This window comes from Yimella sp. RIT 621 (assembly GCF_004146205.1).
GTDB lineage: Bacteria > Actinomycetota > Actinomycetes > Actinomycetales > Dermatophilaceae > Yimella > Yimella lutea.
Genome location: NZ_SEIP01000002.1, coordinates 112,599 through 169,126, shown reverse-complemented (window position 1 = coordinate 169,126; position 56,528 = coordinate 112,599). Strand labels below are relative to the sequence as shown.

55 protein-coding genes and 3 tRNA genes (2 of these 58 cut by a window edge) are annotated in these 56,528 nt (G+C 66.9%); 28 read left to right on the top strand and 30 right to left on the bottom strand.

Going from position 1 to position 56,528, the window contains the following annotated elements; genetic code table 11:
- A protein-coding gene (locus EU513_RS02675; RefSeq protein ID WP_205744644.1) for an allophanate hydrolase subunit 1 crosses the window boundary here: on the bottom strand, positions 1 to 289 show its beginning. 359 nt of this gene lie to the left of the window's left edge; the window shows 289 of its 648 coding nt (coding positions 1–289); it begins with the start codon at positions 287 to 289; the stop codon falls past the left edge of the window.
- Positions 286 to 1,071: a LamB/YcsF family protein gene (locus EU513_RS02670; protein WP_240795891.1), complete on the bottom strand. Its 786-nt coding sequence runs from the start codon at positions 1,069 to 1,071 to the stop codon at positions 286 to 288. The genes EU513_RS02675 and EU513_RS02670 overlap by 4 nt, the downstream gene beginning before the upstream one ends.
- 59 nt (positions 1,072 to 1,130) lie before the next feature.
- Here EU513_RS02670 and EU513_RS02665 point away from each other — a divergent pair.
- The 9 genes from EU513_RS02665 (at position 1,131) to EU513_RS02625 (ending at position 9,676) form a co-directional block, all read left to right on the top strand.
- Positions 1,131 to 1,201, top strand: a tRNA-Gly gene (locus EU513_RS02665).
- Positions 1,202 to 1,372: 171 nt separating this feature from the next.
- On the top strand, positions 1,373 to 1,948 hold the full coding sequence (gene dcd, locus EU513_RS02660) for a dCTP deaminase (protein WP_129624321.1): 576 nt from the start codon (positions 1,373 to 1,375) through the stop codon (positions 1,946 to 1,948).
- Positions 1,949 to 2,623 (top strand): alpha/beta hydrolase, encoded by a 675-nt coding sequence (locus EU513_RS02655; protein ID WP_129624319.1) that lies wholly within the window; start codon positions 1,949 to 1,951, stop codon positions 2,621 to 2,623.
- 46 nt (positions 2,624 to 2,669) lie between these two features.
- The gene (locus tag EU513_RS02650) at positions 2,670 to 3,806 is read left to right on the top strand and encodes an ATP-binding cassette domain-containing protein (protein WP_129624317.1); all 1,137 of its coding nucleotides are present in this window, start codon (positions 2,670 to 2,672) and stop codon (positions 3,804 to 3,806) included.
- Positions 3,803 to 4,444, top strand: a complete 642-nt coding sequence (locus EU513_RS02645; protein WP_129624316.1) for an ABC transporter permease — start codon at positions 3,803 to 3,805, stop codon at positions 4,442 to 4,444. The genes EU513_RS02650 and EU513_RS02645 overlap by 4 nt, the downstream gene beginning before the upstream one ends.
- A complete protein-coding gene (locus EU513_RS02640) occupies positions 4,441 to 5,181 on the top strand; it encodes an ABC transporter permease (RefSeq protein WP_168990112.1) in 741 nt (246 codons plus the stop codon). Before EU513_RS02645 ends, EU513_RS02640 begins: the two co-directional genes overlap by 4 nt.
- Positions 5,178 to 6,110, top strand: a complete 933-nt coding sequence (locus EU513_RS02635) for an ABC transporter substrate-binding protein (RefSeq protein WP_129624314.1) — start codon at positions 5,178 to 5,180, stop codon at positions 6,108 to 6,110. Before EU513_RS02640 ends, EU513_RS02635 begins: the two co-directional genes overlap by 4 nt.
- A gap of 12 nt (positions 6,111 to 6,122) precedes the next feature.
- On the top strand, positions 6,123 to 7,853 hold the full coding sequence (locus EU513_RS02630) for an ABC transporter ATP-binding protein (protein ID WP_129624312.1): 1,731 nt from the start codon (positions 6,123 to 6,125) through the stop codon (positions 7,851 to 7,853).
- Positions 7,850 to 9,676: an ABC transporter ATP-binding protein gene (locus tag EU513_RS02625; protein ID WP_129624310.1), complete on the top strand. Its 1,827-nt coding sequence runs from the start codon at positions 7,850 to 7,852 to the stop codon at positions 9,674 to 9,676. Before EU513_RS02630 ends, EU513_RS02625 begins: the two co-directional genes overlap by 4 nt.
- A 6-nt stretch (positions 9,677 to 9,682) precedes the next feature.
- Here EU513_RS02625 and EU513_RS02620 read toward each other — a convergent pair whose 3' ends face one another.
- The 3 genes from EU513_RS02620 to EU513_RS02610 form a co-directional block, all read right to left on the bottom strand.
- Positions 9,683 to 11,182 (bottom strand): hypothetical protein, encoded by a 1,500-nt coding sequence (locus tag EU513_RS02620; protein ID WP_129624308.1) that lies wholly within the window; start codon positions 11,180 to 11,182, stop codon positions 9,683 to 9,685.
- A complete protein-coding gene (locus EU513_RS02615) occupies positions 11,179 to 11,541 on the bottom strand; it encodes a hypothetical protein (RefSeq protein WP_129624306.1) in 363 nt (120 codons plus the stop codon). The genes EU513_RS02620 and EU513_RS02615 overlap by 4 nt, the downstream gene beginning before the upstream one ends.
- A gap of 147 nt (positions 11,542 to 11,688) precedes the next feature.
- Positions 11,689 to 13,941 (bottom strand): (Fe-S)-binding protein, encoded by a 2,253-nt coding sequence (locus EU513_RS02610; RefSeq protein WP_129624304.1) that lies wholly within the window; start codon positions 13,939 to 13,941, stop codon positions 11,689 to 11,691.
- 359 nt (positions 13,942 to 14,300) lie between these two features.
- Between EU513_RS02610 and cysK the strand changes: the two genes are divergently transcribed.
- Together cysK and epsC are read left to right on the top strand one after the other, a co-directional pair.
- Positions 14,301 to 15,233: a cysteine synthase A gene (gene cysK / locus EU513_RS02605; RefSeq protein WP_129624303.1), complete on the top strand. Its 933-nt coding sequence runs from the start codon at positions 14,301 to 14,303 to the stop codon at positions 15,231 to 15,233.
- 83 nt (positions 15,234 to 15,316) lie between these two features.
- Entirely contained in the window at positions 15,317 to 15,943 is a 627-nt protein-coding gene (gene epsC / locus EU513_RS02600; RefSeq protein WP_129624301.1) for a serine O-acetyltransferase EpsC, read from the top strand.
- Positions 15,944 to 16,023: 80 nt separating this feature from the next.
- Here the strand turns inward: epsC and EU513_RS02595 are convergent, their stop codons facing one another.
- Together EU513_RS02595 and EU513_RS02590 are read right to left on the bottom strand one after the other, a co-directional pair.
- Positions 16,024 to 16,299, bottom strand: coding sequence for an HU family DNA-binding protein (locus tag EU513_RS02595; RefSeq protein ID WP_168990111.1), 276 nt, complete (start codon positions 16,297 to 16,299; stop codon positions 16,024 to 16,026).
- A gap of 195 nt (positions 16,300 to 16,494) precedes the next feature.
- Complete coding sequence (locus EU513_RS02590; protein WP_129624298.1) at positions 16,495 to 16,920, bottom strand: hypothetical protein; 426 nt, start codon at positions 16,918 to 16,920, stop codon at positions 16,495 to 16,497.
- 134 nt (positions 16,921 to 17,054) lie between these two features.
- On the opposite strand from EU513_RS02590, the gene EU513_RS02585 reads away from it, so the two are divergent.
- Positions 17,055 to 17,144: transfer RNA gene (locus tag EU513_RS02585), tRNA-Ser, on the top strand.
- Between the two features lie 4 nt (positions 17,145 to 17,148).
- On the opposite strand, the gene EU513_RS02580 is transcribed toward EU513_RS02585, so the two are convergent.
- Positions 17,149 to 18,081 carry an NAD(P)H-hydrate dehydratase gene (locus tag EU513_RS02580; protein WP_129624296.1) on the bottom strand — a complete coding sequence of 311 codons (933 nt, stop codon included), beginning with the start codon at positions 18,079 to 18,081 and terminating at the stop codon, positions 17,149 to 17,151.
- Positions 18,071 to 18,826, bottom strand: a complete 756-nt coding sequence (locus EU513_RS02575) for a histidine phosphatase family protein (RefSeq protein WP_240795890.1) — start codon at positions 18,824 to 18,826, stop codon at positions 18,071 to 18,073. The genes EU513_RS02580 and EU513_RS02575 overlap by 11 nt, the downstream gene beginning before the upstream one ends.
- A 130-nt stretch (positions 18,827 to 18,956) precedes the next feature.
- Here EU513_RS02575 and EU513_RS02570 point away from each other — a divergent pair, with 130 nt between their 5' ends.
- Genes EU513_RS02570 through eis form a run of 5 tightly spaced genes read left to right on the top strand, consistent with a single transcriptional unit; the run spans position 18,957 to position 22,676 of the window.
- Entirely contained in the window at positions 18,957 to 19,196 is a 240-nt protein-coding gene (locus tag EU513_RS02570) for a hypothetical protein (RefSeq protein ID WP_129624293.1), read from the top strand.
- A 36-nt stretch (positions 19,197 to 19,232) separates the two neighbouring features.
- Positions 19,233 to 19,511, top strand: coding sequence for a DUF1345 domain-containing protein (locus EU513_RS02565; protein WP_129624292.1), 279 nt, complete (start codon positions 19,233 to 19,235; stop codon positions 19,509 to 19,511).
- A gap of 11 nt (positions 19,512 to 19,522) precedes the next feature.
- A complete protein-coding gene (locus EU513_RS02560) occupies positions 19,523 to 20,404 on the top strand; it encodes a crotonase/enoyl-CoA hydratase family protein (protein ID WP_129624290.1) in 882 nt (293 codons plus the stop codon).
- Positions 20,394 to 21,383: a cation diffusion facilitator family transporter gene (locus tag EU513_RS02555; RefSeq protein WP_129624289.1), complete on the top strand. Its 990-nt coding sequence runs from the start codon at positions 20,394 to 20,396 to the stop codon at positions 21,381 to 21,383. The genes EU513_RS02560 and EU513_RS02555 overlap by 11 nt, the downstream gene beginning before the upstream one ends.
- A 39-nt stretch (positions 21,384 to 21,422) precedes the next feature.
- On the top strand, positions 21,423 to 22,676 hold the full coding sequence (eis, locus tag EU513_RS02550) for an enhanced intracellular survival protein Eis (RefSeq protein ID WP_129624287.1): 1,254 nt from the start codon (positions 21,423 to 21,425) through the stop codon (positions 22,674 to 22,676).
- 6 nt (positions 22,677 to 22,682) lie between these two features.
- Here eis and EU513_RS02545 read toward each other — a convergent pair whose 3' ends face one another.
- Positions 22,683 to 23,840: a PRC-barrel domain-containing protein gene (locus EU513_RS02545; RefSeq protein ID WP_129624285.1), complete on the bottom strand. Its 1,158-nt coding sequence runs from the start codon at positions 23,838 to 23,840 to the stop codon at positions 22,683 to 22,685.
- A 206-nt stretch (positions 23,841 to 24,046) separates the two neighbouring features.
- On the opposite strand from EU513_RS02545, the gene EU513_RS02540 reads away from it, so the two are divergent.
- Together EU513_RS02540 and EU513_RS02535 are read left to right on the top strand one after the other, a co-directional pair.
- A complete protein-coding gene (locus EU513_RS02540; RefSeq protein ID WP_129624283.1) occupies positions 24,047 to 24,409 on the top strand; it encodes a hypothetical protein in 363 nt (120 codons plus the stop codon).
- A 336-nt stretch (positions 24,410 to 24,745) separates the two neighbouring features.
- Entirely contained in the window at positions 24,746 to 24,949 is a 204-nt protein-coding gene (locus EU513_RS02535; protein WP_129624281.1) for a cold-shock protein, read from the top strand.
- A gap of 97 nt (positions 24,950 to 25,046) precedes the next feature.
- Here EU513_RS02535 and EU513_RS02530 read toward each other — a convergent pair whose 3' ends face one another.
- Both EU513_RS02530 and EU513_RS02525 read right to left on the bottom strand, forming a co-directional pair.
- On the bottom strand, positions 25,047 to 26,957 hold the full coding sequence (locus tag EU513_RS02530; RefSeq protein ID WP_129624279.1) for a penicillin-binding transpeptidase domain-containing protein: 1,911 nt from the start codon (positions 26,955 to 26,957) through the stop codon (positions 25,047 to 25,049).
- 39 nt (positions 26,958 to 26,996) lie between these two features.
- On the bottom strand, positions 26,997 to 28,583 hold the full coding sequence (locus EU513_RS02525; protein ID WP_168990110.1) for an LCP family protein: 1,587 nt from the start codon (positions 28,581 to 28,583) through the stop codon (positions 26,997 to 26,999).
- A 246-nt stretch (positions 28,584 to 28,829) separates the two neighbouring features.
- On the opposite strand from EU513_RS02525, the gene EU513_RS02520 reads away from it, so the two are divergent.
- A tRNA-Ser gene (locus EU513_RS02520) sits at positions 28,830 to 28,922 on the top strand.
- 50 nt (positions 28,923 to 28,972) lie between these two features.
- On the opposite strand, the gene EU513_RS02515 is transcribed toward EU513_RS02520, so the two are convergent.
- The 3 genes from EU513_RS02515 to EU513_RS02505 all read right to left on the bottom strand — a co-directional run bounded on the left by EU513_RS02515 (position 28,973) and on the right by EU513_RS02505 (position 33,058).
- The gene (locus tag EU513_RS02515) at positions 28,973 to 30,478 is read right to left on the bottom strand and encodes a cell wall metabolism sensor histidine kinase WalK (protein WP_129624276.1); all 1,506 of its coding nucleotides are present in this window, start codon (positions 30,476 to 30,478) and stop codon (positions 28,973 to 28,975) included.
- Between the two features lie 7 nt (positions 30,479 to 30,485).
- Positions 30,486 to 31,208, bottom strand: a complete 723-nt coding sequence (locus tag EU513_RS02510; protein WP_129624275.1) for a response regulator transcription factor — start codon at positions 31,206 to 31,208, stop codon at positions 30,486 to 30,488.
- A gap of 122 nt (positions 31,209 to 31,330) precedes the next feature.
- A complete protein-coding gene (locus tag EU513_RS02505) occupies positions 31,331 to 33,058 on the bottom strand; it encodes a glycerol-3-phosphate dehydrogenase/oxidase (protein WP_129624273.1) in 1,728 nt (575 codons plus the stop codon).
- Positions 33,059 to 33,279: 221 nt separating this feature from the next.
- On the opposite strand from EU513_RS02505, the gene EU513_RS02500 reads away from it, so the two are divergent.
- Together EU513_RS02500 and glpK are read left to right on the top strand one after the other, a co-directional pair.
- Positions 33,280 to 34,017 (top strand): MIP/aquaporin family protein, encoded by a 738-nt coding sequence (locus tag EU513_RS02500; RefSeq protein ID WP_168990109.1) that lies wholly within the window; start codon positions 33,280 to 33,282, stop codon positions 34,015 to 34,017.
- Positions 34,018 to 34,096: 79 nt separating this feature from the next.
- A complete protein-coding gene (gene glpK, locus EU513_RS02495) occupies positions 34,097 to 35,647 on the top strand; it encodes a glycerol kinase GlpK (RefSeq protein ID WP_129624271.1) in 1,551 nt (516 codons plus the stop codon).
- Between the two features lie 97 nt (positions 35,648 to 35,744).
- Here glpK and EU513_RS02490 read toward each other — a convergent pair whose 3' ends face one another.
- From EU513_RS02490 to EU513_RS02470, 5 genes are read right to left on the bottom strand one after another with little or no spacing between them, the layout of a single operon-like run.
- On the bottom strand, positions 35,745 to 36,542 hold the full coding sequence (locus EU513_RS02490; protein ID WP_129624270.1) for an ABC transporter ATP-binding protein: 798 nt from the start codon (positions 36,540 to 36,542) through the stop codon (positions 35,745 to 35,747).
- Positions 36,539 to 37,591, bottom strand: a complete 1,053-nt coding sequence (locus tag EU513_RS02485; RefSeq protein ID WP_240795889.1) for an iron chelate uptake ABC transporter family permease subunit — start codon at positions 37,589 to 37,591, stop codon at positions 36,539 to 36,541. Before EU513_RS02485 ends, EU513_RS02490 begins: the two co-directional genes overlap by 4 nt.
- The gene (locus EU513_RS02480) at positions 37,588 to 38,634 is read right to left on the bottom strand and encodes an iron ABC transporter permease (RefSeq protein ID WP_129624269.1); all 1,047 of its coding nucleotides are present in this window, start codon (positions 38,632 to 38,634) and stop codon (positions 37,588 to 37,590) included. Before EU513_RS02480 ends, EU513_RS02485 begins: the two co-directional genes overlap by 4 nt.
- Positions 38,631 to 39,680 carry an iron-siderophore ABC transporter substrate-binding protein gene (locus EU513_RS02475; RefSeq protein ID WP_129624268.1) on the bottom strand — a complete coding sequence of 350 codons (1,050 nt, stop codon included), beginning with the start codon at positions 39,678 to 39,680 and terminating at the stop codon, positions 38,631 to 38,633. Before EU513_RS02475 ends, EU513_RS02480 begins: the two co-directional genes overlap by 4 nt.
- Positions 39,681 to 39,726: 46 nt before the next feature.
- Entirely contained in the window at positions 39,727 to 40,557 is an 831-nt protein-coding gene (locus tag EU513_RS02470) for a siderophore-interacting protein (protein WP_129624267.1), read from the bottom strand.
- Positions 40,558 to 40,914: 357 nt separating this feature from the next.
- Here EU513_RS02470 and EU513_RS02465 point away from each other — a divergent pair, with 357 nt between their 5' ends.
- Positions 40,915 to 42,552, top strand: a complete 1,638-nt coding sequence (locus EU513_RS02465) for an FAD-dependent monooxygenase (protein WP_129624266.1) — start codon at positions 40,915 to 40,917, stop codon at positions 42,550 to 42,552.
- 26 nt (positions 42,553 to 42,578) lie between these two features.
- Entirely contained in the window at positions 42,579 to 43,355 is a 777-nt protein-coding gene (locus EU513_RS02460) for an SDR family NAD(P)-dependent oxidoreductase (protein ID WP_240795888.1), read from the top strand.
- Between the two features lie 42 nt (positions 43,356 to 43,397).
- Here EU513_RS02460 and EU513_RS02455 read toward each other — a convergent pair whose 3' ends face one another.
- The 8 genes from EU513_RS02455 to EU513_RS02420 all read right to left on the bottom strand — a co-directional run bounded on the left by EU513_RS02455 (position 43,398) and on the right by EU513_RS02420 (position 51,499).
- A complete protein-coding gene (locus EU513_RS02455) occupies positions 43,398 to 44,396 on the bottom strand; it encodes an AraC family transcriptional regulator (protein ID WP_168990108.1) in 999 nt (332 codons plus the stop codon).
- Between the two features lie 11 nt (positions 44,397 to 44,407).
- A complete protein-coding gene (locus EU513_RS02450) occupies positions 44,408 to 46,132 on the bottom strand; it encodes an FAD-dependent monooxygenase (protein WP_129624264.1) in 1,725 nt (574 codons plus the stop codon).
- 36 nt (positions 46,133 to 46,168) lie between these two features.
- Positions 46,169 to 47,638, bottom strand: a complete 1,470-nt coding sequence (locus EU513_RS02445; protein ID WP_129624263.1) for an amidohydrolase family protein — start codon at positions 47,636 to 47,638, stop codon at positions 46,169 to 46,171.
- A 103-nt stretch (positions 47,639 to 47,741) separates the two neighbouring features.
- Positions 47,742 to 48,104, bottom strand: coding sequence for a hypothetical protein (locus tag EU513_RS02440; protein ID WP_129624262.1), 363 nt, complete (start codon positions 48,102 to 48,104; stop codon positions 47,742 to 47,744).
- Between the two features lies 1 nt (position 48,105).
- Entirely contained in the window at positions 48,106 to 48,972 is an 867-nt protein-coding gene (locus tag EU513_RS02435; protein ID WP_129624261.1) for an extradiol ring-cleavage dioxygenase, read from the bottom strand.
- Positions 48,973 to 49,000: 28 nt separating this feature from the next.
- Positions 49,001 to 49,510, bottom strand: a complete 510-nt coding sequence (locus tag EU513_RS02430; protein ID WP_205744643.1) for a DoxX family protein — start codon at positions 49,508 to 49,510, stop codon at positions 49,001 to 49,003.
- Positions 49,503 to 50,336, bottom strand: coding sequence for a citryl-CoA lyase (locus EU513_RS02425; protein ID WP_205744642.1), 834 nt, complete (start codon positions 50,334 to 50,336; stop codon positions 49,503 to 49,505). Before EU513_RS02425 ends, EU513_RS02430 begins: the two co-directional genes overlap by 8 nt.
- Entirely contained in the window at positions 50,333 to 51,499 is a 1,167-nt protein-coding gene (locus EU513_RS02420) for a CaiB/BaiF CoA-transferase family protein (protein ID WP_129624260.1), read from the bottom strand. The genes EU513_RS02425 and EU513_RS02420 overlap by 4 nt, the downstream gene beginning before the upstream one ends.
- 211 nt (positions 51,500 to 51,710) lie before the next feature.
- On the opposite strand from EU513_RS02420, the gene EU513_RS02415 reads away from it, so the two are divergent.
- Complete coding sequence (locus EU513_RS02415; protein ID WP_129624259.1) at positions 51,711 to 52,496, top strand: IclR family transcriptional regulator C-terminal domain-containing protein; 786 nt, start codon at positions 51,711 to 51,713, stop codon at positions 52,494 to 52,496.
- 20 nt (positions 52,497 to 52,516) lie between these two features.
- Here EU513_RS02415 and corA read toward each other — a convergent pair whose 3' ends face one another.
- Entirely contained in the window at positions 52,517 to 53,671 is a 1,155-nt protein-coding gene (gene corA, locus EU513_RS02410; protein WP_129624258.1) for a magnesium/cobalt transporter CorA, read from the bottom strand.
- A gap of 28 nt (positions 53,672 to 53,699) precedes the next feature.
- Positions 53,700 to 55,103 (bottom strand): class II fumarate hydratase, encoded by a 1,404-nt coding sequence (locus tag EU513_RS02405; protein WP_129624257.1) that lies wholly within the window; start codon positions 55,101 to 55,103, stop codon positions 53,700 to 53,702.
- A gap of 183 nt (positions 55,104 to 55,286) precedes the next feature.
- On the opposite strand from EU513_RS02405, the gene EU513_RS02400 reads away from it, so the two are divergent.
- The 3 genes from EU513_RS02400 to EU513_RS02395 all read left to right on the top strand — a co-directional run.
- Positions 55,287 to 55,526: a hypothetical protein gene (locus EU513_RS02400; protein WP_129624256.1), complete on the top strand. Its 240-nt coding sequence runs from the start codon at positions 55,287 to 55,289 to the stop codon at positions 55,524 to 55,526.
- A 108-nt stretch (positions 55,527 to 55,634) separates the two neighbouring features.
- Entirely contained in the window at positions 55,635 to 55,784 is a 150-nt protein-coding gene (locus tag EU513_RS15695; RefSeq protein WP_168990107.1) for a hypothetical protein, read from the top strand.
- Positions 55,785 to 55,858: 74 nt separating this feature from the next.
- Positions 55,859 to 56,528 carry the 5' portion of a transglutaminase family protein gene (locus EU513_RS02395; RefSeq protein WP_129624255.1) on the top strand. 128 nt of this gene lie beyond the right edge of the window, so the window shows 670 of its 798 coding nt (coding positions 1–670); its start codon is at positions 55,859 to 55,861; the stop codon falls past the right edge of the window.

Below are 56,528 nucleotides of genomic sequence, written 5' to 3'. Positions count from 1 at the left end.
CCGCACCGTCGTAGTGGACCGGCACGGTTACTTCGCCCGATGACTGGTCTTCGACGCAAGCGGCACCGACTTCGAGGCTGTGCAGCGCAGTCTCGACCGAGCCGCGATGTCGGGGGTCACGCAGGCGAACCAACACCGTCCGCGCCGCCGAAACATGCTCGATGATCTCGTCGGCCAACCGGCCGGCGGCGATCTCGGCGCGAAGTGCTGCATCGAAGTCGCGGCGCTCGCGGTCGTCGTCGAGATCGACCAGGATCGCGCGGTCGCCGCACGGCAGGAGCCGGATCATCGGACGAACGGGCGCAGGTCGACACCGGCCTCGGTGAGGGCTGCGCGCACCCGGGTCGCGATCTCGACCGCACCGGGGGAGTCGCCGTGCACGCAGACCGACTCGGCGGTGACGCTGATCTCCGTGCCGTCGTTCGCGGTCACCCGCCCCCGGGTGGCCATCCGGACGACACGCTCCGCGATCTCTTCCGGATCATGCAGGACAGCCCCCGGCTGGGAGCGGGGAACGAGAGTCCCCTGCGGGGTGTACGCGCGGTCGGCGAACGTCTCGGTGACCGCCCGCAGACCTTCGCCCTCCGCGATGCGCAGCACCACCGACCCCGGCAGCCCCATGATCGGCAGGCTCGTCTGCTCGCAATTGCGGTATGTCGCAACCGCGTCCACGACGGCCCGTGCTTGTGCTTCGTCGTGGACGACCGCGTTGTAGAGGGCTCCATGCGGCTTCACATAGGCGACCCGTCCGCCGACCGACCGCGCCAGGCCGTCCAGGGCGCCGATCTGGAACAGCACGTCGGCCATCAGTTCGGCCGCAGCGATGTCGATGAACCTGCGCCCGAATCCGGCGAGGTCGCGGTATCCCACCTGTGCGCCGATCACAACATCTGCGTCGACGGCCTGCTGACAGGTGCGCAGCAAGGTGGCCGGGTCGCCGGCATGGAAACCGCAGGCGATGTTCGCGGAGGTGATGACACCGAGCATCGCCTTGTCGTCGCCGAGAGTCCACCGGCCGAAGGACTCACCGAGGTCGGCGTTGAGGTCGATCGAGGTCACGGGTGAGGTCATGGCCGAATCCTCCCTCAGCGGCGCAGGTGGAAGGGGCTAGAATCCTTCGAGCACGACCCGCGAGTGTAGTTCAATGGTAGAACATCAGCTTCCCAAGCTGAATACGCGAGTTCGATTCTCGTCACTCGCTCTCGACATCGATCCCGTTGCAGGGCAACGGGATTTGTCGTTTCCTGATGCAGTTGTCGAATGCCTCGGTCGCTCAGGTAGCTCGGTCTCGATCGCGGCGCTCGTCTGTGGTTCGCACCTGGTCGACCGTCGTCGCGATCCCTTGATTCCGCGTGTTGGGTAAGTTGGGCGCGTGCTCCTTTCCGATCGCGACATCCTGGCCCAGATCGACGCCGGCCGCGTCGTCCTCGACCCGTGGGACACAGGGATGGTGCAGCCGTCCAGCGTCGACATCCGGCTCGACAAGTTCTTCCGGTTGTTCGACAACCACAAGTACCCCTACATCGACCCCAGCGAGGAGCAGGACGAGCTGACCCGGCTGGTCGAGTCCGAGCCGGACGAGCCCTTCGTGTTGCACCCCGGTGAGTTCGTTCTCGGCTCCACCTTCGAGACGATCACGCTGCCCGACGATGTCGCCGCCCGTGTCGAGGGCAAGTCGAGCCTGGGGCGTCTCGGTCTGCTCACACACGCCACCGCCGGCTTCGTCGACCCGGGGTTCAGTGGCCACGTGACTCTCGAACTCAGCAACGTCGCGACTCTGCCGATCAAGCTGTGGCCCGGGATGAAGATCGGTCAGTTGTGCTTCTTCCAGCTGTCGAGCCCGGCCGAAAATCCTTATGGCAGTGAGAAATACGGCTCGCACTACCAGGGTCAGCGTGGACCGACGGCCAGCCGGTCGTACAAAAACTTCCACCGCACGCAGGTCTAGGTGGAGCGACGGGAGATCGGCCCGGGTCTCGGTCGCGCCAGGCCGAGGCTGATCCTTCCCGACCGACGTGCGACCGAGCCCCGGGGCGTCGTGCTGATGCTGCACGGCGGCGACGTGGAGGGGGTCGAGGCGCGCAGCACGTTCGACCCATCACCGCTGCCGGTGCGGGTGGCCGCAGCCGGGATCGCCCGCCGTCGACCAGACCTGGCAGTCGTCCGGCTCCTCAATGCCGTCGGAGGCTGGAACGATCGGGTGATGTCCCCGGTCGCCGATGCGCGATGGGCACTCATGCGTATCGGACAGCTCTATCCCGACCTTCCGGTCGCGGTCGTCGGTCACTCGATGGGCGGCCGCACCGCGTTCGAACTCGTGGACGAGGCGGACGTCCGGGCGGTCATCGGCCTGGCACCGTGGTTGGCCGACGGGTATGACGAGAAGCGTTTCCTCGGCACTCCCGTAATGGTCGTGCACGGACGCCTCGACAACGTCACCGACCCGGACGCGTCCGCAGACCTGGTCCGCCGCATCCGCATCGGCGGCGGCAGCGCGACGTACCGCAGCGTGCCCGACTGGCACACGCTGATGTTCCGGCCGGCCGGCTGGCACCGCGAGGTCGCTTCTTTCCTGCACCACTACCTGGTGGGCGACGGCGGCGACCAGCCCAGGAATGCGTAGGCGCGCAACAGTTCCCGAACGTGGCCACAGCGGTTAGGTTGGCTGAATGATCCGCTTCGAGCAGGTGGTGAAGTCGTTCGGCGACAAGAACATCGCCGTCGACCACCTTGACCTGGAAGCCCCCACGGGCAAGATCACCTGCCTCGTCGGCCCGTCCGGCTGCGGCAAGACGACCACGCTGCGCATGATCAATCGAATGATCGAACCCACCTCGGGCACGATCACGATCGACGACCGCAACATCACCGACGTCGCCGCTCCCGAACTTCGCCGCGGCATCGGGTACGTCATTCAGCACGGCGGACTGTTCCCGCATCAGACGGTGCTGGAGAACGTCGGCACCGTGCCGAAACTACTCGGCTGGGACAAGCAGAAGATTCGCAATCGTAGCCGCGAGGTGCTCGAACTCGTCGGTCTGCCAGGCGATTTCGCCGACCGGTATCCGTCGCAGCTGTCCGGTGGGCAGCAGCAGCGCGTCGGCGTGGCCCGGGCGCTGGCCGCTGATCCGCCGGTGATGCTGATGGACGAACCGTTCAGTGCCGTCGACCCGATGGTCCGCGACCAGCTGCAGGACGAGTTCCTTCGGCTGCAGGACGAACTCGACAAGACGATCGTCTTCGTGACCCACGACATCGACGAGGCGATGAAGCTCGGCGACAACGTCGCCGTGATGCGCGTGGGCGGCAAACTCGCCCAGATGGCTTCGCCGGAGTACCTGCTCGCCCACCCGATCGACGATTTCGTCGCGGACTTCGTGGGACGCGACCGCGGGTACCGGTCACTCAGCTTCCAGAACTCCCCGCGGTTCCCACTGATGAGCGAACCCACCGTCGAACTCGGTGCCACCGTCGAGCAGGCACGTGCCGCGACGAACGACCGCTGGCTGCTCGTGGTCGAAGACGGCAAACCGCAGGGGTGGATCGAACCGGCGCGTATTCAGAGCGCCATCGAACCCTCCATGCTGCACCGTGGTGGCACCGTCGCCCGCTCGGGCGGCCCGCTGCGCACCAGTCTGGACGCCGCACTGTCCTCGCCGTCTCGCCGCGGCATCATCGTCGACGACGACGGACGTCTGGTCGGCACCGTCCGCGCCTACGAGGTGCTGCGCGCGATCGAGGAAACCGATCGTGTCGAGGTCGACCGGGACGACGTCGCGCCGGAACACGCGAACGGCCGCACGTGAACTACGCCCTCGACAACTGGTCCGACATCCTGCATCGGGCGTGGCAGCACACGCTGCTCGCCGGGATTCCGCTCGTGCTCGGACTCCTGATCGCACTGCCGCTCGGTTGGCTCGCGCACAGCCGTCCGCGCTGGCGCAATGTGATGGTGGCCGGGTCCGGTCTGCTGTACACGATCCCGTCCCTGGCACTGTTCATCGTGATGCCGATCATTCTGGGCACCAAGATCCTGTCCGCGTGGAATGTCATCGCCGCGATGACGATCTACACCGTTGCACTGCTCGTCCGCACCGTCACCGACGCGCTCGACGCCGTCCCGTCGACGGTGACACAGGCGGCGACGGCCATGGGGATGACGCGGCTCAAGCGACTGTTCAAGGTCGACCTGCCGCTGGCGACGCCGGTCATCTCCTCCGGCATGCGGGTCGCGGCGGTCAGCAATGTCAGCATCGTCAGCGTGGCCTCGCTGATCGGCGTACCCCAACTCGGGTACTACCTCACCAACGGCTACCAGCGTCAGTACTGGGACGAGATCTTCGTCGGGATCGTCGCCTGCCTGGTGCTCGCGCTCGTCTTCGACGCAGTGATCCAGTTGATCGCCCGGCTGCTCACTCCCTGGCAACGGGTGGTGACGCGATGATTCTGGAGAAGGTCTGGCAGTGGTTGACCGACGGCGTCAACTGGTCAGGGCCCAATGGCATCCCGATGCGGTTGCAGGAACACGTCATCTACAGCCTCATCACCGTGTTGATCGCTGCTGCGATCGCCATTCCGCTCGGCACCTGGATCGCCCACACCGGCAAGGGGAAGTGGCTGGTCACGGCCGCGAACGCAGCCCGTGCGGTCCCGTCCCTGGGTCTGCTGTTCGTGGCCGCCATGTTCGCCGGCCCGCGCCTGAGCGGCGACCTCGCCTACACCGCCCCGTCGATCGTCGTCCTGGTCATCCTCGCCATCCCCCCGATCGTCGCCGGCGCGTACGCCGGCGTCAGTGAGGTCGATCCTGCGGCCCGGGACGCCGCCAAGGGCATGGGTATGACCGGCGGGCAGGTCTTCACCCGGGTCGAACTGCCGAACGCGCTTCCGTTGATCTTCTCCGGTCTGCGCAGCGCCACTTTGCAGGTGATTGCCACCGCGACCATCGCTGCTGCGGTCTCGCTCGGCGGCCTCGGCCGCTACCTCATCGACGGCCTGGCGCAGAGCAAGTACGAGGTGATGGTCGGCGGATCGTTGCTGGTCGCACTGCTCGCCCTCGCCGTCGACCTGCTCTTCGCGCTGATCCAGCGCACGGTCGTCTCGCCCGGTCTCACCGGCCGCTCCGGACGACGATCGGCCCGTTCGCAACGCAAGGCCCTCGAAGCCACAGGGAGTGCCCGATGACCACACGTACGTTCCGCCGACGCGCCGCGCTGAGCGCCGCCCTCGTCCTCTCGCTGTCGGGGTGTGGGCTGTCCGGTGACGCGCTCGACTCCGGTTCCGGCGGTGGTGACTGCAAGGTCGAGAAGCCCAAGGAGGCACCGGTCAAGGTCGGTTCGGCCGACTTCCCCGAGTCCTCGCTGATCGCCGAGGTGTACGCGGGGGCCCTGCAGGCCAAGGGGATTCGCGCTTCTACCACCGACCCGATCGGTGCGCGTGAGGCCTACCTCAAGGCGCTCGAGGACGGTTCGGTGCAGGTGGTGCCGGAGTACACCGGCTCGTTATTGACCTTCGTCGACGAGAACTCCAAGGAGAAGGACCCGCAGGAGGTGTACGCCGCTCTGCTGACCTCGTTGCCATGCAACCAACTCGCGTTGCAGCCCTCCCGTGCCGAGGACTCCAACGAGATGGTGGTCACCAAGGCCACCGCCGACAAATGGCAACTGAAGACCATCTCCGATCTGGCCAAGCACGCGAACGAGATCACGATCGCCGCGCCCTCGGAGTTCCAGGGCCGTGAGCAGGGACTGCTGGGGCTGAAGCGCACCTACAACCTGACCCCGAAGTCGTTCCGCCCGCTCGCCTCGGCCGCTGTCGTGGAGGCGCTGAAGAACAACCAGGCGCAGGCAGGCAACATCTTCTCCACCGACCCGTCCATCAAGGTCAACAACTTCGTCGTGCTCCAGGACGACAAGAAGCTGTTCGGCGCCGACCAGGTCGTGCCGCTGGTGGCCAAGTCCGCAGCCACGCCCAAGATGCAGGTGGCCCTCAACGCGGTCTCGGCCAAGCTCACCACCGACAAGCTGGCCGAGATGCTGAAGCAGGTCGTCGTCGACAAGAAGAGCGCGAAGGCTGTCGCGAAAACCTTCCTGCAGGCCGAGGGGTTGGCCTGACAGAGTAGGCGGGTGCTCTCCCGTCTCGTCACCGCTCACCTGAAGCGGTATCCGCGCCTGACCGGCGCCCTCGTCCTGCTGCAGTTGCTGAGCGTCGCGGCCTCGCTGTACCTGCCTTCGCTCAACGCCGACGTCATTGACAAGGGGGTCACCGTCGGCGACACCGGATACATCTGGCGTACGGGCGGCTGGATGCTGCTGGTGTCGTTGGTACAGGTGTTCGCCGCCATCGGGGCGGCCTATGTCGCAGCGAAGCTGGCGATGTTCTACGGGCGCGACACCCGGGGTTCGTTGTTCGCGCGGGTCGGTGAGTTCTCGGCTCGTGAGGTGAACCGTTTCGGGGCGCCCACCCTCATCACTCGGGGCACCAACGACGTCCAGCAGGTGCAGATGGTGGTGCTGATGGGCGCCACGCTGATGATCGCCGCGCCGATCATGATGATCGGCGGCGTGGTGATGGCGTTGCAGGAATCAGTGTCGTTGTCCTGGCTCATCGTGGTCGCGGTGATCGTCCTCGGCGTCACGATCTCGTTGATCATCCGGCAACTCGTGCCCGGCTTCCGGCAGGTGCAGGTCAAGCTCGACGGCGTCAACCGGATCCTGCGCGAGCACCTGTCCGGCGTCCGGGTGATCCGTGCGTTCACCCGTGAGCGCTTCGAGCAGCAACGCTTCACCGAGGCCAACGAAGACCTCACCGGGTTGCTGATCCGCACCGGGCGGCTGATGTCGGCGCTGTTCCCCGTTGTGTTCCTGGTGATGAACCTGTCGACCACCGCGGTGTGGTGGTTCGGTGGTCATCAGGTCGGCGACGGGTCCCTGCAGATCGGTGCCCTGACGGCCTACATGACCTACCTGATGCAGATTCTGATGGCGGTCATGATGGCCACCTTCATGTTCATGATGATCCCGCGTGCGTCGGTGTCGGCCGAGCGCATCGTGGAGGTGCTCGACACGGAGCCGTCGGTGGTGCCGCCGGCGAACCCGCGGACACCGGACGATGGCCGTGGTGTGGTCGAGTTGCGTGACGTCTCGATGTCCTACCCCGGTGCGGATGTCCCTGTGCTGCAGGACGTTTCGGTGCGCGGCACTCCCGGCCAGACGATCGCGATCATCGGCGCGACCGGATCGGGCAAGACGACGCTGCTGTCACTGATCGCCCGGTTGTTCGACGCGACCTCGGGTGAGGTGCTGGTGGACGACGTCGACGTGCGGGAGCTCGACCCGCAACTGCTGTGGGGACGCATCGGCATCGTCCCGCAGAAAGCGTACCTGTTCACCGGCACCGTCGCGTCCAACCTTCGTTACGGCGACCCGGACGCGTCCGACGAGCAACTGTGGGAAGCGCTGCGCATCGCGCAGGCGGCCGACTTCGTGCAGGAACTCGACGGCGGGCTCGACGCACCGGTCAGCCAGGGCGGCACCAACTTCTCCGGCGGCCAACGGCAGCGGCTGTGCATCGCGCGCGCCCTGGTCAGCCGGGCCAACATCTACCTGTTCGACGACAGCTTCTCCGCGCTCGACCTGCGCACCGACCGCGCCCTTCGAACCGCGCTCGCGCCGTACGTCCGAAACAGCACGGTCTTCCTTGTCGCCCAACGGGTTTCGACCATCCGGGATGCGGATCAGATCATCGTGCTGGAGGACGGCCGAGTGGTCGGGCACGGACGTCACGAGGAGTTGTTGCGTGACTGTACCGAGTACCAGGAGATCTGCGCCTCGCAGCGGATCGAGGACGCGGCATGAGCACCCGGACCACCAAGTCGCCCATGCGCCGCGGCCACGGCCCGTCGATGGGCATCGGTATGGCCGAGAAGACGATGAACTTCAAGGGTTCGTCCAAGCGGCTGCTGGGCCGGCTGCGTCCGCACCGCCTCACGCTCATCCTGGTGCTCGCACTCACCGTCGTCGCGGTGGTGCTGTCGGTGATCGCGCCGCGTGTGCTCGGTGCGGCCGTCGATGAGATCTACGACGGTGTGATCGGTCGCCGCTCGGTCGACTTCGACGAGGTCGGACGCATCCTCGCGATCGTCGTCGGTCTGTACGTGGTCGCCGCGGTCGCCCAACTGGTGCAGGGGTTCCTGCTGGCGAAGGTCGTCCAGCGCACCGTCCAGCGGCTGCGCGACGACGTCGAGGCCAAGGTCAACCGTCTGCCGCTGGCATACCTGGACGGCCAGCCACGGGGTGAGATGTTGTCGCGGGTCACCAACGACATCGACAACGTCGGACAGTCGATGCAACAGTCGATCAGTCAGCTGTTGTTCAACGGCCTCACCGTGATCGGCGTCGTCGTGATGATGGTGTCGATCTCGTGGTGGCTGACGATCGTCGCCGTGCTCGCGGTGCCGGTCGTGATGGTCGTGACCGCCAAGGTGATGAAGAAGTCGCAGGGGCTGTTCGTGCAGCAGTGGCAGCACACCGGCGAGCTCAACGCCCAGATCGAGGAGACGTTCTCCGCACACGATCTGGTGAAGGTCTTCGGACGCGGCCCGCAGGTGCAGGCGGCGTTCAGGGCTAAGAACGACGAACTCACGAACGTCAGCTGGCGGGCACAGTTCGTCAGCGGACTGGTCATGCCGATCATGATGTTCGTCGGCAACCTGCAGTACGTCATCGTCTGTGTGCTCGGTGGGGTGCAGGTGGCGAACGGCGGGATGTCGCTCGGTCAGGTCACCGCGTTCATCCAGTACTCCCGGCAGTTCACCCAACCGATCACCCAACTCGCGTCGATGGTCAACCTGTTGCAGTCGGGTGTCGCTTCCGCGGAGCGGGTGTTCGAAGTGCTGGACGCCCCCGAGGAGCCCGCCGACGCCGCCGGCCGACTGTCGCCGGCGCGGGGAAAGGTGACCTTCGAGGACGTCTCGTTCTCCTACGGCGAGGAGCCTCTCATCGAGCACCTCGACCTCGAGGTGGAGCCCGGTCAGACGGTCGCGATCGTCGGACCCACCGGCGCCGGAAAGACCACTTTGGTCAACCTGCTGATGCGTTTCTACGACATCGACTCCGGACGAATCACGCTGGACGGCAGGGATATCCGCGACGTCCCGCGTACCGACCTGCGCTCACGGATCGGGATGGTGCTGCAGGACACCTGGCTGTTCCACGGCACCATCGGCGAGAACATCGCCTACGGCAACCCGAACGCGACCGAGGCGGACGTGCTCGAAGCGGCGCGAGCCACCTTCGTCGACCGGTTCGTGCACTCCCTGCCCGACGGCTACGACACCGTGGTCGACGAGGACGGCACCAATGTCTCCACCGGTGAGCGACAGCTGATCACGATCGCCCGGGCGTTCGTCGCCGATCCGGCACTGCTGATCCTGGACGAGGCCACCTCATCGGTCGACACCCGCACCGAGGTGCTCGTGCAGCACGCCATGGCGGCCCTGCGCGCGAACCGCACCAGCTTCGTGATCGCCCACCGTCTGTCGACGATCCGGGACGCCGACGTGATCCTGGTGATGGACCGAGGACGCATCGTCGAGACGGGGGACCACGAGCGACTGTTGGCACTGGGCGGGGTCTACAGCGACCTGTACGCATCCCAGTTCGAAGGCGTCGCAACCTGATCGGGTTCATCGGTTCGCCGGTGTGTAGCTGGGCGTGGCAACCACGTCGGGCGGCCCCGGTCGTTGCAAGTGGTAGTCGTCGACGGTGCCGGTGGTGCCGTGGAAGAACGGACTGTCGTAGAAGTCGCGCACATTCGGGTCGGTGCTGTTCGCCGGTGCCCAGTGGGCCGCCGAATCGGCGTAACGCGTGGCCCCGTGAACCGCGATCGGGTCCGTCTCGTCGCCCACTCGCCGAGCCGGGTCGCCGGTGAGTCCGTACCGGTTCATCCGGTCGGGCGGACCCTGGGTGTCCAGGCGCGGCACCGGATCGGCGCCATGCGCGAAGTCCAGCGACTTCACGCTCGCCGGCAGCGCGATCCGCGACACCGGTGAACCGGCAGTGACCACATGGGTGACCCGGAAGGTCTGTCGGAACCGACGGTCCTGAGCCAGCCGCGTCGCAACGATCCCGCCCTGGCTGTGCCCGGCGATGAGCACCGGCTGGCTGCCCGGCGTCACCCCCTTCTTCGCCATCGACGTCCGCAGTGCCTTCTCGATCGCCGGGTACAGCGAACTCGGCATGCCGGCGACCGCAAGCAGGTTCGCCGCGGCGTCGCTGGGGTTGCGCGGTCGATCGGCCGACCAGTCCTGGGTACCCGGCACCTCGACGATCCACGCGCTGACACCGTCGGCGGTCGTGACCTGTCGGACCCGGATGCGCGAGGCCGTGTTGCCGGCACTGGCGCAGGTGGTCTCCAACCGGTCGATGCTGCTGATCACCTGTGCAGCGTCCCGCGGCGGCGCCAAATGCGTTCGTTCATGCGGCGCGACCGGTGTCACGGTCAACGGACGGTCGTCCTTCAGCAGCCGTCCCGCCCTGGCGTATCGGACGACGGCGGCCGCCTGCGCCTCCAGGGTCGGAGCAGTCATCGGATCGACGACGAACAGGAGTTGCTGTGCGGTGAGCAGCGTGGCGTCGGTCAGTTCTGGATTCGCGATCAACGCCGCTGTCGTGCAACCCACCACGCCGGCCAGGGGGTTGATGTTGCGCGCGCACGGCGGCATCGCTGCGTCGCGTGCCCAGTCCCATTTCCGGGGGAGAGGAACGGACGCGGCGAGGCTGACCTGCACCGTGCCGTACAGCGTCAGAGCGACCCGCGGTGCCGCCATGATCACTTTGAACGAGCGCAGACTCGCCGCCACGGACGCATCGCGGACGGCGTACGCAACAGCCGCTCCGCGAAGCGCTCGAGCGGTCAGTTCGAGGTCGACACCGGTGGCCAGAATGCCGTTCGGGTGATGCACGAGGCGTAGTTCATCGGCAGCGATGCCGGCCGCTTGCAGTGGAGCGAACGGCACAGCGGCCGCCGGCAGGTCGAGCAGGGCCGAGACGAGGTCGCCCCCCGCCCGGCGAACGGCATTCCCCTCTGTTTCGAGCACACCCGCGGTGACGCGCATGGCGGTCAGGTCGGCGACCGTCGAATGTGCTCCGCCGGTGCGCTCCGGTGCCCCGGGCTGCCGGCTCATCGGCGCAGCCCGAACCCGCTCGTGAGCGGCCGACTCGTCTCTGCGATCGCCCGACCGACGCCCTTGGCCGCATCGTGGAACGCACCGACGGCGTCCATCGCTGCATCGGTCAGCGCCGCCTGGCCGACCTCGACCGCCGTCGCGTACCGGTGCAGTGCGCCAGCCATGCCGTCCACCTCCCGGGCAAGGTTGTTCAATCGACCGGCCTTCTCGTGCAACCGTTTTCGGTACTGGACGGCCCCGGCGCTGCGCCACTCGACCGCGTCTGCGGTGCCGATGCGCCAGGCCGCGCGTCGAATCTCGCCTGCGACGGTGGACGCCTGACGCGCTACCGCTCTGATCTCGTCCGCATCACTCATGGGCCGGACGGTAGGTAAGGCACCACCGCCGGCACCACGCGTCCGCGCAAGCCTGTGAACACAGCAGCGGCACCGACCGGGCTGTGGACAGCAGAAAAGACCGAGGGCCACCCCGAACGGAGTGACCCTCGATCCTTCAGCTGTCCGTCAGTCGCCGGACTTCACCGCGGCCAGCAGCATGTTCGCCACGTCGACGACCTCGACGTCCTCGCGGGCGTTGCCCTCGGACTGCTCGGCGGTCAGACCGTCGGTGAGCATCACGCGGCAGAACGGGCAGCCGATGGCGATGCGGTCGGCGCCGGTCGCGACGGCCTCCTGGGTGCGGTTGAGGTTGATCCGCGAACCCAGTTTCTCCTCCATCCACATGCGCGCACCGCCGGCGCCGCAGCAGAACGACTTCTCGCCGCTGCGCTCCATCTCGCGGTACTCGACGCCGGGCAGCGAACCGATCAGTTCACGCGGCGGGGCGTACACGTTGTTGTGACGGCCCAGGTAGCACGGGTCGTGGTAGGTGACGGACTTACCGGTGGACGCAGCGCCCACGGACGACGGCGTCTCGCCGGGACGGGTCACCGGGGTCAGCTTCTTCTCGCGCACGAGGCGGTTGAGCAACTGGGTGTGGTGCAGCACCTCGTACTCGCCACCCACCTGCGGGTACTCGTTCTTGATCGTGTTGAAACAGTGTGCGCAGGTGACGATGATCTTGCTCGCGCCGGCCCCGTTGAGGGTCTCGACGTTCTGCTGGGCCAGAGCCTGGAAGAGCATCTCGTTGCCGGCGCGGCGGGCGGAGTCGCCGGTACAGGTTTCGCCGTCACCGAGGACGGCGAAGTCGACCCCGGCCAGGTCGAGCAGTTCGGCCACCGCGCGGGTGGTCTTCTTCGCGCGGTCCTCGTATGCACCGGCGCAACCGACCCAGAACAGGTAATCGACCTCGGACAGCGACTCGACGTCCTGGCCGAAGACCTTGACCTCGAAGGGGAGGTCCTTGGCCCAGTCGAGGCGGGCCCGCGCGGACATGCCCCACGGGTTGCCCTTGCTCTCCATGTTCTTGAACAGGCCACCGAGCTCGCTCGGGAAGGCCGACTCGATCAGGGTCTGGTAGCGGCGCATGTCGACGATGTGGTCGACGTGCTCGATGTCGACCGGGCACTGTTCGACGCAGGCGCCGCAGGTGGTGCAACTCCACAGCACGTCCTGGTCGATGACCGCGTCCGGACCGTGCGGGTTGTACGCCATGAGCGGGCTGTCGATGTCGTACCCGGTGTCGCCGATCAGCGTCGCGCCCAGGACGTCGGGGGCGTTCTCCCCGTTCTCCCTGTTGTCGCCACCGGAGACGCCGGCCTTCATGAACGGTGCACGGTGAGCGGCGTTGTCGCGCAACGTCATCATCAGCAGCTTGGGCGACAGCGGTTTCTCGGTGTTCCAGGCGGGGCACTGGCTCTGGCAACGTCCGCACTCGGTGCAGGTGGAGAAGTCGAGCAGGCCCTTCCAGGTGAAGTCCTCGACCTTGCCGACACCGAATGTGGTGTCCTCGTCCATCTCCTCCAACGACTCCAGGGTGACCGGCTTGCCGTCGACCTTCATCGGCTCCAGTGCGCCGAGCGAGGTGCGGCCGTCGGGGTGGCGCTTGAAGAAGATGTTGAAGAACGCCAGGAAGCGGTGCCAGGCGACACCCATCGTCAGGTTGCGGCAGATCGTGATCAGCCAGACCATCGCAGTGACGATCTTGATCACCGAGATCACCACGATGAACTGCTTGATTCCCTCGCGGCCCATGTTCGTGAACCACTCGCCGAACCAGAACGTCAGCGGGAAGTGCAGGACGTCGGCGTGCTCGCCCGAGCCGGTCTTGTCCAGGGCGTACTCCAGGCCGCGCAGCGTGACCACGCAGATGATCTCGATCGCGATGACCAGCTCGACGAAGTAGGCCTGCCAGAAGGTCGAGCCGAAGAAGCGGGACTTGCGGCCGTCGTGTCCGGCGGAGCGTCCCGGGTGGTTCTTTCGGCGGTTCCAGATCAACCACAGGATGCCGAGCAGTCCGGCCCAGCCGAGGAATTCGTTCGCCCAGCCCCACAGGAAGAACGACCCGAGCAGCGGCAGCATGAAGGTGGGGTCCCAGACCTGGAAGTAGGACTGGAGCACCGCCAGCGACAGCATGATGAACGAGATCATCGTGACCCAGTGCGCGATCGCGACGATCGGCAGACGCGACATCCGGGTGTGCCCGAAGATCTCCCGCAGCATCGTCGCCGTGCGCCTGCCCTTGGCGTCACCGCGGTTCTCGGGGCGCCCGAGCTTGAAGCCGGACATGATCTGCGGGACGGCGCGGGCGACCATAGCGACCCCGACCAGGGTGATCCCGAGGGTCAGGACGATGGAGACGATCTGCAGCAGGGACATGCATGCATCCTAACGATCGGTTACTCGCGAGTACTCGGCGTCGGTTCTCGCTGGAAGATCGACCCCGTCCGGACAGGGTCCATCTTCCATCGCAGTTTGTCAGGCTGGACGTCAGGTCGCGCGGATATCGCAGTCTCGGTATGCACAGGCGCTGCCGGGCGGATCAACGAAGTGGAAGATCCGACCTACCGGGGCAGGGTCGATCTTCCATCCGAATCGACGCGTCTCAGGGACTGTGACGGGGTGGCGTCTGTGCTCCCCGGTTATATAACCTGGCATTGGAATAGTCATAACGGGAAGGACGTTATGGCTGGACGACTGACCCGAGCCTTTCGGCTCACGACAGAAGGCGAATCACTGTGCCCATCCTGAACGATGTGACCGAGGCGATCGGCAACACTCCGCTGGTCAAGATCAACCGGATCATCGACGAGCCCGGCGTGACCGTCGCGGCCAAGCTCGAGTTCAACAACCCCGGCGCGTCCGTGAAGGACCGCATCGGTGCCGCCATCATCAAGGCCGCCGAGGAGTCCGGCGAACTGAAGCCGGGCGGGACGATCGTCGAGGCGACGTCGGGCAACACCGGGATCGCACTGGCGATGGTCGGCGCGGCCAAGGGCTACAAGGTCGTGCTGGCGATGCCCGAGACGATGTCCGCCGAGCGCAAGGGCCTGCTCAAGGCGTTCGGCGCAGAACTCGTCCTCACTCCTGGTTCGGAGGGCATGAAGGGCGCTGTGAACAAGGCGAACGAGATCGTCGCCGGGCGTGCGGGCGCCGTGCTGGCTCGTCAGTTCGCGAACGAAGCGAACCCGAAGGTGCACCGCGAGACCACCGCAGAGGAGATCTGGCGCGACACCGACGGCAAGGTCGATATCGTCGTCGCAGGCATCGGCACCGGTGGCACCGTCACCGGTGTGGGTCAGGTGCTCAAGGAGCGCAAGCCGGACGTGCAGATCGTCGCGGTCGAGCCGGAGGAGTCCCCGATCCTGAACGGCGGCCAGCCCGGCCCGCACAAGATCCAGGGCATCGGCGCCAACTTCGTTCCCGAGATCCTCGACACCGAGATCTACGACGAGGTCATCGACATCAACGCGGCCACCTCCGTCGAGTGGGCCCGCAAGGCCGCCACCCAGGAAGGCCTGCTGGTCGGCCTCTCCTCGGGCGCAGCGCTCGCTGCTGCGGCCCAGGTCGCTGCGCGGCCGGAGAACAAGGGCAAGACGATCGTCGTGATCATCCCCAGCTTCGGTGAGCGCTACCTGTCCACGATCCTCTTCGAGGGCATTCTCGACTGATCCGCCGGCCGTGGCGCGCGGTACGGAATCGTCCGTGCGCTGCGGCTGTTGTCCTTCCCGTGTCAGATGCAAGGAGTGAACCGATGGTGGTTCTGACGGGCAGCAGCGCAGTCCGCCGTAGCAGCGGTTCGCCGCTGCGTCGAGCGATCGACGAAGTTCGCGCTGACCTGGACGCGGCCATCGCCCGCGACCCGGCGGTCGACTCGCGAGTGGAGATGGCGCTCGCCTCTCCCGGCCTGCACGCGATCTGGACACACCGCGTCTCACACTCGATGTGGAAGCGCGGCGGACGCTGGAAGCTGCCGGCGCGCATGCTCTCCCAGGCCTCCCGCGCGGTGACGGGTGTCGAGATCCACCCCGGCGCGCAGATCGGCAAGCGGTTCTTCATCGACCACGGGATGGGGGTCGTCATCGGCGAAACGGCCGAGATCGGCAACGACGTGATGATGTACAACGGCGTCAACCTCGGGGGCCGCACCTTCGCGAAGGTGAAGCGCCACCCGACGCTGGCGGACGGTGTCACCGTCGGAGCCGGCGCTCGCATCCTGGGTCCGGTGACCGTCGGCGCCGGTTCTGCGGTCGGCGCGAATGCCGTCGTGGTGAAGGACGTGCCGGCGCAGTCCACCGCGGTCGGGGTCCCCGCCGTCGTCCGGCCCAACCAGCCGGCCGCTGCGCTCGACCCCTTCGCGGATCCGGCGCTCTACATCTGAGCAGAGGTCAACAGTCGCACAGGCGTGAACGAAGGCCCGCCCCCATCATGGGAGCGGGCCTTCGACGTGGTGCGGGGGACTCAGCCCTTCGCGGCAGCCTTGAGCTTGGAGCCTGCGGTGACCTTGGCGGCCTTCGACGCGGCGATCTCGATCGCTTCGCCGGTCTGCGGGTTGCGGCCGGTGCGAGCGGCGCGGTCCACGACCTCGATGGTCAGCAGACCCGGCAGCTGGATCTTCTCACCGCGGCCGACAGCCTCGAGGATGACGTCGTTGAGACCGCCGATGACCGCGTTGGCGTCCTTGACGCTGACGCCGGTGCGCTGAGCAATCGTGCTGGCGAGGTCAGTCTTGTTCATCGATATTCCTTGTCTGTGTTAATCAGGACGGGACTCGATGTCTCCGTCTGACTTGTTTCGCTGCGTGGTTACCCCCGTAGCGTTGGCAGTTCACCACAGTAACCGCGAAAAACCGCGGATTTGTGCGGGTGTGCCGTCGGCTTCACCGTACGGGAAGACGTGGTGACGTCAACCCGACGCGCTGAGGCCGGGCCCTCAGTTGGCGTCGAAGCCGGGGTCGGTCTTGGGCAGCTTGGCGTCGTCCGACAGCGTCGTGGACGTCTGCTTGGTCGAGCCGCTGTCGGTGTCGGCGGACGGTGCCACGCCGTCGTCGTCGCCTGCAGCGAGTTCACCCTCCACAGTTTCACCGGGCTTGCCATGCCTCGCAGCCGAATATCCAGCTGCCACAGCACTTTTCGCGGCTGTGCCCGCGCCCTTGATGGCCGCCTGGCCGGCTGCCGCAGCAACCTCGGGGCCACGCTCCTTGAGCGTCTGGGTGGCCTCGTCCTTCTTCTGCTGGACGGCCGGGTGCTGCCAGGCCTTACCGGCCTGAAGCTTGATCTGTTCGTATCGCTGCTCGCCTGCCCGCGCACCGGCCACATAACCGGCGGCGAACCCGGCGAGGAAGGAAATCTTTCCCATCGGGTCTCCTCTCGTCCTGCGGACGACCCTACTGATCGGCGCAGGACGGCTGGGGCCTGCGCCCTGTCGGCATTGCACGCGAATCCCGGACCGGCGGTGACCTAGGATGGGCGGGCTCCGGTCACCCGGAGCATGGAGGGCTCGCATAGTGGCCTAGTGCGGCGGTCTTGAAAACCGCTAAGTCGGTAACCCCGGCTTCGTGGGTTCGAATCCCACGCCCTCCGCCGATCAGTCCCCACGCAGGGTGCGCATCACCAGCGGCAGTTGTGGCGGGATCTCCGAGGCCAGGTAGCCCACGCGTCCGAACTGGGCAGCGAGCGCGTCGCCCGCCGCCGCGTGCACGTACTTCCCCCACACCAGCGACTGCACGAGTCCGGCGCCGCGGCTGAGCAGACCGGCAACCGCGCCCGCCACGACGTCGCCGCTGCCCGAGGTGCCGAGGCCGGTGTCGCCGGTGGTGACCTGCCACAGCCCGTCGCCGTCGGTGATCCAGGTGTCGCAGCCGACCGCAGCGCCGTACCGACCTGCGGCGTCGATGATGCCCTCGGCCACGCGGTCCTGGTCCACCTCGTCCTCGTCGAGCAGGTGGGCCAGCTCGCCTCGGTTGGGGGTCAGTACGAGTCGTCCCGACAACCGGTCGCGCTCGGCTGTCGGCAGGTCCGGCAGCACAGTCGCGCCGAACGCGTCCAACACGATCGGCACGTCGTCCGGAAGCAGTCGGACGATCTCGCTCAGCAAGCGGCCGGCACCGTCCGCGTTTCCCAGGCCCGGGCCGACGAGCACGCAGTCGGCACGTTCGAGATCCTTCGTCAGGTGCTGCTCGACCTGCTCGCCGGTGATCGCGCCCTCGGAGTCGTCGGCGAGCGAGGTCGCACCGGACTCCGGGACGGCCACGGCCACCTGCGCCGCGATGGACGCAGCCACCGCCAGGCTCAGGCGCCCGGCACCCATCCGCAGCGATGACAGTCCGGCGAGCATCGCCGCGCCGGGCGTGGCGCGGTCGCCGCCGACGACCAACACCTGGCCGCGGCTGTACTTGGTGCCGGACGGCTCCGGCAGGGTCCACGAACGCAGCAACGCGGGCGTGATCAGCCGAGGCTGTTCGCGCGAGCCGCCGCGTGCATCGTCCGGGATCTTTTGCGAGACAGCGTCATTGGTCATTGCCGGCACCCACCTCATCCGAGGCGCCCGGTTGGGCGGTGACCTTCACGTTCTCCTCGCGCAGATGCTCGTTCAGGTTGTAATCGACGACCGTCCAGCCGGTCGGCGACTCCTCGTCACTGCGCAGTCGGCAGATCGCGGCGTTGCCCATCGGGTTCGTGCGCGCCCGGTCGAGCACGGACTCCTCGTCCAGGCCCTCGGCCACGTAACAGAAGAGCAGGTTCACCACGTCGTGGGCGGTGATCAGCACGGTGCCCTCGCCGACCAGGTGGCGGATGTCGGTGAGGACACCGCGGACCCGCTGCGTGACATCGGCCCACGACTCACCACCCGGGGGCCGGTAGTAGAACTTGCCGATCCAGTTACGGCGTTCCACTTCCTCGGGGTACTTCTCGCGGATGCCGGCCGCGGTCAACATGTCGGTGATTCCCATGTCGCGGTCGCGCAGCCGCTCGTCCACCCGGATGTCGACCTCGAGCCCCGCGCCGTCGAGTGCGGTCTGCAAGGTCTGGCGGGCGCGACGGTACGGACTGGTCCACGCGATGTCCGGACGCTCGGACTCGTCCAGTCGTGACAGCCATGCCCCGACCGCTGCGGCCTGCTCGTGGCCCAGTTCGGACAGCTCGATGTCGGGGTCGCGCACCGGCACGTCGATGCGCTCCAACTTGTCGCGCTCGGCGGACTCGGCCGCGACGTTGCCGACGGACTGACCGTGCCGGACGATGATCAGGTCGATGGGTGCCATTGCGCCAGCGTAGGTCTGGGCGGGCGCTCCGGGTCGGGCGCGAGGCATTCGACTCGCCGTGCTGCATCTGGCGTCTCGCTGTTCTGCGGCGCCACACTTCGGTATGGAGTCTGCACGGAGGGTCACGTCGATGCGCGCGCTCGCCGTGCTCGTCTTCTTCGCCACGGTCGCCCAGCTTGCGGTCGCCACGTTCGTCTGGGAGTTGGGCGAGTGGTACACGTTCATCCGGCACGGCACCGAACTCGCGACGGCGTACCAGGACACGCTCGGTGACGAGGTGCTCGGAACGCTGGGAGCTTTCGTCGGGGCGGTGGTCGTCTCACGACGTGTGGGAAAGGGTGCCGGAACAACCCACCGGCCGGTCCGCTGAACCACTGCCGGTGCCAGTGACCAGCATGATGGGGCCATGAGGTCGCTGCTGGTATCCGCCGCCCGCTACGCCCACCTCTGGTACACCGGCAAGCCGGGTGGCATCGACTTCAACCAGGACGAACCGCCCGCGTACCGTGACTTCTTCTACTTCAGTTACAACCTCGGTATGACCTACCAGGTGTCCGACACCGACGTCTTCAGCACGGACATCCGGTCGGTCGTCCTGCGGCACAGCCTGCTGTCCTACCTGTTCGGCACAGTCATCCTCGCGACCACGATCAACCTGGTCGCCGGTCTCGTCACCGGCAATTGAAAGGACTCGACATGAGTTACGAAACGCTGACCCACACCCTGGACGACGGGGTCCTGACGATCACCCTCGACCGTCCCGACCAACTGAACGCCTTCACGGTGACGATGGCCGACGAGCTCGAGCGGTCGTTCCGGGAGGTGAACGGCAACGACGACGTCCGCGCGGTGATCGTGACCGGTGCCGGGCGGGCCTTCTGCGCCGGTATGGATCTGTCGGTGGGTGGCAACGTCTTCGGGCTCGATGAGTCCAAGCGCCCGGGCCTGGCAGACATGGAAGACCTGGCCGATCCGCGGATTGCACAGGTGCGCGACACCGGCGGACGGGTGACGCTTGCCATCCACGACTGCCGTAAGCCGGTGATCGCGGCCATCAACGGTCCGGCCGTGGGGATCGGCGCGACGATGACGTTGGCGATGGACGCGCGTCTGGTGTCGCAGAAGGCGCGGTTCGGGTTGGTGTTCGGCCGGATCGGGATCGTGCCCGAGGCGGCATCCACCTGGTTCCTGCCGCGCATCGTCGGCATGGCCGACGCGATCGACCTCATGCTTTCGGCCGACATTCTGGACGCCGAGCAGACCGTCGCTCGGCGTCTTGCGAACGGCGTGCACGGCACCGATGAGTTGCTCGGTGCTGCAAAGGAATTGGCTGACCGATGGACGAAGGGTCGGTCGCCGGTCGGCGTTGCGCTCACCCGCCAGATGATCCGGCGCAACAGCGCTTACGAGCACCCGGTCGAGGCACATCGCGTCGATTCGCTCGCGATGTTCTGGACGAGTGTCGGCGACGGCAAGGAAGGTGTGGCGGCGTTCCTGGGCAAGCGTGCTGCGGAGTACCAAGGACGCGCCTCGCAGCTGCCCGACTTCTACGACGAGTGGCTGTCGCGTGGGCAGTGACGCCAGGGCGGCGACCAAGGACGAGTCGCTGCTCACCGTCATCGTCGCGTTCGCCGCGAACCTGCTGATCGCGATCGCCAAGACCGTCGTCGCAGTCATCACCGCGTCGGCCTCGATGATGGCCGAGGCTGCGCACTCGTGGGCCGACACCGGCAACGAGGTCTTCCTGCTCATCGGCACCCGCAAGGCTGCCAAGAAACCGGACGACGATCACCCGCTCGGTTACGGCCGCGTCGGCTACGTCTGGTCGATGTTCGCCGCGTTCGGGTTGTTCACGGTGGGTGCCGCGGTGTCGATCTGGCACGGCATCCAGTCGCTCGGCACGACCGAACAGGAGACCCCGTCCTACCTGTGGGCGTACGTCGTGCTGGCCATCGCGTTCGTCCTGGAAGGAACCTCGTTCCTGCAGGCCCTGCGGCAGACCCGCAAGAACGCGGCCCAACGGCGGCTCGCGCCGCTGCGGTACATCCACATCACGTCCAACCCGATGCTGCGCGCGGTGTTCGTCGAGGACGCTTCGGCGTTGATCGGCCTGATCATCGCCGCCTGCGGCATCGGTCTGCATCAGGTGACAGGCGACCCGATCTGGGACGCGATCGGCTCGATCGTCGTCGGCATCCTGCTCGGCGTCGTCGCGATCTTCCTGATCGCTCGCAATATGGACTTCCTCACCGGCGAGAACGTCACGCCGCTGGTCCGGAACGCGGCCCTCGCCGGACTGCTCGATCACCCCGAGGTCGAACGGGTCAGCTACCTGCGCATGGAGTGGATCGGGGCAGACCAGCTGTACTTGGTGGCCGCCGTCGACCTGATCGGCGACCGCCCGGAGCCGGATCTCGCGCGAACCCTCGCCGGCATCGCCGACGACCTGCAGGAACGTCCTGAGATCGTCCGTGCGGTACTGACCCTCACCCGTCCGGACGACACCACCGACCTGCGTCCGGGTGAACTGCCGGCCTGGTACCTGGCGGCTCGTTAACCGGTTGCTGCGCGCACGTGCGTCTGCGAGCGTGACTGCATGAGCGACACCACCATCCGCCGGATCGAACCGGGCGACGCCGACTGGTTCCTGGCTGCGGACGAACTCGTCTGGGCCGACGACGAAGCCGGCGATCGGCAGGATCGCCTGCAGAACACCCCGACACGGGCCGGCTTCGCAGCCGAGCAGGACGGTGAACTCGCCGGGATCAGCGCGTCGTGGGACATCGAGCTGGCGGTGCCGAGCGGGATGACCGGGAGTCGCCTGGTGCCGGCCGAGGGCCTCACCTGGGTCGGCGTCCACCCCGACCACCGTCGCCGGGGCGTCCTGAGCGCGATGATGCGCCACCACCTGCGTTGGACGCGCGACGAAGGCCGTTCACTCGCCGCGCTCAAGGCGTCCGAGCCCGGCATCTACGGACGCTTCGGCTACGGCCTGGCTGCGCAGTCACTCAAGGCGAAGTTCGGCCGGGGCGCCCAGTTCGCCGCTCCCTCAGAGGTTTCCGATCTGGCGGACGCAACCCGCACGACCTTCCGGACTGCTTCCCCCGACGACGCGCAGCGATTACACGCACTGATGCGCCGCTGCGCCGTCCAAGGTGCTTGCGGAGCAGTGGTCCGTCACATCGATGACCTGCGACGGCTGCTCACCGACATGCCCGAACAGCGCAGGGACAGGGAGCGTAACCGTCTGCTGTGGGCGACGCGGGACGGCAAGGACGTCGGTTACGCCTTGCTGCGCCGCACCCACAAATGGGACGACGGGTTGCCCGGCGGTGAGATCGACGTGTTCATGTTCGGTTCGACCGACACCGGTGCGCGCCTGGCGCTGATGCGCCGACTCGTCGACTTCGACCTGATGGGTTCGGCCATCAACTGGATGCCGCTGGACGACCCGTTGCTGCTGTGGAGCCCGTCGCCGCGTGGCCTCGGCAGCGGCGTGACCGACTCGTTGTGGCTGCGCATCGTCGACCTGTCCGCCGCCATCGCCGAACGTGGGTTCGCCGCGCCGTGCGACGTCCGAATCACCGTGCAGGACAAGCTCATCGAAGAGAACGACCGTGTCTGGCACTGGGTGGTCGACGCCGACGGTACGGGTGCCCTCGAGCCGGCGGCGGGCGAGGCCGACCTCAGTCTCGACATCGTCGACCTCGGTGCTGTCTGGCTCGGCGGTCAGACGCTCGGCGCACGGCACGCTGCCGGCTTCGTCAGTGAAACCACCGAGGGAGCGGCCGCTGCCCTGGACGCAGCCTTGCGGACGGCGAGCCAGCCGACGAAGGCGGTCGACTTCTGACCGAGCTCAGTCGGCCGGGTGGAAGCCGGCGTTCTGCGCGGCGGTCTCGTCGATGAACCAGACGTCGGCGTCGCGTTCCCACTCGGCTTCCGATCCGCCACGGAAGGACATCGTGTCCTGCCAGGCGCGAATCGGGTGGCCAAGCGGTTGCGCGCCGTCATCGATCGCAGCGGCGGAGCCGATGCCGTACCCGCCGTCACGAACCTCGTCGTAGTCGCTGACCCGTCGCCCGCCGGTGTCGTCGGCACGCGCCCCGCCGGGGAACGGTCCGTCGTGTGGGCCGGGCTCGACCGCCGCCGCCGGGATGTCCGTCGCCGGGAGCTCCTGCTCCTGGTCCACATCCGGCGTCGAGCGGTGCACGCCCGGCAGATCGCCGTCAGGGTTGTCGTCATCGATTCCGATCGAGCGCGGCGTCGCCTCGGCGTGCTCGCGTCCTGCGCCGGTGTACGCATCACCGGGGGAGTCCGGCACCGCGCCCGCAGCACCGCCGGCGACCGCCGCCTCGTTCTGAAGCTTCTCGTCGACGAGTGCCCCGTCCGGTGCGTCGTGCGCCTCGATCTCCTCGACGGACTCGACCGTCACCGGGTAGTCGTCGGACGACGTCGTGGTCCCCGCGTACACACCGTCACCGCGGGAGACGGCGTCCGGATCACCGACAGTCGCCGGTGTCCGCGCTTCCCGCTCGTCGCTCGACCCGACGGCCGCGCCGCTTGCTGCCCCGGCAGCGGCTGCTTGACCGGCGCGTCGATCGGCGTCGGTGTTCTCGGCGCTCACACCCTCGCCTTCCTCGTCCTGCCGGGAGCCGGCTGAACCTTGCCAGCCGTGCCGGCGGTAGTACTGGTGGAGTTCGCCTTCCTCGCTGCTCGACAGGTGGTCGTCTGAGTCGACGCGGGGTGAGTTCTTCACCACGTCCCGGGTGAACGGCACGCGGATCTCATCGCCACCGAGGTCGACGCCGTCGAGCGGCACCAACGACTCACGCGTGCGGAACAGGCCGGTACGCACGCAGGCCCAGGAGGGGCGACCGGTGGCGTCGTGGACGTAGATCTGATCGACCCCACCGATGCGTTCGCCCTCGCTGTCGAGAACGGTTGCGCGAGTGAGGCGCTGGAGTTCCTCGTCGCGGATGCGGCGGGCCTCGTGCGGTGAGTTGTCGTGAGCCATAGGGATCCCTCATTCCTCGGGCGACTGTGTCCGAGCGCTGCGCGAACCCGAACTCCTGTCGATCGTGGCACAGCCCCGGTTGCGATTGGCCGTCCTGGGACGGGTCAGATGCGCCAGTGTGCGCTGAACCACAGTGACCGGCAAGGGCCGATCACGACGCCGTGTCTGCGACGATCGGACAAAACCACAGCGGAAGGTGATCGAACATGAATGACGCACCGATCGGGCGCACCGTCGTCCTCAACAAGGGTTTCGTCGACTCGTTGTCCAAGGGGCAGCTGCAGGCGTACGTCCAGGTCCTTGTCGACGCCTCGGAGAACCATCCTGACGCCGACAAGGAGATCCTGCGTGAAGAGCTCGAACGCAGCTTCCAGCGCATCGGCGTCGAGATCTCTCCGGTCGAGATCGACCGCACCGCAGAGCAATTGGTGGGTGAGGGTGCAGCACCGCTGACCATCTCGACCAATGACGGCACGATCTTGTTCGAGCGGGAGGAGCGCAGTTCCGCAGAGCCGACCCAGGAGACTCACGCAGACCCCGCCGACCCGGAGCGGCCGCTGTATTCCTGAACCCGGTAGGTCCTGTCGCGCGAACCGGACGTCCGGCGACCCCACAGTCCTGCAGGGTCAGGCAGGGTTCGCCGGACGTTCATTTTCGCCTCGCCCGCCGGTCGCCTGCGGGGTGAATTTCGACGTCCTTGACCATTCTTGAACATTTTCGGTTTTCTTCGACCGTGCCCTATCGGCCAGCCCGTGCTAACGTCAGTCTCGTTGCAGTTGCAGTTCCTCGTAAGACGAAGTGCCCGCCGACAGGTGGGCATTTGCATGTTCGGGGGCGGTTTCGGCAACACAGTTCCTGCCGACTTGGCGGGAATGAAACCGTACACAGATTGAGAGTTACCCCGCATGGCACAAGGAACCGTCAAGTGGTTCAACGCGGAAAAGGGCTTCGGCTTCATTGCGCAGGATGGTGGCGGCCCGGACGTTTTCGTCCACTACTCCGCTATCCAGACCCAGGGCTACCGCAGCCTTGAGGAAGCGCAGCGCGTCGAGTTCGACATCACCCAGGGCGACAAGGGCCCGCAGGCGAGCAACGTCGTCGCGGTCTGAGTTCACCTCAGTATGGTGATGGCAAGCAGCATCTGAGACTTTCACCAGCGAAACCGCCCCGGCATCTGCCGGGGCGGTTTCGTGTCTTCGGCCGGCGTCAGCTGCGCGCGAGCAGGGACAGGAAGTCGCGTGCGACCGGCGCCGCGACCGTGCCGCCACCCTTGCCGGCCGGAACATCGGCGACCAGGACGGCAAACGCCACATTGCCCTGCCAGCCGGCCAACCAGGCGTGGGCACCGGCTTTCCCACCTTCGAAGAACTCCGCCGTGCCGGTCTTCGCGTGGACCTCACCGCCGGGCACGCCCTCGACGAGCGTGGCGGTGCCGTCGGTGACTGTCAGCCGCATCATCTGCCTGATCGAGTTGACGATCCCGGCATCCAACGGCTTCGGCGTCCGGTCGCCGCCCTGGGCGGGGGATGTGACCAGAACCGGCGGCACGTAGCTGCCGCGCGCGATGGACGCGGCAACGCTCGCGATCATCATCGGTGAAGCAAGGATGCGTCCCTGCCCGATCGTCATCGCCGCGGTGTCGGTTGGCCCGGCGGACGCGGGGACGCTGCCGCTGTAGGCCCCGTTGACGCCGACCGACTTGCTCAGGTCGGTTCCGAACCCGAACAGCGAAGCCGCCCGCTGCAGATCGCTCGCACCGAACGCTTTCGTCGAGTTGACGAAGGCTGTGTTGCAGGAGTGCGCGAAGTCGTCGCGGAAACTGGGATCGCCGAGCGTCTCACCCTCGAAGTTGCGGAAGGCGCGGCCGTCGATCTTCGTCTCCTGCGGGCAGGCCACCTTGGTGTCGGGATTCAGCCCCTTCTTCAGCAGCTCGTACGCAGAGACGATCTTGAAGGTCGATCCGGGCGAGTAGCGACCGGTGACGGCCCGCTCCAGCCCGTACGTCGGTGCGTTGGCGGCCGCGAGGATGCCTCCCGTCGGGACGTCGATCGCCACGACCGCACCCACGGACCCCTCCGGCAGCGAGTCGAGCGCCTTCTCCGCAGCGGTCTGCACCTTCGGGTCGAGGGTGGTGCCCAGGTTCTTGCCGTCCTGTGCGCCGGCGCCGAAGAGCACCGCATCAGGCTGGGACCTCGCCGAGATCTTCAGCCCGGCCTTCGGCAGGAGCACCCCGTCGTACTGTCGTTGCAGCCCCGAGGTGCCGGCGAACATGCCTGACCGGTAAGTGCTCGGGTCCTTCTTGAGCATCTCGGCAGTGACCGGGCCGACTGCGCCGAGCAGGGGCTGCCCGAACGTACGGTTGGCTGCGAGCGGTTGCTTTCGCTCACGAACGATCGCCCCGGCAAGGTCGCGGATGCCCGACGATCGCTCCTCGTAGTCGTCCTTGCGGTAGGTGATGACATCGATCGTGGACTTCGACCCGGAAGCCTTCGCCGCTGTCACCTTGGCGCGCAGACCGCCGACGCCGGTGGTGTTCTCCAGCCGCCGGGCCGAGTCGAGGGTGGCCTTGGTCGGGTCGAGCGAGATGTCGTACACCGACTGGTTGGTCATGATCGCGGCGTTGTCCCGGCCGCGGATCTCCCCGCGCAGGCCGCTGTCCAGATCGACCACGAATGCGTCGTTCGCCTGCAACTTGGGGTGCCAGAGCGAGCGGTTGTTCGCCACGACACCCCAGCTGTCGCCGGACTTCTCCAGCTCGATCGGGTTCACCCAGCTGAACGTCCGGCCGCCCGAAACGGTCCAAGCGACGTTGACAACAGCCGTGGCGCGGTTGCCGTTGCGCTCGAACCCGGAGATCGAGGTCCGGACGTTGCCGTTGCCCAACTGCGCTGTGGTCGTGCGGAAGTCCTCGGCAGCGGCGGCGGGTTCGGTGCCGACGTAATTCGCCCGGTCGAGCGTGCGGTCCGACCACGCGCTCGCGAAGCTCGTCGCTGCGTTACGAGCGGCCTCGTCCAACTCCTGCTGTTCGGAACGTTCGTTCCAGAGCATGTAGCCCCCGGCTCCGGCGGCGATCATCAACCCTGCGGTCGTCGTTGCCAGGACTGTGCGTGCGCTCATCGATCCCTCTCGGCGTTTCAGGTGCCAGGCAGCTGCTCGTCAGCAGTGCTCCGCAGTGTCCGTGACCGGCTTCACGCTGGTCGACTTGCTCGACGGCTCGGTGGTGGGGGAGGACGTCGTGGGGCTGGACGACGAGGTCGGGCTCGACGTCGAAGCGGTCGCGCCCGCCTTCGGGGCCTTGGGGTCGTGCGGGGTGTTGATCGCGGTCTTGACCATGGAGCGGATCTTCGCGAAGTCGGGGTTGTAGTGCTTGACCGAGTCGGTGACGTTGACCGTGCGCGAGTTGCCGCTCTTCATGCGATCCACCAGTTCGGCGAACGCAGGAAGCTCGTCCTGGGGGACGTCCAGACGGATGTTCTGCCCGGCAGCTTCCATGATGCCGGTGAACTTCGTGACCATCTTGAACGGATCGGTCTGGGAGACAAGAGCGTTCACCATGCAGCGTTGACGACGCATGCGGTCGTCATCGGTGCCGGCGACGCGGCTGCGGGCGTACCAGAGAGCGTTGCGACCGTTCAGCTTCTGATAGCCCGGCGCGATGTAACCGGTGATGCTGCCGGGGACGACGTAGCCGTTGACGACCTTCCCGCCGATCGGGATGCCCGGCGGCGGACCGGGGACGGTGATGTAGACGCCGCCCATCGCGTCCACGAGTTGCTGGAAGCCCGACATGTCGATGACCGCGGTGTAGTCGATGTGCAGACCGACGATCTCGCCGATGACCTCGCGCGTGGTGTCGAGACCGGGGTTGGCCTCGTCGGCGGGGAACTTGTCCTTGTTGTTGTCGGCCTCGATCCAGACGCCGTTCATCATGCATTCGGCGCCGGCGCCACCGCGCTCAGGGCAGTCGTAACCCTTGGGGAACAGGGCGTGCATCGGGTTGTTCTTGGGAAACGGCACCTTCTGCAGGTTGCGTGGGATCGAGATCAACGTGGTGTCACCGGTCTTGGTGTCGATGCTGACGACCATCATCGAGTCGGTTCGCTGCTTGTACCGGTCGGTGCCGGCATCCGAGCCCAACAGCAGCATGTTGACCCGAGGAACCGACTTCCACGGATCGGAACCCGTCCCGGGACCGCGTGCAGGGCCGCCGCGTCCCTCGTACCGGTCGGTGAAGATCTTGTCGAACGCGCTGCGGGTGACCGTCACGTAACGCACCGCCTGCACGGCCGGCACGGCGACGATCAGCACCATCAGCGTGGTGAAACCGCGAAGCGCCCAGCGCATCTTCGAGGTCCACCGGCGTCCGGACGTCTCCTTCGCCGTCAACAAAATGCCGCTGATCCAGACCAGGGCACCGATGGCGACCAGGACGAGCAGCGAGATCAGACCCCGTTTGGTGGCGAACTTGGCCGCGCCGGCCAGCACACCGCCGCTGAACAGCACGAACCCCAGGACGATGGCCGTCACCGCAGCGCCCAGAGCCAGGACGACTCCGAGCCACTTGCGCCGGGTGCGCAGCAGCCCGATCCCGGGCCAGATGGTCGACAGACCGGTGAGGGCCAGTGCTCGCTTCAACTGCTCGGAGCGCACCTGCCGTACTTCGTGCCGGCTCAACTCCCGGCCGTCGCGTGTGGGCGTGGAAGCGTCGTCCTCGGTGGACACATTGCGGTCCTCGGTCGACATCGATTCCTTCTCACGCTGGTCGTACGGCCGTCCTCGTGGGCGCGGCCGCTCAGGCTGTGGTCGTTCTCCGGATGTTCTGTTGCACGACAATCCCCTATGAGGGACGACGTGCACGGTACTGCGGTTGGTTCCCCCTCGAACCCATTTTGCAGGTACTCGCCGTAGCGGGGTAGCCTGACCGGGCTGCCGTACATGGTGCCTCGTCGTTGCTCGATGAGCAACGTGAGACATCGCACGGCAAGCGGAGGAGGCGTCGCCTAGTCAGGTCTATGGCGCCCGCCTGCTAAGCGGGAGCGGTCTTAAAGCCGCACGCGGGTTCAAATCCCGCCGCCTCCGCCAATCGACAAGGGCTCCCCGACCGGGGAGCCCTTGTCTCGTTCTGCGGGGTCTCATCGAGGCAGCCGGATCAGGAAGATCGTGTCGCCGGGCCGCGAGGTCACCGACACGGCACCGCCGTGTGAGCCCACCACCGCGTCGACGATCGACAAACCGAGACCCGTCGACCCTTCGGTGCGGGTACGCGCGCGATCGCCACGGGTGAAGCGTTCGAAGATGTGCGGCACGAGGTCCGGATCGATACCAGGCCCGTCGTCGCGCACCATCAGTTCCACGTGGTCCTCGAACTCGCGGACACCCGCCGTCACGGTCGTGCCGGCCGGCGTATGGCGTCGCGCATTCGCCAGCAGGTTGATCATCACCTGACGCAGCCGTGCCTCGTCGCCGATCACCTCGACCGCGTCCTGCGGCAGATCCAGGTTCCACCGGTGGTCACGTCCGGCCACCTGCGCATCGCTCACGGTCTCGATGAGCAGCATCGACAGATCGACCGGTTCGCGGTCGAGCGGGCGTCCGGAATCGAGTCGGGCCAGCAGCAGCAGATCCTCGACGAGCGCGGTCATCCGGGTCGCCTCGGACTCGATGCGTCCGAGGGCGTGGGTGACCGAATCGGGCACCGGCTCAGGTTCGCGACGAGACAGTTCGGCGTAACCGCGGATGGACGCGAGCGGGGTCCGAAGCTCGTGCGAGGCGTCCGCGACGAAACGGCGGACGCGTGTCTCGCTCGCCTGGCGGGTGCTCAGGGCAGCACCCATGTGGTCGAGCAGGTTGTTCAGCGCGTGGCCGACCTGACCCACCTCGGTGCGTGGGTCGGTGTCGCGCGGGTCGACACGCTCGACGATGTCGACCTCACCGCGGGACAGCTGCAACTGGGACACCTTCGTCGCAGTGCCCGCGACACGGCGCAGTGGTTCGAGGTTGCGCCGGATGAGGAATGCGCTCCCGAGGCCGACGATGAGCACGCCGAGCCCGCTGAGCAGCCCGACCGAGAACGCCGTCTTCGCGATGTTCTCCCGCACCGGCTCCAGCGGCAACCCCATGATCGTGACCACCTGCTCGGTCGAGCGTTCGCCGGTGTCGACCTTCATCACCCGCTGCGGATGCCGGACGGCAATCAGCCGGTAGTCGCCCGCGTCGTCGACGTGCACCGTCCGAGGGTTCGAGTCGAGGCCGACCGCGAGCAGTTGGTCGATCTGGGCGGGAGACAGGCGGGTTCGCTTGCCGGGCGCGTTGATCCAGGCATCCGGGGTGTACTCGTCGGTGTCCGGGTCACGCGAGACCGTCGGGGTCGAGGTGTCTGCGAGCACGTCGAGGCGCAGCATCGAGCCGCCGGCGACACTTCCCTGCGGCCCTTGTGGTCCGGGTCCGGCTCGGTCGCCCGAATTGCTCAGAGCAGCATGGGAACTCGTCAACTGTTCGTCCACCTGGCCGAGCAGCGTCCGCTGCAGTTGCCAGACCGTCAACGCGCCGACGGCGGCCGTGACCAGGAAGAACAGCAACAGGACGCCTGCGACCAGTTTGGTGCGCAGCGTCCAGCGGCCGGGGGAGACAAGGGTCACCCGTGGATCACTTAGCCGGTTTCAGCACGTAGCCCGCGCCGCGCATCGTGTGGATCATCGGCTCGCGCCCGGCATCGATCTTCTTGCGCAGGTAGGAGATGTAGAGCTCGACCACGTTCGCCTGCCCACCGAAGTCGTAGTGCCACACCCGGTCGAGGATCTGCGCCTTGCTCAGCACCCGCTTCGGGTTGCGCATCATGAACCGCAATAGCTCGAACTCGGTTGCGGTCAAAGAGATCTCGGCGCCGTCCCTGATCACCTCGTGACTGTCCTCGTCCAGCGTGAGGTCACCCACCCGAAGTACCGAGGACGATTCCTGCACCATCTGGGTGGAGCGTCGGATCAGGGCGCGAACCCGAGCGACAACCTCTTCCAGCGAGAAGGGCTTGGTCACGTAGTCGTCGCCACCGGCGGTGAGTCCGGCCACCCGATCCTCGACGGCGTCCTTCGCGGTGAGGAACAGCACCGGCAGGGACGGGTCGCTGTCGCGCATCCGGCGCAGCACCTCGAGTCCGTCGAAGTCGGGCAACATCATGTCGAGCACGACGGCGTCCGGCTCGAACTCCTTCGCCGTCTTCACCGCGCTCGTGCCGGTCGCCGCGGTGCGGATCTGCCAGCCCTCGTAGCGCAGCGCCATGCCGAGCAGTTCGGTGAGGTTCGACTCGTCGTCGACCACGAGGACGCGCACCGGCGAGCCGTCGACGCGGGTGAGGGCAGGAGCGTTTGCCATGAGACCAGTGTGCATTTCACAGCTAGCCGACAGCTATTGCATTCCTGTGCGATTTCTATGACAAGTCAGTGATGGGCGAGCAACCGCGCTGCTCGCCCATCACTGTTCGATGCTGGCAGCGGTTATCGAGTCGCGAGCACTTGGCGCATGCCCGGACGGGTCTCCGGCGCCTCGTTGCGGCGTGCGTCGGACTCCTCGTCGGTGGTGAGTTCCTGGCTTTCGCGTTCGGCCTTCACCCGCTCCAGGTAGGCGTTGACCTCGTGTGCCTTCTTCGCGTCGTCCCAGCCGAGCACCGGTGCGATGAGGTCGGCTGCTTCCTGGGCGGCTTCGGTGCCGCGGTGCTTGGTCTCGATCGACATGCGGGTGCGCCGGGTGAGCACGTCGGCGAGGTGCAGCGCGCCTTCGTGGGTCGCGGCGTACTTGATCTCGGCGCGCAGGTAGGCCTCGGCGTTGGTCACCGGTTCGAGCAGCGACGGGTCCTCCTCGCCGAGTGCCAGCACCTCGTGCAGTTTCGATCCGTACCGGCCCAGCAGGTGCTCCACCCGCCACTCGGGCAGCCCGGTCTCGGCGGCGAGCTCGCCCTTGAGGTTGAGCATCGCCTGGTAGCCGTCGGCCCCGATGAGCGGGACGTTCTCGGTGACGGAGTCCTTGATCTGGCCGAGGTCTTCGGCAGCGGCGTCGACGGCGTCTTTGGCCATGACCCGGTAGGTCGTGTACTTACCACCGGCGATCGAGATCAGACCGGGCTCCGGACGCGCGACCGCGTGCTCACGAGACAACTGGCTGGTCGACTCGCTTTCGCCGGCGAGCAACGGGCGCAGCCCGGCATAGACGCCGAGGATGTCGTCCTTGGTCAGTGGGGTGGCCAGCACCTCGTTGACGTGCTCGAGGATGTACTCGATATCGGTTTTGGTGGCCGCCGGGTGGGCGACGTCGAGCGCCCAGTCGGTGTCGGTGGTGCCGATGATCCACTGCTGGCCCCACGGGATCACGAACAGCACCGACTTCTCGGTGCGCAGGATAAGGCCGACCTCGCCGGCGATGCGGTCGCGCGGAACGAGGATGTGGACGCCCTTGCTGGCGCGCACTCGGAAGCGTCCGCGTCCGCCGCTCATCTGCTGCACGTCGTCGGTCCAGACGCCGGTGGCGTTGATGACGACCTTGGCGCGCACCGTCTGGGTGGTGCCGGTGTCGACATCGCGCACGACCGCACCGACGACCCGGTCGGCTTCCTTGACGATCTCGACGACCTCGGTGCTGTTGCGCACGACCGCCCCGTAGTGCGCGGCGGTGCGGGCGACCATCATCGTGTGTCGGGCGTCGTCGGCCTGGGCGTCGAAATAGCGCACTGCGCCGACCATCGCGTCGGACTTCAGGCCGGGGAAGAGCTTCAGGGCACCGCCGCGCGTGAGGTGCTTCTGGCGCGGCACCGAGCGTGCGCCGCCCATCTGGTCGTACAGGGTCAGCCCGGCCGCGACGTACGGACGCTCCCAGCCGCGGTGCGACAGGGGGTACAGGAACGGGACGGGGTGGACGAGGTGGGGAGCGATGCGGGTCAGCATCAACTCGCGTTCCTTCAGCGCCTCGGCCACCAGGCTGAAGTTGAGTTGCTCGAGGTAGCGCAGGCCGCCGTGGAACAATTTGGAACTGCGCGAGGAGGTGCCACTGGCGAAGTCGCGCGCCTCGACCAGTCCGGTGCGCAGGCCTCGGGTCGCTGCATCGAGCGCGATGCCGGCGCCGGTGACGCCGGCGCCGATGACCAGGACGTCGAACTCGCGTTCACCGAGTTCCTTCCAGGCTTGCTGGTGCTCGGCCGGACCGAGTGTGGCGCTGAAGGGCTGCATGACCATGGGAATCTCCTGGCTGCCTCGACGAGTGTTCTGGTTCAACTGTAACTGAGTGGTCAACGTCGCCACCCACTGGCCACTACGGATGTAGAGGACCGAAAAACGCGCCGGTCAATTTGTGCTCAAGCCCTACGGACATGGGTCGACCTTTGGTAGAACATAGTCACATCTACGTCGAGGATCGCGGTCCGCGCTCTTCGCATACTGGGAGGAGGGGTTCAACGGTGAGCCTCGGAGCCGTATTTGTCAGTGAAGTGATCGGAACCGCGATCCTGCTGTTGTTGGGTTGTGGTGTCGTCGCGAACGTCGCCCTGCCGAAGAACAACGGTACGGACGGCGGTTTCCTGATGGTCAACTTCGGGTGGGGTCTCGCGGTCTTCGCGGGTGTCTACGCCGCCTGGAAGTCGGGCGCGCACCTCAACCCGGCCGTCACCATCGGTCTGCTCACTCAGAGCCTCGGTGACGAACCCGTGACCTACGCCAAGGGCGTGGAGATCACCGCCGCGTCCACCATGGTCTACCTGGCCGCCGAACTGATCGGTGCCTTCATCGGTGCTGTGTTGTGCTGGATGGCCTACAAGAAGCAGTTCGACGAGCGCGGTGAGGCCGGCTCGCTCGGCGTCTTCTCCACCGGCCCGCAGATCCGTTCCACCGGTTGGAACCTCGTGACCGAGGCCCTGGGCACCTTCGTTCTGGTCTTCATCATCATGATGTTCGGCAAGTCACCCGCAGGTCTCGGCCCGTTGGCCGTGGCGCTGCTTGTGGTCGGAATCGGTGCCTCGCTGGGTGGCCCCACGGGGTACGCCATCAACCCGGCGCGTGACCTCGGTCCGCGTATCGCGCACGCCGTGCTGCCGATCCCGCACAAGGACGACAGCAACTGGGGTTACGCGTGGATCCCGGTCGTCGGCCCGCTCCTCGGCGCCGTCGCTGCAGGTCTGCTCGCGATCGTCTACATGTGATCGGACGTGGGCCCGTCGCACCAGCGGCGGGACACTCCTCTCTTCCCCGCACGAAACTTTCGGCTAAGGAGCCACCGCAGTGAGCAAGTACATCGCTTCGATCGACCAGGGCACCACCAGCACGCGGTGCATGATCTTCGACCACGACGGCAAGGTCGTCTCGGTCGCACAGATGGAACACGAGCAGATCTTCCCCAAGGCCGGCTGGGTCGAGCACAACCCGGCCGAGGTCTGGGAGAACACCCGCAAGGTGAGCGCCGAGGCCATGGCCAAGGGAGACATCTCGCGCGGCGACGTCGCCGCGGTCGGCATCACCAACCAGCGTGAGACCGCGGTCGTCTGGGACAAGAACACCGGCGAGGCCGTCTACAACGCGATCGTCTGGCAGGACACCCGCACCGACAAGATCGTCGAGGAACTCGGCGGCTCCGAGGGTGCCGACAAGTACAAGGACAAGGTCGGCCTGCCGCTGGCCACCTACTTCTCCGGTCCGAAGGTCAAGTGGATCCTCGACAACGTCGAGGGCGCTCGCGAGAAGGCCGACAAGGGCGACCTGCTGTTCGGCAACATGGACACCTGGGTGTTGTGGAACATGACTGGCGGCTCGGACGGCGGTGTCCACGTCACCGACGTCACCAACGCCTCGCGCACCATGTTGATGGACCTGGACACCCTGCAGTGGGACGAGTCGATCGCCAAGGACATGGGCATCCCGATGTCGATGCTGCCGGAGATCAAGTCCTCCTCGGAGGTCTACGGCAAGGGCCGTGAGAAGGGCTCCTTCCCGGGCGTCCCGATCGCCGGCATCCTCGGCGACCAGCAGGCGGCCACCTTCGGTCAGGTCTGCTACGAGAAGGGCACCGCCAAAAACACCTACGGCACCGGCAATTTCATGTTGCTGAACACCGGCGAGGAGAAGGTGATGAGCAAGAACGGTCTGCTCACCACCGTCTGCTACAAGATCGGCGACAACAAGCCGGTCTACGCCCTCGAGGGTTCGGTGGCCGTCACCGGTTCGCTGGTGCAGTGGCTGCGCGACAACCTCAACCTCATCAGCTCGGCGCCAGAGGTCGAGGACCTCGCCAAGGGTGTCGAGGACAACGGCGATGTCTACATCGTCCCGGCGTTCTCGGGTCTGTTCGCGCCGCACTGGCGCTCGGACGCCCGCGGCGCGATCGTGGGTCTGACCCGTTTCGCGAACAAGGGTCACATCGCCCGCGCGGCACTCGAGGCCGTCGCGTTCCAGAGCCGTGAGGTCATGGATGCGATGAACGCCGACTCCGGTGTCGACCTCACCGAGTTGAAGGTCGACGGCGGCATGGTGGTCAACGAGACCCTCATGCAGTTCCAGGCCGACATTCTCGGCGTGCCCGTCATCCGTCCGGTGATCAACGAGACCACCGCGTTGGGCGCCGCCTACGCGGCCGGCCTGGCCGTCGGTTTCTGGAAGGACGAGGACGAACTGCGCAAGCAGTGGGCCGAGGACAAGCGCTGGGAGCCGCAGATGGACGAGGCCGACCGCAAGCGTCTGTACGCCAAGTGGAACAAGGCCGTCCAGCGCACCCTCGACTGGGCCAAGGACGACGAGAAGCCGGAAGACGCGGTGTCGGAGGCCGACATCCAGCAGTAACCGACCGGTGGATGAGCCGTCGTGAGGTTGCGAGCGACGCATCGAAACCCGGAACAGAACCAGGCCCCAGCCCGACACGGGTGGGGCCTGGTTCTGTTCAGGCAGCGGGGACGCTGTGGTGCCGGCCGATCGGCACCACCAGCGGCGTCCCGGTCACCGGGTCGGGCACGACACTCGCGGTCAGACCGAAGACCCCGCGCACTCGCTCGGCGGTGATCACCTCGGCCGGGCCGCCCTGAGCGACGACCGTTCCCTCCTTGACCGCGATGAGTTCGTCGGCGTACCGGGCAGCCAGGTTGAGGTCGTGCAGCACCATCGCCACCGTCGTCCCGCGCTCGCGGTTGAGGTCGGTGACCAGGTCGAGCACGTCGACGGCGTGGGCGAGGTCGAGGAAGCTGGTGGGTTCGTCGAGCAGCAGCACGTCGGTCTGTTGGGCGAGCACCATCGCGATCCACACCCGCTGTCGTTGGCCACCGGAGAGTTCCTCGACGAGGCGGTCTGCGAGGTCGAGGGTTGCGGTGGCTTCGAGTGCCTCGGCGACGATGCGATCGTCGTCACGGGTACGGGGACGAAACGCGGTCTGGTGCGGGTGCCGGCCCAGCCCGACGAGTTCGACGACGGTCATGCCGCTCGGCGCGACGGGTTGCTGTGGGAGCAGCGCGACGCGCCGCGCGACCTGCTTGGGGTGCATCGACCTCAGGTCGGCGCCGTCGAGCAGCACCGCACCCGCGTGCGGACGCAACACCCGCGACAGCCCGCGCAGCAGCGTCGACTTGCCGCAGCCGTTCGCGCCGACGATCGCGGTGATCTGGCCTGCGGGCAGCGCGAGGTCGAGACCGTCGACGACGGTGTGCTTGTCGTAGGTGAGGGTGAGGCCACGTGCTTCGAGGGTCATGCGTCGTTACTTCCTCGCGAGGTGGGGCGGTGGACCAACAGGAACAGCAGGAAAGGCGCGCCGGCGATGCCGGTGAGCACACCGACCGGGAGGCTGCCGGGCACGACGTACTTCGTGAGGTAGTCGGCGGCAACGACGATGCAGGCTCCGATGAGTGCCGACAACGGGATCGAGGGGCGGCCGCCGTTGAGGCGGCGCGCGGTGGGCCCCGCGAGCAGGCTGACGAACGCGATGGGGCCGGTGACGGAGGCCGCGGTGGCGGTGATGACGACCGCGACGGCCATGAGCGCGAGTCGGGTGCGGTCAGCCGCAGCGCCGAGTGCAGTGGCCGCTTCGGCGCCGAGTTCGATCAGTCGCAGCGGCCGGGCGAGCACCGCGGCCACCGGCAGGGCGATGGCCACTACGATTGCCAGCCGGGCGATTCCGCTCCACCCGGGGGAGTTGAGCGAGCCGGTCAGCCACACCATCGCGTCCTGTGCCTGATGGATGTTGGAGCGCATGAGCAGCCACTGGATCAGCGACTGCAGCGCCGCACTGATGCCGAGCCCGATGAGGATCATCCGGTGCGAGGCGGTCGCGCCGCGGCCGCCGACGAGGTGGATCAGCAGCGCGACGACGAGGCTGCCGACGAGCGCGGCGAGCGACATCGGTGTGCCCGACCAGCCAAGCAGCACCGACGAACCCAGCGCCCCTGCGCTTGCTCCCAGCGAGACGCCGAGCACATCGGGGCTGGCCAGCGGGTTGCGCAACATCGTCTGGAAGATCGACCCGGCCGCGCCGAAGGCGACCCCTGCAAGAGCTCCTGCGAGCGCGGCCGGGAGTTTGGACTCCATCACCATGAAACCGGCCACCGGGATGTCGGTGCCGGTCACGATGCGGAAGAAGTCGGGGATCGTCACGGTGTAGTCGCCGAGCAGCACGCGCGCGGCGAGCAGTCCGAGCAGCGCGAAGGCCGCGGTTACGAGCGCGACCGACAACCTGCGGCGGACGCGGGTGCGCGCGGCGGCCACCGCGTTCAGGGCAGGGGTGGCGCAGGTTCCGGCAGTCACAGGGTCACCACCTTGCGGCGCAGCAACACGATCAGCGCGGGCACCCCCACCAGTGCGGTGAGGATGCCGGCCGGAAGCTCGCCTGGGCGGGCCACGACGCGTCCGATGACGTCGGCGAGGGTCAGCATCACGGCGCCGCCCAGGGCGCACAGCGGCAGCAAGCGGGTGTGGTCGGGCCCAGCGAAGCCGCGCACGACGTGGGGCACGACGAGCCCGACGAAGGCGATCGGGCCGGCGATCGAGGTGGCCGTGCAGGCGAGCAGCACGGCTCCGGCGGCGACGGTGATGCGCACCAGCGCGACCCGCTGGCCGAGGGTACGGGCGAGGTCGTCGCCGAGTGCGAGCGCGTTGAGAGTGCGCGCCGAGGCGACCACGATCAGTGCGCCGACGGCGAGGAAGGGGAGGGTGAGGAGCAGGTTCGCCGACTCGCGTCCGCCGACGGAGCCCACCTGCCAGAAACGGTAGACCTCGAGCGCCCCCTGGTCGCGCATGAGCAGCGCGGCGGTGATGCTCGAGCAGCCGGCGGTGACCGCGGCGCCGGTCAGTGCCAGCGTGATCGGACCAGCGCCACCGTAGGCCGCGGAGGCGATTGCATAGACGGCGAACGCCGCGAGAGCGCCGCCGAGCAGGGCAAGGAGCACGAACGATAGTTGGTTGCCGGCGAAGCCGGCGGTCAGGCCGATGACGACGGCCAGTGAAGCGCCGGCGTTGACGCCGAGCAGTCCCGGGTCGGCCAGCGGGTTGCGGGTGAGCCCCTGCAGCGCGGCACCCGACACGGCGACCGACGCCCCGACGACGACGGCGACGAGGGTGCGGGTGGCGCGTGCATCGACGACGGCGGCCGCGTCACCGGTGCCGGTGAAGAACGCGTGCAAAGCGTCGAGCATGCCGAGGTTGCTGCTGGAGCCGATGGCGAGGGAGAGCGCGCAGGCGACGCCCAAGGTCGCCGCCGCGATTGCGAAGGCGACGCCGGCGCGCCGACGCGACCCGCGTCCAGTGGTGGGTCGGCCGGACGCGGGTCGGGTGGAGACGAGAGTGCTCACTGCGCCTTGGCGGCGGCCGCAGCAAGCTGCGGCAGGAACTTCTCGAGTGCGGTCGGGATGCTCAGCGGGGTGGGGCTGGACATCGGCATGGCCGCGACGTTGTCGGAGCTGGCGACGTACGAACCACGTTGCAGCGCAGGGATTTTCGACAGCAGCGCGTTGCCGGTGATCTGCTTGGTCTGCGCCGCGTTGTCGACGTAGAAGACCAGCACGTCGGCGTCGGCGGTCGAGGCGTTCTCGGCCGAGACATCGACGCTGAACAGGTTGGGCTTGCCGGCAGACAGCTTGGTGACGAAGCTCGGCGTCGTCATACCGAACGCCTCGAGCATGCGCGGCCGGTTGTCGATGCTGGTGTAGAAGCTCACCTTCGACAGGTCGGTCGGTGTGAACCAGGCCCACGCCGCCGACTTGCCCTTGATTGCGGGGTACTTCGCGACGGCGGTCTTGATCGAGTTCTCGGTGTCGGTCTTCAGCTTCGCGGCCGCGGTGGACTTGCCGAGCGCCTTGCCGACGAGGTCGAGCGACTGCTGCCACGAGGTGCCCCAGGGCTGGTCGGGGTAGGCGACGACAGGTGCGATCTTCGACAGCTTCGCGTAGTCGTCCTTGGTGATGCCGGAGTTGGTCGCGAGGATCAAGTCAGGCTTGAGCGCGGCGACCTTGTCGAACGGGGTGCCGTCGGCGTCGCTGTAGCGGGTGGGCTGCTCTCCGCCGATCTTCGTCAGCGCGGCGTCGTACCAATCGGTCGACTTGCCGGCGTTGCCACCCCAGGTGACTTCCGGCGCGCCGACCGGCGCGACGCCGAGCGAGACCGCGACGTCCTGGTCGCTCCAGCCGAGGGTCACCACTCGCTGCGGCGCCTTGGTGATGGTGGCGGAACCGAGCGCGGTCTGCACAGTCACCGGGAAGGCGCCGCTGTCGGTGGTCGTTGTGGCGCCGGCCGCCTGGGTGCCCGTGGCTTGGCTGTCGGCGCCGCCGGTCGGCCCGGTCGAGCAGGCTGCGAGCAAGCCCGTTGCCAGCAGCGCGATGGGAAATGCGATCTTCTGCATGCGAGGAATTTCCTTGTCGGATAAGAGATTTCGGGCGGGTTGTGGTTCAGACGCGGGCTTGGCCGAGCTGCCAGAAGGAGGAGAACATGACCTTCCTGCGGTGCACACCGCGCTCGCTGACCAGATGCCGCCGGACGCCGGTCGCGAGGGCGCGCTCGCCGCAGATCCACGCGTAGCCGAGGGCGGGCCACTGCAGACCGGGCAGCACCTCCAGCACGGCTTCGCCGGGCGCGCGATCGCCGCGAATGACGATGTGCGCGTCGGTGTCGACCGGCAGCGGCGACAGGTGATCGGTGTCCGGCACCTCGACGATGATCGTGCGCGGTTTGTCCGGGTGCTGGTCGACGATCGCGGCCAGCGCCGGGGCCCCGGTTTCGTCGGCGACCAGCAGCTCGTGGCCGTCGTGCTGGGGCAGGTAGAGCGCGGTGCCCTGGCGGAAGCCCAGGCGGTCACCGACGCGCGCTCGCGACGCCCATGCAGTGCCGGGACCGGCATCGCCGTGCAACACGATGTCGACATCGGCCTCACCGAGATCGGGGCGCACCGACCGCAAGGTGTACCACCGAAGTTCGGGGCGTTCGACCGGGTTCATCGCATGCACTGCGCGCCGCACGTTGGCCTCGTTCGGATCGGGCATCGTCAGCCGACCGTCGGTGGGGATGAGCAACCCGAAGTACTCGTCGGGACCGTTGCTGGCGTAGCCGCTGAACTCCTTGGCCACGAACGTGAACCGACGCACATGGTCGGCGACCTCAGTGATCGAGCGGACGGTCATGGGCCACTGCCGAAGGTCGGTGCGGTCGGGCATCTGCGCCATCGTGACAGCGGTGTACGCAGAGACGGCGCGCTGTTCGATGCGGTCGAGCAGAGTGGTCACGCGAGTTCCTTCCGGTTGCTGGACCCCACTCCATGATCTGAGAGCGACGGCCCAAGAGCGGCGGCTTAGGTCAGGTATGCCTAACTAAGCGTTACCTAACCATGTCAAGCCGGTCTCGCTCCGGCCAGGGGGCGCTCGCGGTCATGCGCAAGTCGCGCTTCTACCGGATCGATGTTCCGCGTAGGCGTAGCTCGCAGGGTGCTCGTCGCTGCGCAGGCCCGATCGGCAGTACGACGACGATCGACCAGCGGAAGCACACCCGTGCGCGTTTCGGACAGGATTCGTGATCTGGATATCCCCGAGTTGGCTGCTTGCTCACTATGACGTTCATCACAATTTCGTTGCTGAGGAGCAGTGATGCCTTATTCACGTAACAACCCCAGTGTCCTGATCGTCGGATCCGGTCCGACCGGCATGATCCTGGCTCACGAACTACTGCGACGAGGGGTCTCGGTGCGCCTGCTGGAGAGGCGCCTCGGGCCATCGCACACGACCCGGGCGATGACCGTCCATGCCCGTTCGATGGAGATGTTCGACCACATCGGAGTCGCTCACCGTCTTGAGGAGGTGTGCGCCGAGGCGCCCGGCAACATCTATCACTTCCCGGGGCGCGAGTTCTCCGAGCAGCCCAGGACCGACTACCGCACGCTGCCGACCCGCTACGCCTTCTACTACAAGATCAACCAGAACGACTTCGAGCAGGTGCTCCGCGAGCACCTGCTGGCGATGTACGCGGTCGTGCCCGAGTACCGCACCGAGGTCGTCGACGTGATCCCCGAGGGGGAACGGGTCCGGGCCGAGATTCGCCTGCCTGACGGTACCTCGGAGACGATCTACGCCGACTGGGTCGTCGGCTGCGACGGCAAGCGGAGCATGGTTCGCGATCGGGCCGGGATCTCCTTCGACGGCGAGGAAGTCGCTGCGATGGCGATGATGGACGTGGAACTCACCGGCGTCACCTTCGATGACACGTGGATGAACTACTTCTTCGACGAGACCCTGTTCATGAACGTCACCAAGTTGCCCGGCAAGTACTGGCGCATCTACATGGCCGACCAGACCGGCGAGTTCGTCCACCGGACCGACAAGCAGGCTGCGTTCCAGGAGGTCGCCGACCGCCTCGGCCTCGGATTCACCCTGGGCGAACCCAAGTGGGCGACCGAGTGGCCCATCCTCAACAACATCGCGAGCAGCTACCGGACCGGTCGGCTGCTCATCTGCGGCGACGCCTCCCACATCCACTCACCCTCCGGCGGCCAGGGCATGAACGGCTGTATGCAGGACGGGTTCAACCTGGGTTGGAAGTTGGCCGCAGTCGTCAACGGTTTGTCCGACGCTTCGATCCTCGACACCTACGAGGCCGAACGCAGGCCGATCGGCGAGATGGTCACCGAAGGTGCCATGTCGACCCACGAGATCGTGATGGGCTTCGGCATCCCGCCCGAGGACCGCTATCACCTGACCCAGGAGCCCGGCTGGGAGGAGAACTCGATTCACCTCGTCTCAGGCCTGTCCCACCACTACCGGGACGTGGTCACCGTGCCCGCTGGCCTGGCCCCTGTGAGCGGTCCATTGCCGGGCGAGCGCGCACCAGACGCGCTGTTGGTCGCAGACCCCAAGAAGCGGCTCTACGACGTGTGCCGCCACCCCGGATTCACGGTGCTGGCGGTCACCGGTGACGGCGCCTCGGATACCGACACGATCGCCGTAGCCACGCAGGTGCGCGACGCACTCGAAGTCCGCCACCCCGGCGGACGGGTCCAGGTCCACCTCGTCACCGACGGTGGCGACGAGACCGGTTTCGACTTCGACCACCGCAGCCCCGACGAGTGCGGGGAACTTGCCGAGCGCTACAAGATCGGCGCCCAGAGCCAGATCCTGGTCATCCGCCCGGACCTGTACGTCGGAATGTCCTGCACCCTCGCCGACGCGGACGCGGTCGTCGATTACATCGACCAGTGGTTCACCCCCGCACGCCAGTCCGTCGACGCCTGAACCCAACCAGAGCAAGGAGAATCACCATGACCACATCCACCACACCCACCTCCCAGCGCGGGCCGATGGCGGGACGCACCGCAATGCTGACCGGGGCCGCGCGCGGCATCGGCGCGGCGACGGCACGGCTGTTCGCCGAGCGCGGGGCCGACGTACTCATCTGCGACGTGCTGCCGGACGAGGCGGGCGCCCTGGTCGACGAACTGCGGGCGACAGGGATCCGGGCAGAGTTCAGGCAAACCGACGTCGGTGACCCGGAGTCCGTGCGCAGCGCCGTCGAGTACGCCGTAACAACCTTCGGCGGGCTCGACTACGCGTTCAACAACGCAGGCATCTTCGCGTCCGCACCACTTGCCGATCTCGAGATCGAGGAATGGCAGCGCGTCGTCGACGTCAACCTGTCGGGCATCTTCTACTGCCTGAAGTACCAGATTCGGCACATGGCGACGGTCGGGTCAGGGGCGATCGTCAACACAGCCTCGGTGTGGAGTTTCGCACCGTCCGGCGGCCAGACCGCCTATGTGGCGACCAAGCACGGCGTCGTCGGCCTGACCAAGAACGCGTCGTTTGACCACGGGGCGCAGGGGATCCGCGTCAACGCCATCGCACCGGGGCCGATCCAGACCCCGATGACCGCCGACGTCCCCGAGGAGGTCATGAAGACCATCATCGCCAAGACAGCCGAGAATCGGTACGGCCAGCCCGAGGAGGTCGCTCAGGCGGCCATCTGGCTGTGCAGCGATGAGTCGTCCTACGTCAACGGCACTGTGTTGGCCGTTGACGGCGGATGGCTCAACGGCTGACGTCGTCGGGGCGTTGGGGCGTTGGGGCGTTGGGGGCCAGTGTCACCTGGTCCTCAACGCCCCGACCCGTCCGGCGGCACGGCGTGCGCCGGACGGGGTGGCGCCGTACTGACGGCGGTACTCGGCGGCGAACCGACCCAGATGGGTGAAGCCCGCGTCTGTGGCGATCTGGGTTACCGAGACGGTCGCGTACTCGGGGTCGAGGAGTCGGCGATGGACCAGTTCCAGGCGCCGCTGCCGAACGAAATCGATCGGTGAACACCCGAGATAACGCTTGAATCCCAGTTGCAGGCTCCGGCCGCTCATCCCTGATTCGGCCGCCATCCTGGACAGGGACCACGGTTGTTCGGGCGCATCTTCGATCATGCCCGCGACCATCTCGATCAGTGTCGAGCCGGGAAGTGCCGGTGGGATGAGCAGGGCGTCGGAGCAGGTGCTCGGCTGGGTCATCACCAAGGACGTCATGAACATCTCCAGGAGCCCGCGGGCAAGGCGGTCGGGAAGCACCTCGGACCTGTAGCGCTCCACGGCACCGGCGAGAGTTCGCAGGGCCGGCGCCCAGTCCACCCCGGGCGCTGTGCGGTGCTCGAACCTCAACCGGGGGCCTGCCGGCCGGCCAGTGAGCATTGCCGTGTGTGCGATCAGTTGGGCAGCTGGGATCCGGATGGCGAGCTGGGACAGGTCGGGCGACCAGCGCATCGCCGGACGATCCCCGGGGCTGAACACAACCCCGCCGCCGAGGGGCGGCGTGACAACCTCCTGGCCGAACCTCACCGCACTACGTCCCCGCAGCGGGAGGTGAACCGCGAAGTACTCCAGGTCGGTCGTGGTCTCGACGGATGAATCGCCCCGGTACTGGAGTCGGATGAGATGGGCTCCGCCGATCGGAGAGGCGCTGAGCTGCGCAGAGTGCCCGCGGTAGAGCAGCCGGTGAGGTGAGAACAGCTGGGAGCCGACCGTGGTGAGTTCCTCGACGTCCCCGGATCGCACGAGGATGCGGCTCGCAAGCGGCGCGGCCCCAGCCGCCTCGGGCGTGCCCACCGACGCTTCCCTCAACCAGCCAGGACCCGGTGCAGGCCCGCGTCGAGATCCATGGCCGGGTTGTCGGGGAGCTCGTGACTGGTCCACGCGACGATTCCGTCCGGACGGACCAGAATCGCGCCGTCCGCTCCCACTCCACGCAGGGTCGCCCACTTCCCTGTCGGGTCGGTGACCTCGCCCCCCGGACCGATGGCGACCACGTCGATCCAGCTTGACAGCGCCTGGTCGACTCCGTCGAGCGCCGCACGCCATGCGGGGGCTTGCGCATCGACGATCAGCGCGAAGCGATCGCCGACGGGCAGGTCGAGCGTGGAGATCCGGCCGCTCGGGCCCTCCAACCAGACATGTGGCACGTGGTGTCCCGGCCTGACCGTGGGGCTGTAGACCAGTGGGTCGCTGGGCAGCGTGAGTGCATCGGGGTCGGGGCACAAAGCACCGCCGGTGTAGGCGAACCCGTTCTCCACGCCATGGGCGTGGAACTCCAGGTCCATGTACTCGACGGCCGCATCGAGGCTGGCTTGGCGCTCGAGGCCGGACTTGGACCCGGACCACAGGTCCGCCAACGCCGACCACCCCTGCTCCAACCCGATCGCGGTGTCGATGACGGCGCCGTGGCTCTGGAAGTTGCGCAGGGAGTTGGCGGCCACCGTGGTGGCGATCGGTCGGCGTTCGGTCTCGTAGCTGTCCAGCAGCGGCTCCAGAGCGGGATCGTGCAGCGTCGCCGCGAGCTTCCAGGCGAGGTTCTCTGCATCCTGGGCGCCGGTGTTGAGGCCCAATGCCCCCCACGGCGGAATCCGGTGGGCGGCGTCCCCCACGAGGAACGCCCGGCCGGACCGGAACCGGTCGGCGACGACCGACTGGATGTACCAGTGCGACACCGAATGCAGGTCGAGGTCGAGCGCGTCGACTCCGAAGGAACGCAGAATCCTGGCCCGCATGGCTTCCTCGTCGAACCGCTCGGGGTCATCGGCCATGAACCCGCAGGCGAAAACCCACTCGCTGGATCGCCCTTGCTCGTCCCACGGACCGAGGTGGTAGAGGTAGCCGCTGCCGATCGACCCGCCGAGATCCGGATTGACGAACCAGTAGATGAGGCAGTTCTGGTTCGGCACCAGGTCGGACAGATCGGCAGTGAAGTGGGCACTGACCATGTCCACCAGATTCGTCGGGCCGCTCATTGGGATACCAAGCGATTCGGTGTCGAAACGGCCCCCGTCTGCGCCCACCAAGAAGGAGCCGCGCACCTTGTCGCCGTCGGCCAATTCGACCGTGACGCCCTCGGCGTCCTGATCGATGGCCACGACCTCGGTGCCGAAGTGGACGGATGCCTGCGGACGGGACTCGGCAGCCGTCTTGAGGATCGGCTCCAGCCGGATCTGGGGCAGCACCGTGTACGACGAAGGGCTGGCGGCGGCGTACTCGTCGGCGTACCGGCCACCTCCCCATGCGTCCCTGATGGCGATCTCCCGTCCGTGCAGCGCAGTCGGGCCGGCCAGCGAGGTGTACCACCCGGTGCGACCGACGGTCGAGGCCGGGGCGGCCGCAGATCGGACCTGCTCCTCGAGTCCGATCTTGCGGAAGATCTCGACGGTGCGCTGGTTGAGCCCGACCGCCTTGGGGTGGATCGAGGTCCCCTCGTGTCGTTCGAACACGACGTTGGGCACGTCAAGATCACTCAACAGCAAGGACATCGTGAGGCCTACCGGCCCACCGCCGACGATGATCACTGGATCCATGTGGGTACTTCCTTGAGGTTCGGTCGAACGCGCTTCTCAGATGCTGTGAGTGGAGGAGTCGGCGTAGTCGGTGTAGGAGTACGGGTTGTCCAGGACCTTCGACTCCGGGATCTCGGGGTGCATGCCTGCCTTCCACTCCTGGTCACCGAGGGTCGAGCGCAGGTAGTCGACCGTCTCGGTGATGGCGGCGCGGGCCTTGGACAGGTCCGTACCGACGAGGTGGCCGTCGTACTTGACCAGGTTTCCGTTGACCAGCACCGTGTGGATATCGCCGCGCTGCGCCTGGAAGACCACGTGGCCGTAGGGGTTCAGGATCGGGAACATCGCCGGAGACTCATCGTTCTTGATGAGTACGAGGTCCGCCCGTTTGCCGGGCTCGATGCTGCCGACCAGGTGGTCCATCCCCAGAGCCCGAGCGCCCCCACGCGTTGCCCACTCCACGACCTCCTCGGCCCGCAGGCCGATGTGGGTGACGGTGTCACCTGTCGCGTGCGCCTCGTGGTGCTCACGGGCGCGGTCGGCGTTGACTGCCGAGCGCATCGCCGAGAAGCCGTCACCGCTCCACCAGACGCTCGAGTCGACCGACAGCGAGATCGGGATGTGGTGGCGCCGCAGCGCCCAGGTCGACGGGTACCCCTGCCCGCAGGAGGACTCGCTCTCGGCCGAGACCGAGGCATGGCCGCCGGTTGCCGCGATGCGATGGTAGGAGTCGTCGGAGAGCGTCGCGGCATGCACATAGACGGTCTGCGGGGTCATGAAGCCGTGCTCGTGCATGAGCCGGATACCGCTGTCGTTGGTGGCACCCCAGACACCAGCGTGCGTGGTGACGGCCGCGTCGAGGTCGCGGGCAGCCTGGAAGGCTGCCTTCTCCGGGAACGTGGGATCACCGGTGACGTCGAACGCCATCTGGAATCCGAGCATCTCCGAGCGCGGCATCCGACGCTCGACGAAGCTGCGGAACTCCGGCGCGGTCGCCCACTCCCAGGGTGCCGTGTGGATGTTGCCGTAGCCGAAGACGAACCGTCCCGGGACCTCGACCAGGGCATCCACGGCCGCCTCGGCATGGTCGATGCTCGCCAGCCCGTGGGACCAGTCGACGCTGGTGGTCACGCCGGAATCGATGGCGTCGATCGCCGAGAGGAGGTTGCCGGCGTAGTAGTCCTGGGGCCGGAACTTCTTACCGTGCTCCAGGTAGTTCCACACGAAGTACTGCGTGAGGGTCCAGTCGGCGCCGTAGCCACGCATGGCGGTCTGCCACATGTGCCGGTGCGTGTCGATCATCCCTGGCATCAGGATGCCCCCGGACCCGTCGACCTCGACGGTGCCCTCGGGGACCTCCAGCTGCTGGCCGACCGCAGCAACGTCGCTGCCGACGACGAGCACGTCGCCGCGGTCGATCACCGTGTGGCTGTCGTCCATGGTGAGAACGGTGGTGTTGCGGAACACCACGGCGGGCGCCGAGCTGACCTCGGCGGCGGTTGGCGCGTGGATGGAGGTGGTGGTCATGGTGGCCCCTAACGGTTGAATGTGATGTGTGTCACTGCATGTTCAGGCTGTGCGGGATCCACCTCCCCGACCGGATCGGGCGAGAGGACCGGCATGGTTTGGATCAGGTGGTGATGTCGGGGTACGGCAGACACTTGTCCGCGAGCTTGCGGGCGTAGTCGAGTTGCATGCCCAGCGGCTCGGTGAAGTCGCGCTCGAACATCGCGATCCACAGCGTCAGGGTCAGGAATGGATGTGCGCCCAAATCGAAGAGTGCAACGTGGTCGTGGGTGACCAGTGCCGTTCGCTCGTCCTCGGTGAACGAAAGCCAGGTGGTCTTTTCGGCCGCAATGCAGTTCAGCAGCGAGTTGGCCATCTCGGCCTCCCACCAGTCGACGGTGCCGACCGGGTCCTGCCGGTAGCGCTCGGTCAGTTCGTGGTCGCGGTCGATGGTGAAGAGGAACTTGTTGACCAAGTACTTGCTCATCTCACGCCTCCAGCAGGTGGGGATTGGGGTACCAGGTGAAGTAGGCCTCCATGGTGTGGAACAGGCTCAGGCTGTCGGCGTGGTCGGCTTTGTTGTAGCCGGCCACACCCATCATCAGCATGAAGTCCATGAAGCCGTGGGTCGCGTTGCCCGGTGCGTGCAGTGAGTCGAGGGTGACGTTCTTCAGAACGCCGTCGATGTCACCGTTCGCGATCCACTCGACGGCCTGGGCGTCGAACTCAGGGTCCGGCCCGGCGGGACCGAACTGGCGCGGCCCTCCCAGCTCCAGGGACAGATGTCCGGTGCCGATCACGGCGACGCGCAGGTCGCTGGGCCAGGCGTCGATGATCTCGCGGATGGTCTGGCCGAGTTTCACGAACCGCTCGGGTTGGGGCAGCGGCGGGGCGAAGATGTTGGTGTAGATCGGCACGATAGGCAGGTCCGCGTCGGGACGGACGGTGAAGATCGGACAGGTCACCGAGTGGTCGACCCGCAGTTCGTTGGAGAAGGCGAGGTCGAACCCTCGGTCCATGCCCTCACGGAGCATGTAGGAGGAGAGTTCCGGGTCGCCCTTGAGTAAGAGCTTCGGCATCCCGAACTCACGGATCTCGTTCTCCCAGTTGCCGTCGTAGAACGGGGCGTTGCCCACGAGGAACTGGGGCATGTTGTCGAGCCAGAGCTGATGGAAGTGGTCTGAACCGACCATGACCAGCACGTCGGGTCGGGCCCGGGTCAGTGTCTCGCGATAGGTCTCGACCTTGCGGATCCACTCAGCCGCGAACGGCGGGGCTTCCTGCGGGGCGAGCTGACTGGTGCGGTAGTAGAACGGGTGATGGGTGGTCGCCAATACTGCGACAAGTTTGGCCATGATCTCTCCAGCGAGGTCGAGTCGGGACTCAGACGGTGGTGAGGCGCAGGTTCCTGCGCCGGGACAGCAGGGGCGGTACGGCGGCGAGTACGCCGAGGACCAGAGCGAGCGCCGCGCCGACCCAGGAGCCGTCGGGGAGCCCGAGGGCGTTGTCCAGGGATGAGGCTCCGGGACCGCTGACCGCAAGGCACCCGGCGATGCCTGCATAGGTCGCGGGGACCTCGCAGCCGCCGCGCTGTGCCCACAAGCCGTTGGACGAGCTGGGCGCCGCGGCAACGATGAGAGTGCCGATAAGGACTGCACAGCCGACCCGGAAGAAGAGCCCACTGGCGATCGAGAGTGCCCCGAGTGCCTCGCACAGCGCCGCCATCAGGACCATCAATCGACCGGGGCGGAAGCCCCAGGATTCGAAGACCTCAGCGGTTTTCTCCCTGCCGAGGCCGCCAAGCCAGCCCAGGCTTTTTTGCACCGCGTGCCCGAGAAGGAGTGCGGCCAGCATCAACCGCAGCAGCAACAGGCCCAGATCGATCTCAGTCACCGTCGCCTCCGCCCTGCGCCAGAGTGTTCGGGTCGACGAACCGTGCGTGGGTCTCGACGAACATGTAGGCGTCCCGAGCGACCGGCATCCGCATCTCCTCCGCCAGCTGACCCAGCAGTCCGCCGGCGCGGGCGAAGAGCGCAAAGCCGCGCAGGAGTTTCATCGGCAGGCCGAGGTCTGCAAGTGCGGCGCCGACGACGCCGGCTCCGTTGAGCACCAGGGTCCGCCCCAAGAACTCGGGGTGGACCCGGCCGATGGCCTCGAAGAGGGCCAGGTGCGGACCGTAGCTGTCGGTCTCGTGTGCGATGCGCACGAGAGCCGGAGTGCGCGGATCGAGTTCCTTGTGCACCGGGTGACCCAGGCCGGGAATGATCCGACGCTCGGCACGCGCCGTGGCGACCACTTCTCGGGCAACCTCGTCCCATTCTTGGGCAGTGGTCGCAACCTCCTGGAGCCCCTCGATCGTGGCGTGCAGGAACTGGCCACAGTCCTCGGTGACTCCCAAGAACCGCGAACCTCCCCCGAGCAGTCCGGCAGCCATGGCCCCCTGGACCGAGTCCGGAGCGGACAGATAGGTGAGTCGGGCGGCGATCGCGGTCGGGGTGAACCCGTGGTCGGCCAGGGCGAGGAGGCACGCGTCGAGCATCCTGATCTGGCCGGGGGTAGGCGTCCGCAGGGTGACCATGCGATAGACCAGTTCGGTAAGACCGACCTGTCCCATGAGGTCGGTGGCCAGGTCCTCCCCGAGCAGGGAGATGGTCGAGGACGTCGACATACCCAGGGATGTCGGGAAGGAGATCTCGGGATCCACTGCTTCACTGCTCACTTCGAGCCACCGTCCAGTTCGTTGAGCCAGGCCCTGATCTCATCGCTGTGCTCGCCCATCTCGGGCGGACGACGGTCGTAGCGCGCGGTCGATCGGGAGAGCGAGATCGGGTTGCGCACCAGCGGCACCGAATCTCCCTCGGGACCGACCTCGACCACCGGGTCCAGCCCGAGTCCGGTGGCGAACTCGATGCCTTCCTGGATGCTGTTGATCGGCCCTGCGGGCAGTCCGGCCGCAACGAGGATGTCGAACCACTCGGCACGAGTGTGCTGTGCCAGCCGCTCCACCAGGAGAGGCCGGAGCTCCTCACGGTTGGCGGTGCGGTCCCCGACAGTCCGGAATCGCGGGTCCTCGGCGAGTTCGGGGGCGCCGAGGGCGCCGGCGAGGGTGGAGAACTGGCGGTCGTTCCCGGCGATGACGATGAGGTCGCCATCTGCTGTCGGGAGTGGCTCGTAGGGGAACAGGCTCGGATGGGCATTGCCCATCCGGTGCGGCACGACGCCAGCGGCGGCATACGCACCGGTCTGGTTGACCAGACCGGACAGCGCCGAGGAGAAGAGATTGACCTCGACGTGCTGACCTCGACCCGATCGCTGACGCTCCTGGAGCGCGGCGAGGATGCCGATGGTGGCGTGCATTCCCGTCATGACGTCGAAGACCGATATCCCGGCTCGGAACGGCGGCCCGTCCGGCGAGCCGGTCAGACTCATCAGTCCGGACATCGCCTGGATCAGCAGGTCGTAGCCCGGCAGGTGCGCGCCCCCGCCTGAGCCGAAGCCGCTGATCGATGCGTAGACCAGTCCCGGATGGTCCGCGGAGACCGAGTCGTAGTCGAGGCCATACTTCGCCAGCCCTCCCGGCCGGAAGTTCTCGATCATCACGTCGGCGCGACCTGCGATCTGTCGCGCGGTGTCCTGGTCCTCGGGGTTCTTGAGGTCGAGCACGATCGACCGCTTGTTGCGGTTGATGCTCAGGTAGTACGTCGAGATCTCACCCCTGGTGGGCGGCATCCAGGTCCGGGTGTCGTCTCCGGAGGGTCCCTCGACCTTGATCACAGTCGCGCCGAGGTCGGCCAGCAGCATGGTCGCGTACGGCCCCGCGAGGATGCGCGAGAAGTCCGCGACGATCAGGCCGTCCAAGGGTCCTGAAGCGGTGTCAGTCATCAATCCCTCAATTGTTGTCCGTCTGGCGGTCATCTGTCCGCCTGGCGTAACTGTGTCCCAGATCACCATGGGTGTCAAGGGTCGAGGCAATCAACGCGGTCATGATTTGCTGTGAGCGCACGGCGGTCCGGCCGGCTCCGGGCGAGAGCACGAGTGTCCGGTGCCATCGCAGTCAGCCCTAGGGTGAACCGACGCACACTCGGAGGTGGCAATGGCAAAGCGTGGCAGCGGTCCCGACTTCATCGAAGCCTTGGCCAGAGGCCTGGAGGTGATTCAGGCGCTCGGCGACGCCCACGACACGATGACCATGTCGGAGTTGGCCGAGAAGACGGCCCTGGCCCGCCCCACGGTGCGCCGGATCTTGCTGACCCTCGAGGAGCTCGGGTACGTCCGAACCAGCAAGGAGGGAAGTGCGCTCACCCCACGGGTGCTGGAGCTGGGCGTCTCCTACATCCAGTCCCAAGGCTTGTGGGACATCGCGCGACCACACATGGAGGCCTTGGTTGCGCACACCCACGAGTCATCCTCGATCGCGCAACTCGACGGCTCGGACATCGTCTACGTCGCGCGCGTCGCGGTGCCCAAGATCGTGGCGCTGCGCGTGGGCATCGGCACGCGCTTCCCCGCCGCATCAACCTCGCTCGGCAAGGTGCTGCTCGCCGACCTGGGCCAAGAGGAGTTGGACGCGGTGCTCGCCCAGCCGAGCCGATCGGGGGTGGTCGCCCGCCGGGAGGTCGACCGGGCCCAACTGGAACGGGAACTTGCGGATACTCGCGCCAAGGGGTGGTGCATGACCGATCAAGACCTCGCAGTGGGCATCCGTTCCGTGGCCGCGCCTCTGCGCGATGCGACGGGGCGTGTCGTTGCGGCTCTGAACGTCAACGCTCATGCCGGCCAGACTTCGGTGGACAGGTTGCTCGAGCACCACCTGCCCAGACTGCTCGCTACGGCATCCTCGATCAGTGAGGACTACGTGCGTCGCAACCAGCTTCGGTGACCGAACAGCAGTGAGGTGGGTCAGAGCCAGTTCTTGCGACGGAAGATGACCCACATCGTGGTGCTGACAGCGAACATCAAGAACAACGCGAACGGGTAGCCGAACCACCAGGAGAGTTCGGGCATCTTCTCGAAATTCATGCCGTAGATGCCGGCGACGACAGTAGGGGTGAACAGGATGGCCGCCCACGACGAGGCCTTCTTAACCTCGTCCGCCTGGTTGTTCGCCACCTCGGCAAGCCGCTTCATCTCCTCGTTCTGAGTCTGTGCGACGAGGGTGGCGTTGAGGGTGAGGATGTCGGCGAGCGACTGCCGGAAGCCGTCGACCCGCTCGGCGACACTGGTGGCGTGGTCGGCGACGTCGCGTAGTGAGCGCTGGAGTTCGGGGTCGGTGCCGTATTTCTCGACACCCTTGTCGAGCGCGTCGAGGATGTGTTGCAAGGGCTTCACCGCACGCTGCAACTCCATGACCTCCTGGCTGAGTTCGTAAATACGGCGCGAGACGCTCGGATCGGACTCGAACACCTGCGTCTCGATCTCGTCTATGTCGTTCTCGAGGCCTACGAGCACGGGAGCGTAACCGTCGACGATGTGGTCGAGCACGCCGTACAGCACGGCTTCGGGGCCGAGCGCGAGCAGGTCGGGCTCGGCTTCCAGCCGTTTGCGCACCGGACCGAGCTTGGGGTCGGCGCTGTGCCGCACGGTGATGACGAAGTCGGGGCCGATGAACAGGTGGATCTCGCCGAAGTCGACGGTCTCGGTGTCGTCGTCGTAGCTGGCCGAACGGAGCACCACGAACAACGTGTCGTCGTAGCGCTCGAGCTTCGGACGCTGGTGGGCGACGATCGCGTCCTCCACCGCCAGCGGGTGCAGGTCGAAGATGCGCGCGACCTGCTGCACGTGATCGGCGCTGGGGTGGGCCAAGCCGATCCAGGCCATCGGCCGCTCGGACGGATCGGGCTTGTGCGACAACCGGTGGATGGTCGCGGAGATCGTCGCGGGGTTCTCCAATTTGCGACCGTTGCAGTAGATCGCACGCTCGACCACGGTGGCCTCGGCGGGACGGTCTTGCTCATCGCGCGCAGGCTCGAACGACGCAGCCGGACCGTGGTAGGTGAACAGGTTCCGTGCGGGTGATTTCGGGACGGTGACCGGGCGTCCGCGCCAGACGGGCATGCCGAAACACTAGCCCCGAAAGGTCGGATCAGTCGCGTCCGTGCGGGTAAGCCATGGCGAGCACGTCGAGGGCTTCGTCGAGCTGCTGCTCGGTCAGTGTGCCGTCGGCGACGTGGCCGCGTTCGATGACGACCTCGCGGATGGTCTTGCCCTCCTTCAGGGCCTGCTTGGCGATGCTTGCGGCTTCGTCGTAACCGAGCTGGTGGTTGAGCGCAGTGACGATCGACGGGGACGACTCTGCGTACCGGCGCATGCGGTCGGCGTCCGGCTCGATCCCATCGACACAACGCTCGGCGAAGACCCGAGAAACGTTGGCCAACAACTGGATCGACTCCAGTACATTACGCGCGATCACGGGCAGCATCACGTTGAGTTCGAAGGTGCCGGCGCTGGCCCCGAACGCCACGGCTGCGTCGTTGCCGATCACCTGCGCACTGACCTGCAGCATCGCCTCGCACAGCACCGGGTTCACCTTGCCCGGCATGATCGAGCTGCCGGGCTGCAGATCGGGCAGGTGAATCTCCGCCAGACCGGCGGTCGGCCCGGAGCCCATCCACCGGATGTCGTTCGCGATCTTGGTGAACGCGACCGCGCAGGTGCGCAGCAGGCCCGACAGGTCGGCCAGCGAGTCGCGGCTGGACTGGGCAGCGAAGTGGTTACCCGCCTCGGTCAGCGGCAGATCGAGCGACTTCGCGAGATCGTCGATCACCGTCTTGGCCAGCCCGGTGGGCACGTTGATGCCGGTGCCCACGGCAGAGCCGCCGAGGGGAAGTTCGCCGACGCGGGGCAGCACCTCGCTCAGGCGGGAGATGACGTACTCGACCTGCGCGGCGTATCCGCCGAACTCCTGCCCGAGGGTCACCGGGGTGGCGTCCATCAGGTGGGTACGCCCGGACTTCACCAAGTCGGCGAACTCGGTCTCCTTGGTGCGCAAAGACTTTGCGAAGACCTCAAGAGCAGGGATGAGGTCGTTCTTCACGCCGGCGGTGGCGGCGATGTGCATCGCCGCGGGGAACTGGTCGTTGGAGGAGAACGGGTCGTTCACTGCGTCGTTGGGGTGGACATCCTTGCCGAGCGTGTCGGCAGCGAGGGTCGCGATGACCTCGTTGGCGTTCATGTTGCTGGACGTGCCCGAGCCGGTCTGGAAGACGTCGATCGGGAACTCGTCGTCCCAGGTGCCGTCCGATACTTCTGCGGCAGCGTCCGAAATCGCCTGTGCCACATCGGAGTCGAGGGCTCCACTGGCGGCGCGCGCTCTCGCGGACGCGCCCTTGATCGAGGCCAGTGCGTGGATGAGGGACGGTTCGATCGGACGCCCGGAGATGGGGAAGTTCTCGACAGCGCGTTGGGTCTGTGCGCGCCATTTCGCGTTGACGGGTACTTCGACCTCGCCCATCGAATCGCGCTCGGTCCTCGTCTTCTGCTCGGACATCGTTGCTCCTTCGGTCGAGTTCGTCGTCTTCTCCAGTCAACAGCGGTTGGCGCTCCAGTTGTTCCTCCGGCTGCGGTGCGAACCGGGCGGGCCGTGGGACAGTCCTTGCATGGAATTGCTGACCGAGCCCATGACCGCTGCCGAGTTCGAGCGTTGGACCGCGGTGACGCCGTCGGTGCAGCAGTGAAGCGGGCCGGGGCGGAGCTGGTCGGGACCAAGATGAGCATCCGGGTGAACGACGTGCCGGACGGCACGATCGAACTGCGTCCGATGACCGAGGACCGTTTCGAACGGTTCATCGGACGAGAGACGTTGTGGCTCAACGTCTTCGGTCATAACGCGGATGCTCGTCGGCTTTACGAGCGCGAAGGGTACGCGGTGAACGAGGAGATCGTGCGCATCGCGGTGGGGTCGGACGGGTAGGTCTGCCCATGGCCTGATCGAGGTGCTCGTGCCAACGCACGCGCTCGCCTGTTCGCAGAAGGGGCGGGTGCCACGATGGTGACCGCGCCGTCCTGGGCCTGACTGCTCATGCTCACGGAAACGATGAACGCGAAGTACTTCACCGGGTCGCCTTATGTGCTGCCGAAGGGGATCGACCGGCTGACCACTCCCACTCATGCGGTGGTGAAGATCGTCGGGGGCAAGATCGTAGAGCTGCACCAGATTCTCCAGGTGTGAGCGGAGCGGAACAACACGGAAACAACGCGGCGCGGCAAGCCCTGTGGTGCTCGTTCCGCCGACAGGATGGACGGATGCGCCGCGTTGTTTCCGCCCATGTCGAAGCCACTGTTTCCGCCACCGCCGACATCACCTGGTCGGTGGCGGTGTCCGAGGTCGTACCGCGAGCCGAGGAGGAGCTCACGGTCACCGTCGACGGCACGAAGATCGAGATGGAAGAGATCGTCGACGGGATGACGCGGCTGCACCGGTGCCGACAAACACCGGCGGGCGATCTCGTCCTCGACTACCGATGCACGGTCGACGAACAGGCTCCCGAGCCGGACGTGACGCTCCTGGACGAGGTCGTGTTCCTGCGTCCGAGCCGTTATGTCGATTCCGACACTCTCGCTCCCGTTGCCCATGCGACGTTCGGGGGTAAGCAGGGCAAGGACCTGCTGGATTCCGTTGCAGTGTGGGTGAATCAGAGCCTGCAGTACGTCAGCGGTTCCAGTCGTCCGACCGACGGATCCATCCAGACCTACCTGTCCAGGCAGGGGGTCTGTCGCGATTTCGCGCACCTGGTGATCGCGATGCTGCGTGGGCTGAACGTGCCTGCCCGGCTGGTGAGCGTCTACGCGCCGGGGCTCAGCCCGATGGACTTCCACGCGGTCGCCGAAGCGTTGGTCGACGGCAAGTGGCAGGTCGTCGACGCGACCTCGATGGCGCCGCGTACCTCACTGCTGCGTATCGCGACCGGCCGGG

Bases quoted from the DNA above. Each gene is read 5' to 3' on its own strand.
- EU513_RS02670 (WP_240795891.1), bottom strand. From the start codon at position 1,071: ATGACCTCACCCGTGACCTCGATCGACCTCAACGCCGACCTCGGTGAG.
- EU513_RS02650 (WP_129624317.1), top strand. From the start codon at position 2,670: ATGATCCGCTTCGAGCAGGTGGTGAAGTCGTTCGGCGACAAGAACATC.
- EU513_RS02640 (WP_168990112.1), top strand. From the start codon at position 4,441: ATGATTCTGGAGAAGGTCTGGCAGTGGTTGACCGACGGCGTCAACTGG.
- EU513_RS02635 (WP_129624314.1), top strand. From the start codon at position 5,178: ATGACCACACGTACGTTCCGCCGACGCGCCGCGCTGAGCGCCGCCCTC.
- EU513_RS02625 (WP_129624310.1), top strand. From the start codon at position 7,850: ATGAGCACCCGGACCACCAAGTCGCCCATGCGCCGCGGCCACGGCCCG.
- EU513_RS02620 (WP_129624308.1), bottom strand. From the start codon at position 11,182: ATGAGCCGGCAGCCCGGGGCACCGGAGCGCACCGGCGGAGCACATTCG.
- EU513_RS02615 (WP_129624306.1), bottom strand. From the start codon at position 11,541: ATGAGTGATGCGGACGAGATCAGAGCGGTAGCGCGTCAGGCGTCCACC.
- EU513_RS02610 (WP_129624304.1), bottom strand. From the start codon at position 13,941: ATGTCCCTGCTGCAGATCGTCTCCATCGTCCTGACCCTCGGGATCACC.
- epsC (WP_129624301.1), top strand. From the start codon at position 15,317: ATGGTGGTTCTGACGGGCAGCAGCGCAGTCCGCCGTAGCAGCGGTTCG.
- EU513_RS02595 (WP_168990111.1), bottom strand. From the start codon at position 16,299: ATGAACAAGACTGACCTCGCCAGCACGATTGCTCAGCGCACCGGCGTC.
- EU513_RS02590 (WP_129624298.1), bottom strand. From the start codon at position 16,920: ATGGGAAAGATTTCCTTCCTCGCCGGGTTCGCCGCCGGTTATGTGGCC.
- EU513_RS02580 (WP_129624296.1), bottom strand. From the start codon at position 18,081: ATGACCAATGACGCTGTCTCGCAAAAGATCCCGGACGATGCACGCGGC.
- EU513_RS02575 (WP_240795890.1), bottom strand. From the start codon at position 18,826: ATGGCACCCATCGACCTGATCATCGTCCGGCACGGTCAGTCCGTCGGC.
- EU513_RS02570 (WP_129624293.1), top strand. From the start codon at position 18,957: ATGCGCGCGCTCGCCGTGCTCGTCTTCTTCGCCACGGTCGCCCAGCTT.
- EU513_RS02565 (WP_129624292.1), top strand. From the start codon at position 19,233: ATGAGGTCGCTGCTGGTATCCGCCGCCCGCTACGCCCACCTCTGGTAC.
- EU513_RS02560 (WP_129624290.1), top strand. From the start codon at position 19,523: ATGAGTTACGAAACGCTGACCCACACCCTGGACGACGGGGTCCTGACG.
- eis (WP_129624287.1), top strand. From the start codon at position 21,423: ATGAGCGACACCACCATCCGCCGGATCGAACCGGGCGACGCCGACTGG.
- EU513_RS02545 (WP_129624285.1), bottom strand. From the start codon at position 23,840: ATGGCTCACGACAACTCACCGCACGAGGCCCGCCGCATCCGCGACGAG.
- EU513_RS02540 (WP_129624283.1), top strand. From the start codon at position 24,047: ATGAATGACGCACCGATCGGGCGCACCGTCGTCCTCAACAAGGGTTTC.
- EU513_RS02535 (WP_129624281.1), top strand. From the start codon at position 24,746: ATGGCACAAGGAACCGTCAAGTGGTTCAACGCGGAAAAGGGCTTCGGC.
- EU513_RS02530 (WP_129624279.1), bottom strand. From the start codon at position 26,957: ATGAGCGCACGCACAGTCCTGGCAACGACGACCGCAGGGTTGATGATC.
- EU513_RS02525 (WP_168990110.1), bottom strand. From the start codon at position 28,583: ATGTCGACCGAGGACCGCAATGTGTCCACCGAGGACGACGCTTCCACG.
- EU513_RS02510 (WP_129624275.1), bottom strand. From the start codon at position 31,208: ATGGCAAACGCTCCTGCCCTCACCCGCGTCGACGGCTCGCCGGTGCGC.
- EU513_RS02505 (WP_129624273.1), bottom strand. From the start codon at position 33,058: ATGGTCATGCAGCCCTTCAGCGCCACACTCGGTCCGGCCGAGCACCAG.
- EU513_RS02490 (WP_129624270.1), bottom strand. From the start codon at position 36,542: ATGACCCTCGAAGCACGTGGCCTCACCCTCACCTACGACAAGCACACC.
- EU513_RS02475 (WP_129624268.1), bottom strand. From the start codon at position 39,680: ATGCAGAAGATCGCATTTCCCATCGCGCTGCTGGCAACGGGCTTGCTC.
- EU513_RS02465 (WP_129624266.1), top strand. From the start codon at position 40,915: ATGCCTTATTCACGTAACAACCCCAGTGTCCTGATCGTCGGATCCGGT.
- EU513_RS02460 (WP_240795888.1), top strand. From the start codon at position 42,579: ATGACCACATCCACCACACCCACCTCCCAGCGCGGGCCGATGGCGGGA.
- EU513_RS02450 (WP_129624264.1), bottom strand. From the start codon at position 46,132: ATGGATCCAGTGATCATCGTCGGCGGTGGGCCGGTAGGCCTCACGATG.
- EU513_RS02445 (WP_129624263.1), bottom strand. From the start codon at position 47,638: ATGACCACCACCTCCATCCACGCGCCAACCGCCGCCGAGGTCAGCTCG.
- EU513_RS02440 (WP_129624262.1), bottom strand. From the start codon at position 48,104: ATGAGCAAGTACTTGGTCAACAAGTTCCTCTTCACCATCGACCGCGAC.
- EU513_RS02435 (WP_129624261.1), bottom strand. From the start codon at position 48,972: ATGGCCAAACTTGTCGCAGTATTGGCGACCACCCATCACCCGTTCTAC.
- EU513_RS02420 (WP_129624260.1), bottom strand. From the start codon at position 51,499: ATGACTGACACCGCTTCAGGACCCTTGGACGGCCTGATCGTCGCGGAC.
- EU513_RS02415 (WP_129624259.1), top strand. From the start codon at position 51,711: ATGGCAAAGCGTGGCAGCGGTCCCGACTTCATCGAAGCCTTGGCCAGA.
- corA (WP_129624258.1), bottom strand. From the start codon at position 53,671: ATGCCCGTCTGGCGCGGACGCCCGGTCACCGTCCCGAAATCACCCGCA.
- EU513_RS02405 (WP_129624257.1), bottom strand. From the start codon at position 55,103: ATGTCCGAGCAGAAGACGAGGACCGAGCGCGATTCGATGGGCGAGGTC.
- EU513_RS15695 (WP_168990107.1), top strand. From the start codon at position 55,635: ATGCTCACGGAAACGATGAACGCGAAGTACTTCACCGGGTCGCCTTAT.